This is a genomic window from Actinosynnema sp. NPDC004786 (assembly GCF_053601135.1).
In genome coordinates this window covers 1-42,604 of record NZ_JBSGBG010000018.1, presented here as the reverse complement: position 1 = coordinate 42,604, position 42,604 = coordinate 1, and the positions used below count along the sequence as shown (strand labels likewise).

General features: G+C 72.2%; 39 protein-coding genes and 2 tRNA genes. 30 read left to right on the top strand and 11 right to left on the bottom strand.

Going from position 1 to position 42,604, the window contains the following annotated elements:
* Positions 1-464, bottom strand: a 464-nt coding sequence (locus tag ACWEFJ_RS18185) for a PH domain-containing protein (protein WP_449714416.1), incomplete at its 3' end; no start/stop codon positions are given.
* A gap of 286 nt (positions 465-750) precedes the next feature.
* Between ACWEFJ_RS18185 and ACWEFJ_RS18180 the strand changes: the two genes are divergently transcribed.
* From ACWEFJ_RS18180 to cimA, 11 genes are all read left to right on the top strand, one after another.
* Positions 751-2,589, top strand: coding sequence for an acetolactate synthase large subunit (locus ACWEFJ_RS18180; RefSeq protein WP_378091257.1), 1,839 nt, complete (start codon positions 751-753; stop codon positions 2,587-2,589).
* A 2-nt stretch (positions 2,590-2,591) separates the two neighbouring features.
* Entirely contained in the window at positions 2,592-3,098 is a 507-nt protein-coding gene (gene ilvN, locus ACWEFJ_RS18175) for an acetolactate synthase small subunit (protein WP_077009444.1), read from the top strand.
* A gap of 31 nt (positions 3,099-3,129) precedes the next feature.
* Positions 3,130-4,143 carry a ketol-acid reductoisomerase gene (gene ilvC, locus ACWEFJ_RS18170; RefSeq protein WP_073891639.1) on the top strand — a complete coding sequence of 338 codons (1,014 nt, stop codon included), beginning with the start codon at positions 3,130-3,132 and terminating at the stop codon, positions 4,141-4,143.
* Between the two features lie 63 nt (positions 4,144-4,206).
* Complete coding sequence (locus ACWEFJ_RS18165; RefSeq protein ID WP_378091260.1) at positions 4,207-4,476, top strand: DUF397 domain-containing protein; 270 nt, start codon at positions 4,207-4,209, stop codon at positions 4,474-4,476.
* 210 nt (positions 4,477-4,686) lie between these two features.
* Complete coding sequence (gene serA, locus ACWEFJ_RS18160) at positions 4,687-6,276, top strand: phosphoglycerate dehydrogenase (RefSeq protein WP_378091262.1); 1,590 nt, start codon at positions 4,687-4,689, stop codon at positions 6,274-6,276.
* Between the two features lie 267 nt (positions 6,277-6,543).
* Positions 6,544-9,873, top strand: a complete 3,330-nt coding sequence (locus ACWEFJ_RS18155) for a S8 family serine peptidase (protein WP_449714415.1) — start codon at positions 6,544-6,546, stop codon at positions 9,871-9,873.
* Between the two features lie 226 nt (positions 9,874-10,099).
* The gene (locus ACWEFJ_RS18150; RefSeq protein WP_073891631.1) at positions 10,100-11,137 is read left to right on the top strand and encodes a 3-isopropylmalate dehydrogenase; all 1,038 of its coding nucleotides are present in this window, start codon (positions 10,100-10,102) and stop codon (positions 11,135-11,137) included.
* A gap of 425 nt (positions 11,138-11,562) precedes the next feature.
* The gene (locus tag ACWEFJ_RS18145; protein WP_449714414.1) at positions 11,563-12,636 is read left to right on the top strand and encodes a FecCD family ABC transporter permease; all 1,074 of its coding nucleotides are present in this window, start codon (positions 11,563-11,565) and stop codon (positions 12,634-12,636) included.
* Complete coding sequence (locus ACWEFJ_RS18140) at positions 12,636-13,388, top strand: ABC transporter ATP-binding protein (RefSeq protein ID WP_378091268.1); 753 nt, start codon at positions 12,636-12,638, stop codon at positions 13,386-13,388. Before ACWEFJ_RS18145 ends, ACWEFJ_RS18140 begins: the two co-directional genes overlap by 1 nt.
* Positions 13,385-14,365 carry an ABC transporter substrate-binding protein gene (locus ACWEFJ_RS18135; protein ID WP_378091270.1) on the top strand — a complete coding sequence of 327 codons (981 nt, stop codon included), beginning with the start codon at positions 13,385-13,387 and terminating at the stop codon, positions 14,363-14,365. The genes ACWEFJ_RS18140 and ACWEFJ_RS18135 overlap by 4 nt, the downstream gene beginning before the upstream one ends.
* Before the next feature lie 189 nt (positions 14,366-14,554).
* Complete coding sequence (gene cimA / locus ACWEFJ_RS18130) at positions 14,555-16,150, top strand: citramalate synthase (protein WP_378091272.1); 1,596 nt, start codon at positions 14,555-14,557, stop codon at positions 16,148-16,150.
* Here the strand turns inward: cimA and ACWEFJ_RS18125 are convergent.
* Positions 16,131-16,763, bottom strand: coding sequence for a S1 family peptidase (locus tag ACWEFJ_RS18125; RefSeq protein WP_449714413.1), 633 nt, complete (start codon positions 16,761-16,763; stop codon positions 16,131-16,133). The genes cimA and ACWEFJ_RS18125 overlap by 20 nt on opposite strands.
* Before the next feature lie 57 nt (positions 16,764-16,820).
* Between ACWEFJ_RS18125 and ACWEFJ_RS18120 the strand changes: the two genes are divergently transcribed.
* Positions 16,821-17,591 (top strand): fumarylacetoacetate hydrolase family protein, encoded by a 771-nt coding sequence (locus tag ACWEFJ_RS18120; RefSeq protein WP_378091276.1) that lies wholly within the window; start codon positions 16,821-16,823, stop codon positions 17,589-17,591.
* A 4-nt stretch (positions 17,592-17,595) separates the two neighbouring features.
* Here the strand turns inward: ACWEFJ_RS18120 and ACWEFJ_RS18115 are convergent, their stop codons facing one another.
* Positions 17,596-18,843 (bottom strand): FAD-dependent oxidoreductase, encoded by a 1,248-nt coding sequence (locus ACWEFJ_RS18115; protein ID WP_449714412.1) that lies wholly within the window; start codon positions 18,841-18,843, stop codon positions 17,596-17,598.
* Between the two features lie 90 nt (positions 18,844-18,933).
* On the opposite strand from ACWEFJ_RS18115, the gene gltX reads away from it, so the two are divergent.
* The 4 genes from gltX (at position 18,934) to ACWEFJ_RS18095 (ending at position 21,584) form a co-directional block, all read left to right on the top strand.
* Positions 18,934-20,424: a glutamate--tRNA ligase gene (gltX, locus tag ACWEFJ_RS18110; protein ID WP_378091280.1), complete on the top strand. Its 1,491-nt coding sequence runs from the start codon at positions 18,934-18,936 to the stop codon at positions 20,422-20,424.
* A gap of 104 nt (positions 20,425-20,528) precedes the next feature.
* The gene (locus tag ACWEFJ_RS18105) at positions 20,529-21,266 is read left to right on the top strand and encodes an HAD family hydrolase (protein ID WP_378091282.1); all 738 of its coding nucleotides are present in this window, start codon (positions 20,529-20,531) and stop codon (positions 21,264-21,266) included.
* A gap of 100 nt (positions 21,267-21,366) precedes the next feature.
* Positions 21,367-21,438: transfer RNA gene (locus tag ACWEFJ_RS18100), tRNA-Gln, on the top strand.
* 73 nt (positions 21,439-21,511) lie between these two features.
* Positions 21,512-21,584: transfer RNA gene (locus ACWEFJ_RS18095), tRNA-Glu, on the top strand.
* 289 nt (positions 21,585-21,873) lie between these two features.
* On the opposite strand, the gene ACWEFJ_RS18090 is transcribed toward ACWEFJ_RS18095, so the two are convergent.
* On the bottom strand, positions 21,874-22,575 hold the full coding sequence (locus ACWEFJ_RS18090) for an IclR family transcriptional regulator (RefSeq protein ID WP_053723084.1): 702 nt from the start codon (positions 22,573-22,575) through the stop codon (positions 21,874-21,876).
* A gap of 71 nt (positions 22,576-22,646) precedes the next feature.
* Between ACWEFJ_RS18090 and leuC the strand changes: the two genes are divergently transcribed.
* From leuC to ACWEFJ_RS18075, 3 genes are all read left to right on the top strand, one after another.
* On the top strand, positions 22,647-24,050 hold the full coding sequence (gene leuC, locus ACWEFJ_RS18085; RefSeq protein ID WP_378091284.1) for a 3-isopropylmalate dehydratase large subunit: 1,404 nt from the start codon (positions 22,647-22,649) through the stop codon (positions 24,048-24,050).
* A gap of 15 nt (positions 24,051-24,065) precedes the next feature.
* Positions 24,066-24,668 carry a 3-isopropylmalate dehydratase small subunit gene (gene leuD, locus ACWEFJ_RS18080; RefSeq protein WP_378091286.1) on the top strand — a complete coding sequence of 201 codons (603 nt, stop codon included), beginning with the start codon at positions 24,066-24,068 and terminating at the stop codon, positions 24,666-24,668.
* A gap of 210 nt (positions 24,669-24,878) precedes the next feature.
* Positions 24,879-25,586 carry an HU family DNA-binding protein gene (locus ACWEFJ_RS18075; protein ID WP_378091288.1) on the top strand — a complete coding sequence of 236 codons (708 nt, stop codon included), beginning with the start codon at positions 24,879-24,881 and terminating at the stop codon, positions 25,584-25,586.
* Positions 25,587-26,223: 637 nt separating this feature from the next.
* Here the strand turns inward: ACWEFJ_RS18075 and ACWEFJ_RS18070 are convergent.
* Genes ACWEFJ_RS18070 through ACWEFJ_RS18060 form a run of 3 tightly spaced genes read right to left on the bottom strand, consistent with a single transcriptional unit; the run spans position 26,224 to position 29,677 of the window.
* The gene (locus tag ACWEFJ_RS18070; protein WP_449714474.1) at positions 26,224-27,138 is read right to left on the bottom strand and encodes an NUDIX hydrolase; all 915 of its coding nucleotides are present in this window, start codon (positions 27,136-27,138) and stop codon (positions 26,224-26,226) included.
* Positions 27,138-29,423 carry an RNA degradosome polyphosphate kinase gene (locus ACWEFJ_RS18065; protein ID WP_449714411.1) on the bottom strand — a complete coding sequence of 762 codons (2,286 nt, stop codon included), beginning with the start codon at positions 29,421-29,423 and terminating at the stop codon, positions 27,138-27,140. The genes ACWEFJ_RS18070 and ACWEFJ_RS18065 overlap by 1 nt, the downstream gene beginning before the upstream one ends.
* A gap of 59 nt (positions 29,424-29,482) precedes the next feature.
* On the bottom strand, positions 29,483-29,677 hold the full coding sequence (locus ACWEFJ_RS18060) for a hypothetical protein (protein WP_378095283.1): 195 nt from the start codon (positions 29,675-29,677) through the stop codon (positions 29,483-29,485).
* An 88-nt stretch (positions 29,678-29,765) separates the two neighbouring features.
* Here ACWEFJ_RS18060 and ACWEFJ_RS18055 point away from each other — a divergent pair, with 88 nt between their 5' ends.
* Positions 29,766-31,325 carry an LVIVD repeat-containing protein gene (locus tag ACWEFJ_RS18055; protein ID WP_378095285.1) on the top strand — a complete coding sequence of 520 codons (1,560 nt, stop codon included), beginning with the start codon at positions 29,766-29,768 and terminating at the stop codon, positions 31,323-31,325.
* Positions 31,326-31,346: 21 nt separating this feature from the next.
* Here the strand turns inward: ACWEFJ_RS18055 and cofC are convergent, their stop codons facing one another.
* Positions 31,347-31,955: a 2-phospho-L-lactate guanylyltransferase gene (gene cofC, locus ACWEFJ_RS18050; RefSeq protein ID WP_449714410.1), complete on the bottom strand. Its 609-nt coding sequence runs from the start codon at positions 31,953-31,955 to the stop codon at positions 31,347-31,349.
* Between the two features lie 101 nt (positions 31,956-32,056).
* On the opposite strand from cofC, the gene ACWEFJ_RS18045 reads away from it, so the two are divergent.
* From ACWEFJ_RS18045 to ACWEFJ_RS18030, 4 genes are all read left to right on the top strand, one after another.
* Positions 32,057-32,758: a lysophospholipid acyltransferase family protein gene (locus tag ACWEFJ_RS18045; protein ID WP_378095289.1), complete on the top strand. Its 702-nt coding sequence runs from the start codon at positions 32,057-32,059 to the stop codon at positions 32,756-32,758.
* Position 32,759: 1 nt separating this feature from the next.
* Positions 32,760-33,764, top strand: a complete 1,005-nt coding sequence (locus ACWEFJ_RS18040) for an NAD(P)H-dependent glycerol-3-phosphate dehydrogenase (protein WP_378095291.1) — start codon at positions 32,760-32,762, stop codon at positions 33,762-33,764.
* Entirely contained in the window at positions 33,761-34,819 is a 1,059-nt protein-coding gene (locus ACWEFJ_RS18035; protein WP_449714409.1) for a cystathionine gamma-lyase, read from the top strand. Before ACWEFJ_RS18040 ends, ACWEFJ_RS18035 begins: the two co-directional genes overlap by 4 nt.
* 211 nt (positions 34,820-35,030) lie before the next feature.
* The gene (locus ACWEFJ_RS18030) at positions 35,031-35,498 is read left to right on the top strand and encodes a cysteine dioxygenase (protein WP_378095295.1); all 468 of its coding nucleotides are present in this window, start codon (positions 35,031-35,033) and stop codon (positions 35,496-35,498) included.
* On the opposite strand, the gene ACWEFJ_RS18025 is transcribed toward ACWEFJ_RS18030, so the two are convergent.
* Positions 35,482-36,129, bottom strand: a complete 648-nt coding sequence (locus ACWEFJ_RS18025) for a pyridoxamine 5'-phosphate oxidase family protein (RefSeq protein ID WP_378095297.1) — start codon at positions 36,127-36,129, stop codon at positions 35,482-35,484. The two genes, ACWEFJ_RS18030 and ACWEFJ_RS18025, sit on opposite strands and share 17 nt — an antisense overlap.
* A 67-nt stretch (positions 36,130-36,196) precedes the next feature.
* Here ACWEFJ_RS18025 and pdxR point away from each other — a divergent pair, with 67 nt between their 5' ends.
* Positions 36,197-37,594, top strand: a complete 1,398-nt coding sequence (gene pdxR / locus ACWEFJ_RS18020; protein WP_449714408.1) for a MocR-like pyridoxine biosynthesis transcription factor PdxR — start codon at positions 36,197-36,199, stop codon at positions 37,592-37,594.
* Between the two features lie 184 nt (positions 37,595-37,778).
* Positions 37,779-38,846: a D-alanine--D-alanine ligase family protein gene (locus ACWEFJ_RS18015; protein ID WP_449714407.1), complete on the top strand. Its 1,068-nt coding sequence runs from the start codon at positions 37,779-37,781 to the stop codon at positions 38,844-38,846.
* Here ACWEFJ_RS18015 and ACWEFJ_RS18010 read toward each other — a convergent pair.
* Both ACWEFJ_RS18010 and ACWEFJ_RS18005 read right to left on the bottom strand, forming a co-directional pair.
* Positions 38,843-39,421, bottom strand: coding sequence for a DUF3515 domain-containing protein (locus tag ACWEFJ_RS18010; protein ID WP_378095302.1), 579 nt, complete (start codon positions 39,419-39,421; stop codon positions 38,843-38,845). The two genes, ACWEFJ_RS18015 and ACWEFJ_RS18010, sit on opposite strands and share 4 nt — an antisense overlap.
* Before the next feature lie 20 nt (positions 39,422-39,441).
* A complete protein-coding gene (locus ACWEFJ_RS18005; RefSeq protein WP_378095304.1) occupies positions 39,442-39,675 on the bottom strand; it encodes an Lrp/AsnC family transcriptional regulator in 234 nt (77 codons plus the stop codon).
* 97 nt (positions 39,676-39,772) lie between these two features.
* Here ACWEFJ_RS18005 and ACWEFJ_RS18000 point away from each other — a divergent pair, with 97 nt between their 5' ends.
* Genes ACWEFJ_RS18000 through ACWEFJ_RS17985 form a run of 4 tightly spaced genes read left to right on the top strand, consistent with a single transcriptional unit; the run spans position 39,773 to position 42,452 of the window.
* Positions 39,773-40,738, top strand: a complete 966-nt coding sequence (locus ACWEFJ_RS18000; RefSeq protein WP_378095306.1) for a thiamine-phosphate kinase — start codon at positions 39,773-39,775, stop codon at positions 40,736-40,738.
* A gap of 14 nt (positions 40,739-40,752) precedes the next feature.
* Complete coding sequence (locus ACWEFJ_RS17995) at positions 40,753-41,223, top strand: GNAT family N-acetyltransferase (RefSeq protein WP_449714406.1); 471 nt, start codon at positions 40,753-40,755, stop codon at positions 41,221-41,223.
* A gap of 18 nt (positions 41,224-41,241) precedes the next feature.
* Positions 41,242-41,763: a gamma carbonic anhydrase family protein gene (locus ACWEFJ_RS17990; protein ID WP_449714405.1), complete on the top strand. Its 522-nt coding sequence runs from the start codon at positions 41,242-41,244 to the stop codon at positions 41,761-41,763.
* Between the two features lie 14 nt (positions 41,764-41,777).
* On the top strand, positions 41,778-42,452 hold the full coding sequence (locus ACWEFJ_RS17985) for a uracil-DNA glycosylase (protein WP_378095312.1): 675 nt from the start codon (positions 41,778-41,780) through the stop codon (positions 42,450-42,452).
* Positions 42,453-42,604 lie beyond the last annotated feature (152 nt).

Sequence of the window (42,604 nt, the reverse complement as noted above, 5' to 3'; positions counted from 1 at the left end):
TCCGGTTCGGGGGTGTTCGGTTCGGCATTGCCCGCTTCGGGGTTGTCCGGCTCCGCGTGGCCGGCGTCGTCGGTCTCGTGCCCGGCGTCGGCCCCGGCGTTCGGGTCGGCCACCCGGCCACCGCTCACCGCGGCCAGCGTGGGCAGGTGACCGGCCCGGACGGCGGGCAGCCGGACCAGCGAGTCGTCCGCCAGCACGACGCTCAGCCAGCCCCGCTCCGCCACCTTGATCGCCTTCACGTCCGACCAGGCCACCTCGCGCCGCCCGAACGTCGAGCGCGCCACGATCCGCTCGGGGTCCACCGCGGTCCGGTTGCGCAACACCCACACCGCGAAACCCACCGGCAGCAGGTAGACGGCCTGCAGACCGGGCGCGGCGAACGCGAACGGCGTGGCGCAGATCGCGGCGAGGCCGGCGGCGAGCAGCGCGGGGGCGGGGAGGCGGAACACGACTTTCGGCAGCACCCCGCAGATGCTGCCACCTCCTCGTCCGAGCGGGTGACTCCGGGCCGCGTCCACCCACGTGGGGGCTTCCACGATCCGGGAGTGCCGTCCCGCACAGTTGACGCTCCCCGCCTTGACGGTTAACGTCAGCGCCATGCAGCGCAACCTCGTTCTCGTACTTCCCAGGCGCGTCGACGCCTAGGCATTCGAGCTTGCGTCGACGCGCGACCCTCGTGCGACCCGTTCGGGTTGGCGAGGGTTTTTTCGTGCCCGGACCGTGCATTCTCCTTACCCACGAGGCAGACAGATGACCAGCGCAACCTCGCGACCGGCTCCCGGAGAGTCGTCGTCGCCCCGCCCTGGACCGCGGCCGAAACCGGCCCCGCCGAGCGGCGCCCCCGTCCGCGTGACCGGTGCCCAGTCCCTCGTCCGCTCGCTCGAGGCAGTGGGCTGCGAGGTGGTGTTCGGCATCCCCGGCGGGACCATCCTGCCTGCCTACGACCCCCTCCTCGACTCCACCAAGGTCCGGCACGTCCTGGTCCGCCACGAGCAGGGCGCGGGCCACGCCGCGACCGGGTACGCCCAGGCCACCGGCAAGGTCGGTGTGTGCATGGCCACGTCGGGCCCGGGCGCGACGAACCTGGTCACGCCGCTCGCGGACGCCAACATGGACTCCGTGCCGGTGGTCGCCATCACCGGCCAGCAGACCCGCCCGCTGATCGGCACCGACGCGTTCCAGGAAGCCGACATCTGCGGCATCACGATGCCGATCACCAAGCACAACTTCCTCATCACCGACGCCGCGGACATCCCGCGCGCGATCGCCGAGGCGTTCCACCTGGCCTCGACGGGCCGACCCGGCCCGGTCCTGGTCGACATCCCCAAGGACGTGCTCCAGGAGATGACCTCGTTCTCCTGGCCGCCCGAGCTGCGCCTGCCCGGTTACCGGCCGACGACCCGGCCGCACGGCAAGCAGGTGCGCGAGGCCGCGAAGCTGATCGCCGCGGCCCGCCGCCCGGTCCTCTACGTCGGCGGCGGCGTGATCAAGGCCGAGGCGTCGGCCGAGCTGCTGGCGCTGGCCGAGTCCACCCGCATCCCGGTCGTCACCACGCTGATGGCCCGCGGCGCGTTCCCCGACTCCCACCCGCAGCACCTGGGCATGCCGGGCATGCACGGCACCGTCGCCGCGGTCGCCGCGATGCAGAAGTCGGACCTGCTGATCGCCCTGGGCGCGCGGTTCGACGACCGGGTCACCGGCCAGCTGTCCACGTTCGCGCCGGACGCTCAGGTCGTGCACGCCGACATCGACCCGGCGGAGATCTCCAAGAACCGCCGCGCGGACGTCCCGATCGTGGGCGACTGCAAGGAGATCATCAGCGAGCTGGTCGAGGCGGTCCGGGCGGAGAAGGAGAACGCCTCCCGCACGGTGGACCTGACCCCCTGGTGGGACCAGCTCGACGCGCTGCGCGAGACGTTCCCGCTGGGCTACGACTGGCCCGAGGACGGCACGCTGTCGCCCCAGTACGTCATCGAGCGGATCGGCGCGCTGACCCCGGCGGACACGCTGTTCACCGCGGGCGTCGGCCAGCACCAGATGTGGGCGGCCCAGTTCGTGAAGTACGAGCGGCCGCGCACCTGGATCAACTCCGGCGGCCTCGGCACGATGGGCTTCGCGGTGCCCGCCGCGATGGGGGCCAAGGCCGGCGTGCCGGACGTCCAGGTCTGGGCGATCGACGGCGACGGCTGCTTCCAGATGACCAACCAGGAGCTGGCCACCTGCGCCATCGAGGGCATCCCGATCAAGGTCGCGGTCATCAACAACGGCAACCTGGGCATGGTCCGCCAGTGGCAGACCCTGTTCTACGGCGAGCGTTACTCCAGCACCGACCTGGGCACCCACAAGCACCGCATCCCCGACTTCAAGCTGCTCGCCGAGGCCATGGGCTGCGCCGGCCTGCGGGCCGAGTCGCGCGAGGAGGTCGACGCGGTCATCCGGCAGGCCATGGAGATCAACGACCGACCCGTCGTGATCGACTTCGTGGTCGGCAAGGACGCCCAGGTGTGGCCCATGGTGGCGGCCGGCACGGGCAACAGCGAGATCATGGCCGCGCGGGGCATCCGCCCGCTGTTCGACGAGGACGAGTGACGATGACGAGGCACACCCTGAGCGTTCTGGTCGAGGACAAGCCCGGTGTCCTCGCGCGAGTGGCGGGCCTGTTCTCGCGGCGCGGGTTCAACATCGAGTCGCTGGCCGTCGGCCGCACCGAGCACCCGGACATCTCCCGGATGACCATCGTGGTGTCGGTCGAGGAGCTGCCGCTGGAGCAGGTGACCAAGCAGCTCAACAAGCTCATCAACGTCATCAAGATCGTGGAGCTGGAGCCCGCCGCGTCGGTCCAGCGGCAGCTCCTGCTCGTCAAGGTGCGCGCCGACGCCACGGTGCGCAGCCAGGTGCTTGAGACGGTGCAGCTCTTCCGCGCGAAGGTCGTCGACGTCTCCCCGGAGGCGGTCACCGTCGAGGCCACCGGCACGTCTGAGAAGCTCGACGCGCTGCTGCGGATGCTGGAGCCCTACGGGCTCCGCGAGATCGTCCAGTCCGGCATGGTCGCCATCGGCCGTGGCGCCCGCTCCATCACCGCGACCGCGGTGCGCTGATTTTCCAGTTCCGAGGAAGGAAGTACCACCAGTGAGCGTCGAGATCTTCTACGACGACGATGCCGACCTGAGCATCATCCAGGGGCGCAAGGTCGCGGTCATCGGCTACGGCAGCCAGGGCCACGCCCACGCGCTGAGCCTGCGCGACTCCGGCGTCGACGTCCGGATCGGCCTCCCCGAGGGCTCGAAGTCCCGCGCCAAGGCCGAGGAGGAGGGCCTGCCGGTCGGCACCCCCGCCGAGGTCTCCGCCGAGGCCGACCTGATCATGATCCTGGCGCCGGACACCGCGCAGCGGCACATCTACGCCAACGACATCGCGCCGAACCTGAAGGACGGCGACGCGGTCTTCTTCGGCCACGGCTTCAACATCCGCTACGGCCTGATCACCGTCCCGTCCAATGTGGACGTGGCGATGGTCGCGCCGAAGGGGCCGGGCCACCTGGTGCGCCGCCAGTTCGTCGACGGCAAGGGCGTGCCCGCGCTGATCGCGGTCGAGCAGGACGCCTCCGGCAACGCCCAGGCGCTCGCGCTGTCCTACGCCAAGGGCATCGGCGGCACCCGGGCGGGCGTCATCAAGACGACGTTCAAGGAGGAGACCGAGACCGACCTGTTCGGTGAGCAGGCGGTGCTCTGCGGTGGCGCGTCGGCGCTGGTCCAGGCCGGTTTCGAGGTGCTGACCGAGGCCGGTTACGCGCCCGAGGTCGCCTACTTCGAGTGCCTGCACGAGCTGAAGCTCATCGTGGACCTCATGTACGAGGGCGGCATCGCGCGGATGCGCTACTCGATCTCCGACACCGCCGAGTACGGCGACCTCACCCGCGGCCCGCGCGTGGTGACGCCCGCCGTCAAGGAGGAGATGCGCAAGATCCTGGGCGAGATCCAGGACGGCACGTTCGCCACCGAGTGGGTGAACGAGGACGACGCCGGCCGCGGCAACTACAAGAAGTTGCAGCAGGAGGGCGAGCAGCACCCGATCGAGGAGGTCGGCAAGAAGCTGCGCGGCCTCATGTCCTGGGTCGACCGCCCCATCACCGAAACGGCGTAAGATCAGGCGGTTTTTCTCCGGGGCCCGCGGTTTCGACCGCGGGCCCCGGTATACCTAGGCCCCATGACCGACAGCGCGCCCATCTACGACGACAAGGCCCACGTCCGGGGCAACCTCGACCTCAGCACAGCGGAGTGGATCCGCAGCGACGAGGGCGCGGAGGAGGAAGAGGAGCACGTCGAGATCGCGTTCGTCGAGCACACCGACGGCGTGACGTACACGGCGATGCGCAACTCGGCCCACCCGGAGGGCCCGGTCCTGGTCTTCACGCCGGCCGAGTGGGAGGCGTTCATCCTCGGCGTCAAGGACGGCGAGTTCGACGAGCCCTGGTGACCCGTCGCGGTCGGCCGGCGGAGCGTCCTCGCAGGACGCCCGTACCGTGTTCCAGCAGGTGAAACGGGGCACCCGGGTGTCGGACGCCCGGTGGGCGCTGACTATGCTCGTTAACAACCCGGACACATTGCCGTGGCCGGCCGGCGCGGGTGACGACCTGCTCGACGGCCCCGCGCTCCCCACCCGTTCACATCACCGGGAGCGACGTCCGTGACCAAGCCCGTTGTCCTGATCGCCGAGAAGCTCGCACCGTCCGTTCTCGACGTCTTCGGTGACGGCATCGAGGTGCGCCACGTCGACGGCACCGACCGTCCCGCGCTGCTCGAAGCCGTCGCCGACGCCGACGCCCTCCTGGTCCGCTCCGCCACGAAGGTCGACGCCGAGGTCCTCAAGGCCACCACCAAGCTCAAGGTCGTCGCCCGCGCGGGCGTCGGGCTGGACAACGTCGAGGTGCCCGCCGCCACCGAGCGCGGCGTGATGGTGGTCAACGCGCCCACCTCGAACATCGTCAGCGCCGCCGAGCACGCGGTCGCCCTGCTGCTGGCCACCGCCCGCCAGATCCCCGCCGCGCACGCCACGCTGCAGAACCACGAGTGGAAGCGCAGCAAGTTCAACGGCGTCGAGGTGCAGGGCAAGACCGTCGGCGTGGTCGGCCTGGGCAAGATCGGCCAGCTCTTCGCCGCGCGCATCGCCGCCTTCGGCACCACGCTCATCGCGTACGACCCGTACGTCAGCGCCGCCCGCGCCGCGCAGCTCGGCATCGAGCTGGTGACGCTGGAGGAGCTGCTGGAGCGGTCCGACTTCATCTCGATCCACCTGCCGAAGACCCCGGAGACCAAGGGCCTGATCGGCGCGGAGCAGCTCGCCAAGGCCAAGCGCGGCGTGATCATCGTGAACGCCGCCCGCGGCGGCCTGGTGGACGAGGAGGCGCTGGCCGAGGCGGTGAAGGAGGGTCAGGTCGGCGGCGCGGGCATCGACGTGTTCTCCACCGAGCCCACCACCGAGAGCCCGCTGTTCGGGCTGCCGAACGTGGTCGTCACCCCGCACCTGGGCGCGTCCACGACGGAGGCGCAGGACCGGGCGGGCACGGACGTGGCCAAGTCGGTGCTGCTCGCGCTGGCGGGCGACTTCGTGCCGGACGCGGTGAACGTGCAGGGCGGCGGCGTGGTCGGCGAGGAGGTCCGCCCGTACCTGCCGCTGGTGCAGAAGCTGGGCACGGTCGTCGCCGCGCTGAGCGCCAAGGCCCCGACCGCGGTCACCGTCGAGGTGCGCGGCGAGCTGTCCACGGAGGACGTCTCGGTGCTGCCGCTGGCCGCGCTGCGCGGCGTGTTCTCCAGCGTGGTCGAGGAGCAGGTCACCTTCGTCAACGCGCCGGCGCTCGCGAACTCGCTCGGCGTGACGGTCGACCTGGTCAAGGAGCCGGAGAGCGCCAACCACCGCAGCCTGGTCACGGTGCGCGCGGTGCAGGCCGACGGCGCGGTGATCACCGTGTCGGGCACGCTCACGGGCCTGGACCAGGTGCAGAAGCTGGTCGGCGTCAACGGCCGGGGCTTCGACCTGCGCGCCGAGGGCAACGTGCTGCTGCTGGAGTACCCGGACCGGCCGGGCGTGATGGGCACCGTCGGCACCCTGCTCGGCGAGGCGGGCGTGAACGTCGAGGCCGCCCAGATCAGCCAGACCAAGGACGGCGCGGACGCGTTCATGCTGCTGCGGGTGGACCGCCCGGTGGACACCGCGGTGCTCGACCCCATCGGCGCGGCCGTCGGCGCGCGCACGGTGCGCTCGGTCAACTTCGACTGATCCAAGTCCCCGAATCGGACTAATGCCGCCGGGACCTGCCGATGTATATCGCCGCAGGTCCCGGCGGTGTCACACTTAACCGTTAGTTGTCAAAACTGTGGTTGCCATCACTCGTTCGGGCTAACTGATCAGCTCGATTGAGCGATTAGGTTCCCTCCCACGAGGTTGACCCGGTGCCGTAGAGGGCACGGCACCACGCGGGCAGTGCCCTCAGCTGGATGACGACGCTGCCTGCCCGGTCGAATCCGACCTCGCTTGGGGCACGTTGTGAGCCGATCTCGCGTTGTCGCCAGATCCGCCGTACCGGTGCTGGCCGCGATCCTCGTCGCCGGGTCCACCGCCGGTACCGCGCTGGCCGCGGAAGATCCGCTGGCGCCGTCCGTCGCGAACGCGCGCGGGCTGGACGCCGGCAAGTTGCAGTTGAAGGTGTCCGACCGGCTGTCCGCCGCGCAGGGCAAGGTCACCGCGTTCGTGGAGCTGGAGGCCAAGCCGGCCGTCGACGCGTTCGCCGAGAAGACCGGCCAGGGCGGCAGCAAGCAGCAGGCCAAGGACGCCGCCAAGGCGACCAGGAAGGACACCGGCCGGGTCGCCGACCAGGTCGTGGGCGCGCTGAAGGGCAAGGACTCGGCCACGAAGGAGCTGTACCGGACCGCCAACGGCGTGCCCGGTGTGGTGGTCCAGGCCGACGCCGCCAAGGTGCGCGAGTTGGCCCAGCGCCCGGACGTGAAGTCCGTGCGCACCGTGGTGCCGAAGACCCGCCAGAACTCCACCGCCGTGCAGCTGACGAACACGCTCAAGGCGTGGCAGGAGTACGGCAAGCTCGGTGACGACGTCCGCATCGGCATCATCGACACGGGCATCGACTACACCCACAGCGACTTCGCGGGCCCCGGCACCATCGAGGCGTTCAAGGCCATCGACGAGACCAAGGTGGACCCGTCGTACTTCCCGACCGCCAAGGTGGTCGGCGGCTACGACTTCGTCGGCAACGCCTACGACGGCGGCAGCGACGACCCGGCGCTGAACACGCCGAAGCCCGACCCGAACCCGCTCGACTGCAACGGCCACGGCTCGCACGTCGCCGGCACCGCGGCGGGCTTCGGCGTCAACGCCGACGGCTCCACGTTCACCGGCGACTACACCAAGCTCACGCCCGAGGCGCTGGACGGGATGCGCATCGGCCCCGGCACCGCGCCGAAGGCCCTGCTGTACGCGCTGAAGGTGTTCGGCTGCGACGGTTCGACCAACGTCACCGCGCAGGCGCTGGACTGGGCGCTCGACCCCGACGGCGACGGCGACTTCACCGACCACCTCGACGTGGTCAACCTGTCGCTCGGCTCGGACTACGGCGCGCCGGACGACCCCGACAGCCTGTTCGTGCGCAAGCTCAACGCCTCCGGCGTGCTCACGGTGTTCTCCGCGGGCAACGGCGGCGACCTGTACGACATCGGCGGCTCGCCGGGCAGCACCCCCGAGGCGCTGACCGTGGCCAGCGTCCGCGACTCCTACGTGCTGCGCGACGCGGTCGAGGTGACCGCCCCGGCCGGCGCCGCGGGCCACAAGCCCGGCCAGTACAGCGTGGCGTTCGACTACGAGGGCCTGGACGTCACCGCGCCCGTCGTGGCCTTGGGCGACGCCGCCAACAAGGACGGCTGCCTGCCGTTCTCGGCCGCCGACAAGGCCGCCGTCGCGGGCAAGATGGTGTGGCTGGAGTGGGACGACAACGACGCCACGCGTCGCTGCGGCTCGGTCGGCCGGACCAACAACGCCACCGCCGCCGGCGCGGTCGGCGCGGTGTTCACCTCGCAGCTGGAGCACTTCAACGCGGGCATCTCGGGCAACGCCTCGATCCCGGTCTTCCAGTTCACCGGCTCGGCCACCGCGGCGCTGCGCCCGGCGCTGGCCGCGGGCACGCTGGTGGTCCGGCAGGCGGGCGACCTGCGCACCTCGCTGCCCACGTTCGACGCGTCGATCAGCGACACGCCCAGCTCGTTCACCTCGCGCGGCGTGCGCGGCCCGGCCGTGAAGCCGGACGTGGCCGCGCCCGGTGACACCATCGCCTCGGCGCTGGTCGGCTCGGGCGACAAGACGATGGTCAACTCCGGCACCTCCATGGCCGCGCCGCACGTCACCGGCATCGCGGCCCTGGTGCGCCAGGTCCACCCGGACTGGAAGCCGGAAGAGGTCAAGGCCGCGGTCATGAACACCGCGGGCCACGACGTGAAGGCCAACGGCAAGACCTACGCGCCCAACCGCGTCGGCGCGGGCCGCGTCGACGGCAAGGCCGCGGTCGAGAACCAGGTGCTCGCCTACGTGCAGGACGACCCGGGCGCGGTGTCCGCGTCGTTCGGCACGGTCGAGGTGTCCGGTCCGGTCCGGCTCACCAAGACCATCAAGGTGGTCAACAAGTCCACCAAGTGGGTCGACTACACCGTGGGCTACGAGGCGCTGACGCAGATCCCCGGCGTGCGCTACGAGCTGTCCACGGGCAGCGTGCGGGTCAGCCCGCGCGGCATCGCCCGGGTGGCCGTCTCGCTGGTGATCGACGACCCGAAGGCGCTGCGCAAGACCGTCGACCCGACGGTCGAGGCCAACCACCTCGACGTGCCGCGCCAGTTCCTGGCCGACGCGTCGGGCCGGGTCGTGCTGACGCCGAAGTCGGGCGCGTCGGTCGCGCTGCGGGTGCCGGTGCACTCCTCGCCGAAGCCGGTCGCGGACATCGCCGTGCCGAACAACGTCAAGGTCGCGGGCTCGGGCCAGGGCGTGCTGAACCTGACCGGCCGGGGCCTCAACCAGGGCGCGTACCAGTCGCTGGTGAGCGTGCTGGAGCTGCAGGCGTCCTCGCCGAGGCTGCCGGAGTGCCGCCGCAACGTGACCACCAACTGCGTGCTCAACGACACCGCCAAGGGCGGTGACCTGCGGTACGTCGGCGTCACGTCGACCGCGCCGCTGGCCAAGGCGCAGGGGTCGCCGGAGGACGCGGTGCTCGCGTTCGGCCTCGCGACCTGGGGCAACTGGTACAACCTCGGCAACAACACCATCCCGTTCGTCGACATCGACACCAACGGCGACGGCGCGTTCGACTACGAGGTGTACGCGACCAAGCTGACCGACACCGACCTGCTGGTCGCGGCGACGGTGGACCTCGCCACCGGGGCCACGGTCGACCTCCAGGGCGTGAACGGCCAGTTCGGCGACGTGGACACCAACGTGTTCGACACGAACGTGGTGGTCCTGCCGGTGCTGCTGTCGGCGCTGGGCATCGACCCGTCGGCGGACACGTCGCGGATCCGCTACCAGGTCGGCGTGGCCGGGTTCTACGTCGCGCCGGGCGCGACCAACGGCCTCATCGACTCGCTGCCGAACGCGCTCTCGTTCGACCCGCTCAAGCCGGGCCTGTGGGTGCAGGGCGGCGGCGACGCCGCGCTGTCCTACCAGGCGCGGCCGGGCACCGCGCTGGTGGTCAACCGCGACGCCGCGGCGCTGGCCGCCGACGGCGCGGACAGCCTGCTGGTGCTGCACCACCACAACGCCTCGGGTGACAAGGCGGACGTGGTGAAGGTCAAGGGCAAGTCGGGCAACCGCTCGGCGGACTGACGCCTTGCCCGCTCTGGCCGGTCGGGGACTGCCCCGGCCGGCCAGAGCCGTTTAAGCGCATCGGGTGACACCCGATTGGGGGTACTGAACCGTCCGGGTGTCCCGCAGTCCGGGAGATATGGCCACGGAGGGGTGTTCCGAGTGCGGTTTCACCGCTTCGGACCGGTAGCCTTTCGCAACGAAAACTAGTCCCGTGCAATGGGACTGATACCTGGGAGGTGTGTGGATGCGGCTCGCAGTGATCCCAGGGGACGGGATCGGGCCCGAGGTCGTCGCCGAGGCCCTGAAGGTGCTCGGTGAGGTCGTTCCAGCGGCTGAGATCACCCGCTACGACCTCGGCGCGGCGCGCTGGCACGCCACAGGTGAGTTGCTGCCGGAGTCCGTGCTCGGCGAGCTCCGCCAGCACGACGCGATCCTGCTGGGGGCGGTCGGCGACCCGTCGGTGCCGAGCGGGATCCTGGAGCGCGGCCTGCTGCTGCGGCTCCGGTTCGAGCTCGACCACCACGTGAACCTGCGCCCGGCCCGGCTCTACCCCGGCGTGCGCAGCCCGATCGCCGACCCGCCGGAGATCGACATGGTGGTGGTGCGGGAGGGCACGGAGGGCCTCTACGCGGGCAACGGCGGCCTGCTGCGCAAGGACACGCCGCACGAGATCGCGACCGAGGTGTCGATCAACACGTCGTTCGGCGTGGAGCGGGTGGTGCGCGACGCGTTCGCGCGGGCCGCGAACCGGCCGCGCAAGCACCTCACGCTCGTGCACAAGACCAACGTGCTCACGCACGCCGGGTCGTTGTGGTCGCGGGTGGTGGAAGAGGTGTCGTTGCAGCACCCGGACGTGACGGTGGCGTACCAGCACGTGGACGCGGCGACGATCCACCTGGTCACCGACCCGGGCCGGTACGACGTGATCGTGACCGACAACCTGTTCGGCGACATCCTGACCGACCTGGCCGCGGCCGTGACGGGCGGGATCGGGCTGGCGGCGTCGGGCAACCTCGACGTGACGCGGCGCAACCCGAGCATGTTCGAGCCGGTGCACGGCAGCGCGCCGGACATCGCGGGCCAGGGCATCGCGGACCCGACGGCCGCGGTGCTGTCGGTGGCGCTGATGCTGGACCACCTGGGCGAGTCGGAGGCGGCGCGGCGGATCGAGGCGTCGGTGGCGTTCGACCTGGCCACCCGCGACCACTCGTCGCCGGGCGCGACCTACGCCGTGGGCGACCGCCTGGCCGCCCTGGTCTCCTCGAACGTCCGCACCGCGTGAGTCGAACCTCCAAGCCCCGTGTGTCGAACGCTCAGGACCCGAGTGTCGAACCTTCAGGACCCCTGAGTTCAACGCTCAGGACCTGGCCGGCTCGACCTGAGTGTTGAATTCGGCATACCTGAGCGTTCGACACACGGGACGCGAGTGTTCGACACACGCGGAGTGATCAGGGCCACCACGGCGCGGTCGTGGTGGCCCTGGGCGTGCCTGGGGCCGTAGGGTCGCCGGTGCCGCCCGTGGGGGAAGTCCGGTCGAAGTCCGGCGCTGACCCGCAACGGTAGGCCGAGCGCACGCTCGGCGAGCCCGATCACCCGCGGGCGGTGGGAAGAAGCTCCACTCCTGCCGTGGTCTGCGGGACGGGTGCGCCGGCCTGCCACGCGCGGGCGCGGGCGGCCTCTCCGGGCCACCCGTCCGGAAGGCGACCGGTGACCTCCACGAGCACTCGGCGCTCGGCCGACCGCGCCACACCGCGCCGCCCACCCACCGCGGGCCTGTGCCTGGCCCTCGCCGCCGCCCTCGCCGCCTCGGTCGTGTGCGGCGTCGCGCTCGGCCCGGTGGGCATCCCCTTCGGCGACGTCCTGCGCTTCCTCGCCGCCGCCCTCACCGGCGGCACGATCGACGCCGCCGAGGCCGGCCCCTACCGGATCGTCTGGGACATCCGCCTGCCCCGCGTCCTGCTCGCCGCCGTCGTCGGCGCGGGCCTGGCCGCGGTCGGCGTGGCGATCCAGGCCATGGTCCGCAACGCCCTCGCCGACCCGTACGTGCTCGGCATCTCCTCCGGCGCGAGCGTGGGCGCGACCGCCGTCGCCACCACGGGCCTGTTCGCCTCGCTCGGCGTCTACGCGCTGTCGACCGCCGCGTTCCTGGCCGCCCTGGCCGCGATGGCCCTGGTCTACGTGGTCGCGGGCCGCGGCCTCACGCCGCTGCGCCTGGTGCTCACCGGCACCGCGATGGCCTACGGCTTCTCCGCCGTCGCCATGCTGCTGGTGTTCCGCTCACCCCGCGGCGAGGCGGCACGGGCCGCGATGTTCTGGCTGCTCGGCAGCCTCGGCGGCGTCACGTGGACGTCCCTGCCGGTCGCCGCCGTCGTCGTGCTGGCCGGCGTCGCCTACCTCCGCACCCGCGCCCGGCACCTCAACGCCCTGTCCGTCGGCGACGAGACCGCGACCACCCTCGGCATCGACGTCACCCGGACCCGCAAGGCGTTGTTCCTGGTCACGGCCGCGATGACGGGTGTGCTCGTCGCGGTCAGCGGCGCGGTCGGCTTCGTCGGGCTCATGCTGCCGCACGTGGTCCGCCTCGTCGTCGGCGCGGACCACCGCAGGGTGCTCGCCGTGGCGCCCCTGGCCGGCGCGTGCTTCCTCATCTGGGTGGACGTCGCCGCCCGCCTGCTCGCCGCGCCGGAGGAGCTGCCGCTGGGCGTCATCACCGCCGCGCTCGGCGTGCCGTGCTTCATCCTGCTGATGCGCCGCCGCGGCTACGTGTTCGGCGGTCGCTGATGGACGTCCGGCTCGAACGGCTCGCCGTCGACGGCATCCTGCACGGCATCGACCTGCACGCGCCCGACCGCGAGGTGCACGGCATCGTCGGCCCCAACGGCAGCGGCAAGTCGACCACGCTGCGCTGCGTGTACCGGGCCCTCGCGCCGTCCGGGGGAGTGGTCCGCCTGGGCGGCGTGGACGTCGCCGCGACCAAGGTCCGCGACACCGCCCGGCACCTCGCCGCGCTCACCCAGGACAGCCACGTCGAGTTCGACTTCACCGTCACCGAGGTCGTCGCGATGGGACGCCTGCCGCACCGGACCACCCCGCGCCGGGACGAGGAGGTGGTGGCCGAGTCACTGTCCCGAGTGGACGCCGCGCACCTCGCCGACCGGGGCTTCCTGAGCCTGTCCGGCGGCGAGCGCCAGCGCGTCCTGATCGCCCGCGCGCTCGCCCAGGAACCGGACGTGCTCGTGCTCGACGAGCCCACCAACCACCTCGACATCCACCACCAGCTCGCGGTGCTGTCGCTGGTCCGGGGCCTGGGCGTGACCGTCCTCGCGGTGCTGCACGACCTGAACCTCGCCGCCGCCCACTGCGACCGCCTGCACGTGCTCGACCGCGGCCGGGTGGTGCGCAGCGGCACGCCGGCGGACGTGCTCACCCCGGACCTGCTGCGCGACGTGTTCCACGTGCGCGCCCACGTCGTCCGCCACCCCACCAGCGGCGTGCCGCAACTGCTGTTCGAACACACGGAGGTCAACCGGTGAAGAAGCTCGTCGCGCTCGCCCTGGCGGTCCTGACCACGGGCTGCGGCGCCCGCATCGCGCCGACGGCGGCCGCCGACGCGGTCACCGTCACCAACTGCGGCCGGGAGGTCTCGTACGCGCGACCGTCCCGTGTGGTCACCAACGACACCGGCATCGCCGAACTCATGTTCGCGCTGGGCCTGGGCGACCGGATGGCCGGGTACGTGATCGGCCGCAGCCACACCGCCGACGTCGCGTCGTCGCCCTGGAAGGCGGACTTCGAGCGCGTGCCGCACCTCGGCGAGCAGATCACCAAGGAACTCGTCCAGGGCGCGAAGGCCGACTTCGTGTTCGCGGGCTGGAACTACGGCTTCTCCGAGTCGACCGGCTTCACCCCGGACGCGCTGCGCGACCTCGGCATCGCCACCTACCAGCTCACCGAGGCGTGCCGCAACGGCGTGGGCCGGCAGCGCGGCATCATGCCGCCGCTGGACGCGCTCTACACCGACCTGCGCAACCTCGGCCGCATCTTCGGCGTGGAGGACCGCGCCGAGCGGCTCGTCGCCGGCTACCGCGAGCAGGTGGCGAACGCGGAGCGGTTGGTCGAGGGCGTCCGCCCGAAGGTGTTCCTCTACGACAGCGGCCTCGACCAGCCGTTCACCTCCGGCCGCAACGCCGCGCCGCACGACATCATCGGCAGGGCGGGCGGCGAGAACATCTTCGGCGACCTGGACGACAGCTGGACCACGGTCGGGTGGGAGGCCGTCGTGGACCGCGCGCCGGACGTGGTGCTGATCAACGACTACGCCGACGGCGAGGCGACCACACCGGACGAGAAGCAGGCGTTCCTCCAGTCCTACCCGCCGCTCGCCGACGTGCCCGCGATCAAGCACCGGCGGTACTTCGCGCTGCCCTACGCGGCACTGGTGGAGAGCCCGCGCAACCCCGCCGCCATCGAGGCGTTCGCGAGGTTCTTGGCCGATAGCTTCCACCCATAGTGTGGGATGACCCGTCCGTGGCTTGGTATCCGCGGACGGGTTGTGGCACCATCGGCCACGTGGCTCTCCACACCGTGATCATTATTTCCCAGCGCGCCGGGTAAGTGCTGCCTCGAAGCACCCGGCGCGCCGACCTCTCGCATCCCGCGGGGGGTCTTTTTGTTTTCACCAGACTCCAGGAGCCTCCTCGTGACCCCCCTCGGCGATTCATTCCACGTCTTCGACACGACCCTGCGGGACGGTGCCCAGCGCGAGGGCATCTCCTACTCGGTCAACGACAAGCTGGCCGTCGCCCGGCTGCTCGACTCGCTGGGCGTGGGGTTCATCGAGGGTGGCTGGCCGGGCGCGATGCCGAAGGACACCGAGTTCTTCGCGCGGGCCGCCGCGGGCGAGCTGACGCTCAAGCACGCGCAGCTCGTCGCGTTCGGCTCCACCCGCAAAGCGGGCGTCAAGGTGCACGAGGACGCGCAGGTCAGGGCCCTGCTGGAGGCGCAGACGCCGGTCGTCACGCTGGTCGCCAAGTCGGACCGCCGGCACATCGAGCGGGCCCTGCGCACGGACGTGGCGGAGAACTGCGCGATGGTCCGCGACACCGTCGCCCACCTGGTCGGCGAGGGCCGCCGGGTCTTCCTCGACGCCGAGCACTTCTTCGACGGCTTCGCCTTCGACCCGGACACCGCGCTGCGCGTGCTGGAGTCCGCTGTGGAGGGTGGCGCGGACGTCGTCGTGCTGTGCGACACCAACGGCGGACAGCTCCCGCTGGGCCTGTCCGAGACCGTCGCCGACGTGATCGCCCGCACGGGCTTCCGCGTCGGCATCCACTGCCAGGACGACACGTCCTGCGCGGTGGCCAACACCATCGCCGCGGTGCAGGCGGGGGCGACCCACGTGCAGTGCACCGCCAACGGCTACGGCGAGCGGGCGGGCAACGCGGACCTGTTCGCCGTCGTCGGGAACCTCGTGACCAAGCTCGGCCTGCCGGTGCTACCCGCCGAATCGCTGGCCGAGCTGACCCGGGTCTCCCATGCGCTGGCCGAGATCGCGAACATCGCACCCGACACCCACCAGGCCTACGTCGGGTCGTCGGCCTTCGCCCACAAGGCGGGGCTGCACGCGAGCGCGATCAAGGTGGATCCGGAGCTGTACAACCACATCGACCCGGACACCGTCGGCAACGACATGCGGGTGCTGGTCACCGAGATGGCGGGTCGGGCCAGTCTCGAGCTCAAGGGACGTGAGCTCGGGATCGACCTGACCCGCCGGCCCGACGCCCTCACCAACGTGGTGCGCAAGGTCAAGGACCTGGAGGCGGGCGGCTGGTCGTTCGAGGCCGCCGACGCCTCGCTGGAACTGCTCCTCCGCGCGGAGGTGGCCGACCTCGGCGCGCCGCCGTTCACCCTGGAGTCCTACCGCGTGGTGCTCGACCACCACCAGGACGGCGCGATCGTGTCCGAGGCCACGGTGAAGGTGCACGTCGCCGGCGAGCGGGTCATCGCCACCGCCGAGGGCAACGGCCCGGTGCACGCGCTGGACGCCGCGTTGCGCAAGGCGCTCCTGCCGCACCTGTCCTGGTTGGACGCGGTGCAGCTGAACGACTACAAGGTGCGCATCCTCACCGACCAGCACGGCACCGACGCCGTCACCCGCGTGCTCGTGGAGTCCACCGACGGCGAGCGCGAGTGGACCACCGTGGGCGTGCACGGCAACATCGTCGAGGCCAGTTGGCTCGCCCTGTGCGACGCGCTGGTGCACAAGGCGCTGCGGGTCAGCCCGTCACCAGCGTGAACCCCTCGGCGGCGAGGATGTGGTTGATCGGGGTGAAGAAGGACGAGCCGCCCGTGGCGCAGTTGCCGGTGCCGCCCAGCAGGTGCCCCTGGGCCTGGGAGCCGGTGAAGACCGGTGACCAGTGCTCGCCGGGCTCGGTGCACAGGTTCGTGCGCGTCAGCCCGTGGATGACCCCGGTCGGGTAGTTCACGGTCACGTTCTTCGCCTGCACGGTGCCGCACCGCAGACCGATGGTGCTGCCCACCGTGCAGACCACCCCGCCGACCGGCGTCTCGGTCGAGCCGGTGACGACGCCGCGGCCCGCGATGGTCGGCCGCTGGACCCAGGCGTCGGTGTTGGTGATCCGGACGACCGCGTAGGCGGACCGGACGGCCACGATCGGGCCGATGTCCACGCCGCCGGGTCCGCGGACGATGGTGCCGACCACCCCGCAGGACGGGGACACGAGGAGGTGGCCGCGGACGTTGAAGCCGTTGACGCACCGCGGGTTGTTCCACGTGGAGAGGAGTGTGCCGGCCTCCAGCGGGGTCGCCGCCGCGGCCGGTTCGGTGGTCGCCACGGCCGGCGCGGCCGTGGCGACGAGCAGGGTGAGGACGAGCAGCAGGGTTCGCATCCTCCCGACGCTAGGCACGCGCGGTGCGGGCGCAAGCCGCCGGTTAGGGTGAACTCCGTGCGCATTGCCCGTATCGCCCAACCCGACGGCCTCGCCTTCGCCGCGATCGAAGGCGACGGCGACGACCTGACCGCCGTCGAGATCGCCGACGACCCCTTCGCCAACCCGACGTTCACCGGCCGCCGCTGGCCGCTGGCCGACGTCCGCCTGCTCGCGCCGTTCCTGCCGCCCAAGATCGTCGCCGTCGGCCGCAACTACGCCGACCACGCCGCCGAGCTGGGCAACGAGGTGCCCGCCGAGCCGCTGATCTTCCTCAAGCCCAACACCGCGGTGATCGGGCCGAACGCGGACATCAAGCTGCCCGCCGTGTCCCAGCGGGTGGACTTCGAGGGCGAGCTGGCGGTCGTCGTCGGCGTCGGCGGCCGCGACATCCCCGCCGCCCGCGCCCGGCAGTCGATCCTCGGCTACACGATCGCGAACGACGTCACCGCCCGTGACCTGCAGCAGGCCGACGGGCAGTGGACGCGGTCCAAGGGCTTCGACACGTTCTGCCCGCTCGGGCCGTGGGTCGAGACCGAGTTCGACGCCTCCGACGTGGCCATCCGCACCGAGGTGGACGGCGAGGTCAAGCAGGACTCGCGGACCTCGCTGCTCGTGCACGGCATCCCCGAGCTGATCGAGTACATCTCCTCGGTGATGACCCTGCGGCCGCTGGACGTGATCCTCACCGGCACCCCGGCGGGCGTCGGCCCGCTGACCGCCGGGCAGACCGTCTCGGTGACCGTCGAGGGCCTGGGCACGCTGACGAACACGGTCGCGAACCGCTGACCCGTCAGGCGCGTTCGATGCGCTCGGGCGCGCGCCGGGCGAACTCCGGCGCGTGCTCCGGCCGCAGCCCGATCGCCACCAGGTAGGCGGGCACGACCTGCAGCCGGGGGAACCGCCGCATCAGCCGGATCGGCAGCGGCACCCGCCCCCGCGCCACGCCGGACGTGCCCGCCAGCGTCGGCTTGAGGAACGAGTCCTGCACCCGCCGCTGGACGGCCTGCGTCACCGCGGTCGGCAGCCACCGCCGGCGCCGCACCCTGGCCAGCACCTCCGTGGTCAGCTCGCCGCGCCGCAGCGGCCCGGCCACCAGCGCCGCGGCGGCCACGGCGTCCTGCACGGCCAGGTTGATGCCCACGCCGCCGATGGGCGACATGGCGTGCGCCGCGTCGCCGATGCACAGCAGGCCGTCGAGGTGCCAGCGCCGCAACCGGTCGAGCTTGACGTCCAGCAGCTTCACGTCGTCCAGCGAGGAGATCGTCTCCAGCCGCTCCGCCAGCCACGGCACGAGCCGCGCCATCCGCCGCCGGAACGCGACCACCCCCTCCGACCGCAGCAGCTCGTCGGTGCCCTTGCGGATCAGGTACGCGCACTGGAAGTAGTCGCCGCGGTTGATCAGCACCAGCCCGTCGCTCGACCCGAACCGGCCGGTCGCGCCGGTCAGCTCGCCCTCGTGGCGCGGCAGCCGGAACCACCAGACGTCCATCGGCACGCCGAACGCCCGCACCGGCAGCCCTGCCTGCTCCCGCACCAGCGAACGACGTCCGTCGGCCGCGATGACGAGGTCGGCCGCCAGCTCGCCGGTCCCGCCGTCGGCCGTGCGGTAGCGGACGCCCGTCACCCTGCCGCCCTCCCGGAGCAGCCCGGTGAACTCGGTGTTCATCCGCAGCTCGAACGTCGGCTCCCGCTTGCCCGCGTCGGCCAGCAGGTCCAGGAAGTCCCACTGCGGCACCATCGCGATGTGCTTGTGCCGCCCCGGCAGGCGGGACAGGTCCGCCACCGGCTGCGGCCCGCTGTCGAGCAGGATCTGCACCCGGTCCACCAGCTGGTGCGGCACCTCCGCGAACGACGGCCCGAGCCCCAGCTCGTCCAGCAGCGTCAGCGTCGACGCGTGCACCGTGTCACCCCGGAAGTCCCGCAGGAAGTCGCCGTGCTTCTCCAGCACGGTCACCTCGACACCGGCCCTGGCCAGCACCAACCCGGCCACCATGCCGGCCGGGCCGCCCCCCACGACCACGACGCCCGTCCTCTCCATGACCCACCCCTCCTGTTTTCAACACCAGTTGAATAAGTTCAGGATGCGCCCGGGCGCGACGCCGGTCAAGCCCGATACTCTGAACGGGTCATGAGCGCATCAGGAGCAACTTCCGGGGTCCGCGTCCGCTTCAGCCCGTCGCCGACCGGGACGCCCCACGTCGGGCTCATCCGCACCGCCCTGTTCAACTGGGCGTACGCCCGCCACACCGGCGGCGCGGTGGTGTTCCGGATCGAGGACACCGACGCGGCCCGCGACTCGGAGGAGTCGTACCTCTCGCTGCTGGAGGCCATGCGCTGGCTCGGCCTGGACTGGGACGAGGGCCCCGAGGTCGGCGGGCCGCACGCGCCGTACCGGCAGAGCCAACGGCGCGACATCTACGACGACATCGCCAAGCGCCTGTTCGAGGCGGGCGAGCTGTACGAGTCGTTCTCCACGGCCGAGGAGATCGAGGCGCGCCGCAAGGCCGCCGGGCAGGACCCCAAGCTCGGCTACGACGGCCACGACCGCGACCTCACCGAGGAGCGGAAGGCCGCGTTGCGCGCCGAGGGCCGCGAGCCGGTGCTGCGCCTGAGGATGCCCGACGAGGACATCACGTGGGTGGACCTGGTGCGCGGCGAGATCACGTTCAAGGCGGGCAGCACGCCCGACCCGGTGCTCGTGCGCGCCAACGGCGACCCGCTGTACCCGTTCGTGAACCCCGTGGACGACGCCCTCATGGGCATCACGCACGTGCTGCGCGGCGAGGACCTGCTCCCGTCCACCCCGCGCCAGATCGCGCTGTACCGCGCGTTGACCCGGATCGGCGTCACCACGTCCACGCCCCGGTTCGGCCACCTGCCGTACGTGGTGGGCGAGGGCAACAAGAAGCTCTCCAAGCGCGACCCGCAGTCGAACCTGTTCCTCTACCGCGACCGCGGCTTCCTGCCCGAGGGCCTGCTGAACTACCTCGCCCTGCTCGGCTGGTCGATCGCCGACGACCGCGACGTCTTCTCGGTCGCCGAGCTGGTCGAGGCGTTCGAGCTGGAGAAGGTGAGCGCCAACCCGGCCCGCTTCGACCTCAGGAAGGCCGAGGCGATCAACGCCACGCACCTGCGCGCGCTGCCGGTCGAGGAGTTCGTCAGCCGCGTGCTGCCGCACCTGGTCAAGGACGGCGTGCTGCCGCCCGAGCCGAGCGGGGAGCAGGTGGCGCTGCTGGCGGGCGTCGCGCCGCTCGTGCAGGAGCGGCTGGTCGTGTTGTCCGAAGCGTCCGGGATGGTGCGGTTCCTGTTCGTCGCGGAGGAGGACTTCGCGCCCGAGGAGGACGCCGCGGCCAAGGCGCTGGGCGAGGGCGCCCGACCCGTGCTGGAGGCGGCCGTCGCCGCCCTGGAGCCGCTTCCCGAGTGGACGGCCGCCGCCGTCGAGGAGGCGCTGAAGGCGTCCCTTGTGGACGGATTGGGCCTCAAACCGCGCCAGGCGTACGCGCCGGTGCGGGTCGCCGTGACGGGCCGTACCGTCTCGCCGCCACTGTACGAATCCATGGAACTACTGGGCCGGAGTCGCTCGATCGGGCGATTGCGCCGCGCGCTCGGGGCAATCTGACTCCGTCGTTCGGGCGGTTCAGGGGTGCTTGACCGTGCAAGAATCGCCAGATATCACCTCTCTGGTCGAGTCGGACGAGGGGTGAGCGCACCTAGCCTCACGGGGTGACAACCGCAGCCCCGACTTTCACCCCTCGGAGAACCGGCGAGATCCGGGCCGTGTGCCTCGACGTCGACGACACCCTGGTCGACTACAGCACCTCGTCCCGGGCCGCCTTGGCCGCGATGGTCGGCAACGCCGACGCCTGGCCGCTGTGGCAGCGCATCACTGACGAGCACTGCGAACGCCTCCTCGCCGGCGAGCTCGAGTACGAGACGATGCGGAACATCCGGACCCGCGCGTTCTTCGCGGCCCTGGGCGAGGAGTTGGACCAGGAGGAGGCGACCCGCCGGGAACTGCACCGGCAGGAGGTCCTGGCGTCCGGCTGGCGGCTGTTCCCCGACGTCGTGCCGTGCCTGGAGTGGCTGCGCGCGACCGGTCTGCCCATGGCGGCCGTGAGCAACGCCTCGGGGCGGCACCAACGGGTGAAGATCGCCTCCCTCGGGCTGGCCCAGTACTTCGACACGGTCCTCATCGCGGGCGAGGTCGGCGCCGCGAAACCGGACCGGGTGATCTTCGACACCGCCTGTGCCGACCTGGGCGTGGAGCTGAGTGACACGGTGCACATCGGCGACCGCCTGCACGCCGACGCCATCGGCGCCCGGGACGCCGGCATGAAGGGCGTGTGGCTGAACCGCCAGGGCCCGCGCGAGGGGGCGCTGCCCGCCGGCATCTCCAGCATCAGCAGCCTCGCTGAGCTGCCGGAACTCCTCGTCTGCGAGCTGTCGACCGCCTCGGCGTGACCCCGATTTCCGTTCCGCCGGGCCCGTGGTCTAGTATTCCTCCCGGCGGAACGGAGAGGCCCCCTCGAGCAAGACCGGGGGAGTCGGGCCGGGAAACCAATGGGGTATGGTGTAATTGGCAGCACGACTGATTCTGGTTCAGTTAGTCTAGGTTCGAGTCCTGGTACCCCAGCTGCAAGGCTAGAAAATAAGTGTGCTAGACTAGCCGAGCACCGCAGGACAGCAAAGTGAATAAGAAAGTTCCTGGCCCCGTCGTCTAGCGGCCTAGGACGCCGCCCTCTCAAGGCGGTAGCGTGGGTTCGAATCCCATCGGGGCTACAGATCAGGGAGATCCCTGTTTCGCTGACGCGAAACGGGGATCTTTCGCATTCACACCGGAGGTCCGACCCCCGGACCCCGGGCAGGAGGGCTTCGCCCCCTGCGCCCCCGGCCGGCCGGACGGAGTCCGGCGGTGGGTGGTGCCCCCTGCGTTGGTCACGGTGCAGGTGGGGTGAGATGCCGGTAGCCCGCCCTCGCCGGGGTGAGGTGGGCGAGGGCGGGCTGGTCAGGCTGGTCGGGGCGTGGTCGGAGGGCACTGCGGCGTGCGGATCGGCCCGGGCCTGAGGGGTCAGAGGCGCGACTGGAGGGCTTCGGCGGCGGCCAGGAGGTCGGCGGCCCAGCGCGCGCCCGGACGGCGGCCCATGCGGTCGATCGGGCCCGAAACGGAGACCGCGGCGACGACCGAGCCCGTGCTGTCGCGAACCGGCGCGGAAACGGAAGCGACACCCGGTTCCCGTTCCGCCACGGACTGCGCCCAACCGCGGCGGCGCACTTCCAACAATGTGCGCTCGCCGTAAACCGCGTCGGCGAGAACGGAACGCTGGGTTCCGGGATCCGCCCACGCCGCGAGCACTTTCGCGCCCGAGCCGGCCGTCATCGGCAATCGCGCGCCGATCGGCACGGTGTCGCGCAAACCACTCGGCGGTTCCGCGGAGGAGACGCAGATCCGCTGCATCCCGTCGCGCCGGTACAACTGGACGCTCTCGCCCGTGATGTCGCGCAACCTCGGCAGCACCGAGGACGCCGCGTCGAGCAACGGGTCGGTGGCCCCGCCCGCCAGCTCCGCCAGCGCCGCGCCGGGGCGCCACCGGCCGTCGGAACCCCGTCGCAGCAACCGGTGCACCTCGAGCCCGACCGCCAACCGGTGCGCGGTAGCCCTCGGCAAGCCCGTCCGGTTGCACAACTCGGCGAGCCCACACGGATCCTTTGCGACGGCGTTCAAGACAGCCACTGCCTTGTCCAACACGCCGATCCCGCTATGCTGTCCCACAAGCCGATACTAACTTCCCACTGTCTGGGAAGTCCAGATCTATCGACTGTCCAGATCTTGGGAGAGTTGCGATGAGCCGCACGCTCGCGGAGAAGGTGTGGGAAGCACACGTCGTGCGCCACGGCAGTGGCGCGGAGCCGGACCTGCTCTACATCGACCTCCACCTGCTGCACGAAGTGACCAGCCCGCAGGCGTTCGACGGCCTGCGCCTGGCGGGTCGCCGGATCCGCCGACCGGACCTCACCATCGCCACCGAGGACCACAACGTCCCGACGGTCGACATCGAGCTGCCCATCGCCGACCCGGTCTCGCGCACGCAGGTGGAGACGTTGCGCAAGAACTGCGCCGAGTTCGGCGTGCGGCTGCACCCGATGGGCGACGCGGAGCAGGGCATCGTGCACGTCGTGGGACCGCAGCTGGGCCTGACCCAGCCGGGCATGACCGTGGTCTGCGGTGACAGCCACACGTCCACGCACGGCGCGTTCGGCGCGCTGGCGTTCGGCATCGGCACGTCGGAGGTGGAGCACGTGATGGCCACCCAGACGCTGCCCCTGCGGCCGTTCAAGACCATGGCCATCACCGTGGACGGCGAGCTGAAGCCCGGCGTCACGGCGAAGGACATCATCCTCGCGGTGATCGCGAAGATCGGCACCGGCGGCGGCCAGGGCTACGTCCTGGAGTACCGGGGCAGCGCGATCGAGGCGCTGTCCATGGAAGCCCGCATGACCGTGTGCAACATGTCGATCGAGGCGGGGGCCCGCGCGGGCATGATCGCGCCGGACCAGACCACCTTCGACTACATCAAGGGCCGCCCGCACGCCCCGTCCGGCGCGGACTGGGACGCGGCCGTCGAGTACTGGAAGACCCTGCGCACCGACGACGACGCCGAGTTCGACGCCGAGGTCCGCCTCGACGCCGACGAGCTGACCCCGTTCGTCACCTGGGGCACCAACCCGGGCCAGGGCCTGCCGCTGGGCGCCGCGGTGCCCGACCCGGAGACCATCGTCGACGAGAACGAGCGCGTGGCCGCCGAGAAGGCGCTGGCCTACATGGGGCTGGAGCCGGGCACCCCGCTGCGCGACATCCACGTCGACACCGTGTTCCTCGGCTCGTGCACCAACGGCCGCATCGAGGACCTGAGGGCCGCCGCGGACGTCCTGCGCGGCCACAAGGTGGCCGACGGCGTCCGGATGCTCGTCGTGCCCGGCTCCATGCGGGTGCGCGCGCAGGCCGAGTCCGAGGGGCTGCACGAGGTGTTCCTGGCGGCGGGCGCGGAGTGGCGCCAGGCCGGGTGCTCCATGTGCCTGGGCATGAACCCGGACCAGCTCAAGCCGGGCGAGCGCAGCGCGTCGACCTCCAACCGAAACTTCGAGGGCAGGCAGGGCAAGGGTGGCCGCACCCACCTGGTTTCGCCACTCGTGGCCGCCGCCACCGCCGTGCGGGGCACCCTGTCGTCGCCCGCCGACCTGGTCTGAGGGAGTTCTACGAACATGGAAGCGTTCACCACGCACACCGGGGTCGGCGTTCCGCTGCGCAGGTCCAACGTGGACACCGACCAGATCATCCCGGCCGTCTACCTCAAGCGCGTGACCCGCACGGGCTTCGAGGACGGCCTGTTCGCCGCCTGGCGCGGCGACGAGCAGTTCGTGCTCAACCAGGAACCGTTCCGGGCCGGCAGCGTGCTGGTCGCCGGGCCCGACTTCGGCACGGGGTCGTCCCGCGAGCACGCCGTCTGGGCGCTCATGGATTACGGCTTCCGGGTGGTCATCTCCTCCCGGTTCGCCGACATCTTCCGGGGCAACGCCGGCAAGCAGGGGCTCGTGGCGGCCCAGTGCGAGCAGTCCGATGTCGAATTGCTGTGGAAGCTCCTGGAGAACGAGCCGGGCACCGAGGTGACCGTCGACCTCACCGCGAACACGGTTGTGGCGAAGGACTTCACCGCGCCCTTCACCATCGACGAGTACACCCGCTGGCGGCTGCTGGAGGGATTGGACGACATCGCCCTGACCCTGCGGCACGCCGATGACATCGCCGAGTTCGAGCAGCGCAGGCAGGGTTGGTTGCCGACGACCGATCCGCTGCCCGCGAGGTGACTCCGAAGGGGGTCGGATTCCCCTCCGAACAGCGGGAATCCGACCCCCTTCGCCGCCTCCCGGGGCCGCCGGGGTTCCCTCGACAGGTCGTAATTGCCCACGCCACAACGGAAAATCTGGCGTGGCGATTGGTATTTCCCCGCATATGGGCTTACCGTGGGCAATCAGTCGGCCCGACTAGGGCCGTGAGCGTCCTGGGAGGGACTGAAGGTGAACAAGGCCCAGCTCATCGAGGCGCTCGCCGAGCGCCTTGGCGACAAGAAGAACGCCGCTGCCGCCGTCGACGGCATCGTCGACGTCATCGTCCGCAGCGTCCACAAGGGCGAGAAGGTCAACATCACCGGCTTCGGTGTCTTCGAGAAGCGTGCCCGTGCGGCCCGCACCGCTCGCAACCCGCGCACCGGTGAGACCGTGAAGGTCAAGAAGACCAACGTTCCCGCGTTCCGCGCGGGTTCGACGTTCAAGGACGTCATCAGCGGCACGAAGAAGCTGCCGCGCGTCACGGCCGCCAAGCCCGCCGCGGCCGCGGCGGCGAAGCCGGCCGCCGGGACGAAGGCGCCGGCGACCCGCGGCACCACCGCGCGCACCACGACTGCGCGTGCCACGCGCAGCACCGGTACCGCGACGCGCGCCGCCGCGGCAGCCACCAAGGCCCCGGCGACCCGCCGGACCGCCGCGGCCGCGAAGCCCGCCGCCACCGCCACCAAGGCCGCGCCCGCCAAGAGCGCCGCGACCAAGGCCACCGCCGCGAAGTCGACCGCGGCCAAGGCGACCGCGGCGAAGCCCGCGGCGGCGAAGAAGGCGACCACGCCGAAGGCCACGACGGCGAAGGCCACCACGGCCGCCGCGGCGAAGGCCACGACGTCCGCGGCGGCGAAGCCCGCGGCGGCGAAGAAGGCCCCGGCCAAGAAGAAGTGAACCCCGGCCGGTTGATCACCGGCCAGGCTGCAACACCCGCTCAGGGCCCGGTGCGGACGCGCACCGGGCCCTGAGCGCTTCACCCGCGCCCTACCTCCCCAACGCGCGTGTCCTACCTCCAGAACGCGCGTGTCCTACGCTCAGAACGCGCGTGTCCTACCTCCAGAACGCGTGAGTCCTACGCTCAGAACGCGCGTGTCCTACCTCCAGAACGCGCGTGTCCTACGCTCAGAACGCGTGAGTCCTACCTCCAGAACGCGTGAGTCCTACGCTCAGGTCGCGTGAGTCCTACGTTCAGGACCCGTGAGTCCTACGTTCGGGACCCGTGAGTTCAACGCTCGGCCCGCGCGAGTTGCCGGGTTCGAGCCGGCGTTGTGTACTCGGGCCACGGCGATCCCGCCACTCCGAGACTGCGGACCTCACGTGCGGAGGTCCGAAACAACCTCTCGTGCCCGAAGGCGGCGATGCTGCGCAAGGGTCCCCGCCAGGGGGTCCCCTGTTTTCATCCTGCCGGCACGGTCTGACGAATTCGGCGTAGTCGGCGGTGGCTGTGGACAACTCGCCGTGCCCGGACGGACGGCGGCGTGACCCGACCGGCCCAGTCGGGTCGCACCGGTGGCGCAGCGCCGGTCGCGGCTCAGGTCGTCGGCTTGGGCAGCGCGGTGGGGAAGTAGTGGGCCGAGACGAGCTTCGGCCACGAGGTGTGCGAGTCCGAAGTGGACCACCCCGGCCCCGGGCGGCGGAACGCCAGCAGCCACGTGCTGCCCTTCTTGCACGGCGTCCCCTCCAGCGACAGGCCGCCCAGGTCGGCGAGGGTGGACACGATGTCCGGGATCACGCCGCCCTGGCTGGACACTACCGGCGTCCCCACGCCGTCCGCGATCTCCAGCAGCCGCACCAGCCCCGCCTCGCGGTCCGGCCAGTACCCCTCCTCGGACAACCGCGGCTCCAGCAGCACGCCCACGCCGAGGTCGTCCGCCACCCCCTGGACGGTCTCCACGCACCGCACCCGCGGCGCGGAGTGCACGCGTGCCGGCCCCCACAGCGGCAGCATCGACCGCAACCCCGCCGCCTGCCGCCACCCCGCCGAGCTCAACGGCCGCAGGTCGTCGTCACCGGGCCAGTTGTCCCGCTTGCCCGCCTTCGCGTGCCGCACCAGCAACACCGTCGCCAGGTCCGCGGGCTCCGCCGCGAACGCCTCCAGCACCGAGCGGTCGGTGTCCGCCGTCACCAGCGCGGCCGCCTCGGCCACCGGCAGCCACCGCAGCTCGTCCACCTCGTCGTTCGGCACGAACTCGCCCGACCCGGCCCGCGCGCTGAAGTAGTCCACGACCTTCGGCTTGCCGAACGCGCGGTACGACACCTGGCACAGGTACCGCCCCAGCACGGCGTGGAACCCGGTCTCCTCCCGCACCTCCCGCACGGCCGCCGCGGGCACCGTCTCACCGGGGTCCAGCTTGCCCTTGGGCAGCGACCAGTCGTCATAACGCGGCCGGTGCACGACCGCCACGGAAGCATCGCCGCGCCACAGCACGGCGCCGGCCGCCCGGATCACCCCAGCGCCCGGTGCTTGCGCAGCATCTCGGTCTGGTGGTCGCGCACGCTGGTGCCGTCCGCCGGGGACGCCTCCCACTCGCCGTCCGGCTGCAGCACCCAGCACCGCGTGGTCGGCTCCAGCGCCGAGTCCATCATCTCGTCGAGCTGGGCGGTGAGCTTGGGGTCGGTCACCCGCACCTGCACCTCCACCCGGCGGTCCAGGTTGCGGTGCATCATGTCGGCGCTGCCGATCCAGTGCTCACCCGCGCCGACGAAGTGGAACACCCGCGAGTGCTCCAGGAACCGGCCCAGGATGGACCGCACGTGGATGTTCTCCGACAGCCCCTTGATGCCCGGCTTCAACGCGCAGACGCCGCGCACGACCACGTCCACCCGCACGCCCGCCTGCGACGCCCGGTACAGCGAGTCGATGACCTGCTCGTCCACCAGCGAGTTGACCTTGATGCGCACCCCGGCGGGCCGGCCCGCCCGCGCGTGCTCGACCTCCCGCTCGATCCGCTCCACGATCCCCCGCCGCACGCCGTAGGGCGCGACGAGCAGGCTGCGGTAGTGGTCCTGCCGGGCGTAGCCGGTCAGCACGTTGAACAGGTCGGTGAGGTCCGCGCCGATGGTCGGCTCGGCGGTGAGGATGCCGATGTCCTCGTACAGCCGGGCCGTCTTCGGGTTGTAGTTGCCGGTGCCGATGTGGCAGTAGCGCTGGATCCGCGAGCCCTCCTGCCGCACCACCAGAGCGGTCTTGCAGTGCGTCTTGAGCCCCATCAGGCCGTAGACGACGTGCACGCCGGCCTTCTCCAGCGCCCGCGCCCACTTGATGTTGGCCTGCTCGTCGAACCGGGCCTTGATCTCGACCAGCGCCACGACCTGCTTGCCCGCCTCCGCCGCGTCGATCAGCGCGTCCACGATCGGCGAGTCGCCGGACGTGCGGTACAGCGTCTGCTTGATGGCCAGCACCCGCGGGTCGGCCGCCGCCTGCTCGATGAACCGCTGCACGGACGTGGAGAACGAGTCGTACGGGTGGTGCACCAGCACGTCGCCCTCGCGCAGCGTGGCGAAGATGCTCTTCGGCGTCTCCCGCTCGCCGAACGCCGAGTGCGTGGCGGGCACGAACGGCGCGTCCTTGAGCTGCTTGCGGTCCACGCTGTAGAGCTGCCACAGGCACGACAGGTCCAGCAGGCCGGGCACCTGGACGACGTCGTGCGGGTCCACCTCCAGCTCCCGCAGCAGCCGCTCCAGCATGTCCTCGGTCATGTCGTCGGCGATCTCCAGCCGCACCGGCGGCCCGAACCGGCGGCGCGCCAGCTCCCGCTCCAACGACTTGAGCAGGTCCTCGTCCTGGTCCTCCTCGACCTCCAGGTCGGCGTTGCGGGTCACCCGGAACGCGTGGCACTCGATCACCTGCATGCCCGCGAACAGCTCGCTCATGTGGGCGGTGATCAGCTCCTCCAACGGCAGGAACGTCGCCGTCGGGCTGGTCCGGTCGCTCTCCACGCGCACCAGGCGCGGCACGTTGTCCGGCACCTTGATGCGGGCGAACCGCTCCGCGCCGCCCTCCGGGTCGCGCACCGTCACGGCGAGGTTCAGCGACAGGCCGGAGATGTAGGGGAACGGGTGCGCGGCGTCCACGGCCAGCGGCGTGAGCACCGGGAACACCTGGTCGGTGAAGTAGTTGGACAGCCGCAGCTTCTCGAAGTCGGTGAGCTGCGCCCAGGTGACGATGCTGATGGCGTGCTTCTCCAGCTCCGGCTGGACGTGGTCGAGGAACGCCCTAGCGTGCTGCTCGACCAGCTCCTGGGTCCGCTTGGAGATGCTGGACAACTGCTCGCGCGGGGTCAGGCCGTCCGCGCTGCGCACCGACAGGCCGGTCTCGTCGCGGCGCTTCAGCCCCGCCACGCGCACCATGTAGAACTCGTCCAGGTTCGACGCGAAGATGGCCAGGAACTTCGCCCGCTCCAGCAGCGGCTGGGAGGCGTCCTCGGCCAGCGCGAGCACCCGGGCGTTGAAGTCCAACCAGGACAGCTCCCGGTTGAAGTACCGGTCGTCGGGCAGGTCGGCCTGCGCCTCGGTGGCCGTGACGGCGGGCGGTGAGCTCGGGAACGACCGGGACGCGGCCTCCGCCGGTTGCTGGACCGGCGTCGTGCCCGCACGGGCGCCGCTGCTGCGGCGGACCGCCGGGCGCGGACGGCGGCGGGGGCTGCTCGCGGCGGGGGTGGCCCGCGGCGTCCTCGTCCGGCGCTTGGGCGCGGGCTGGTCGGGAGAGTTGTCCGTGCTCACGAACAGCATTCTTCCCCAGAACAGGCGGCTGTGCGCCGATCGGAGTCGACGACGAAGTGAACTCCCGGTCACACCGGCCGGAGCACGCCCCGCACGTCGCCGGCGGCGTCCCGCACGAGCGTGACCCGCTGGCCGGGGCGCAGCACGCGCCAGCCGCCCTCGGCGACCGCGCCGGCGGGCACGTCCACCAGCACCCCGTCGTCGCGCAGCACGGTCGCTGAGCCGTCCGGGTGATGCGCGCTCACCGTCGCCTGCTCGGTCACGTGCCAAAGCTAGCCGATCGGCGGGTGGTGGGCGCTCCGACGCGGCTGCCACGCTCCGGAGGGGACCGATTACCGGGAGGAGTGGGGCATGAGGGTTGTGGCAGGGGTGCTGACCGCGGTGCTGCTCGGTCTCACCGGTGCGCTCACCGGCCAGGGCGCGGCGGCGGCCCAGGCGCTCCCGACGGCGGCGGACGCGGACACGGGTCTGCGGGCGGCGGCGAAGAACGTCGAGCTGCGCGCGGCGATACCCGAGACCGAGGGCGCGGTCTCCCTCAACTTCCTCCAGTACCGCGACCGCGACGTGATGTTCCTCAGCGGCACGTTCGGGCTGAAGACCTACGACGTGACCGACCTCGACCGGCCGAAGCTCCTGGACCACCTCACCAAGCAGGAGCTGGCGCTGCCGGGCGACGACCCGGAGCAGCGGTTCTGGGAGAACGAGGACGTCACCGTCGACGCGCGGCGCAAGCTGGTGTTCCTGGCGCGGGAGCGCAGCGCGTTCGGCCGGCAGCCCGGCAACGAGCGGCCGACCGGCGTCTACTTCGTGTCCGCGGCGGACCCGGCGCGGCTGGAGCTGCTCAGCTTCGCGCCGATGGGCACCGGGCACATCACCTCGTGCGTCAACGACTGCACGTACCTGTGGACGACCGGCTACGACGGCACGCCGTCCAGCGACCCGGACACCTACCGGCGGTCCGGCAAGGTGTTCGTGACCGACATCCGGGACCCGCGCCACCCGAAGACGCTGCCCACCTACGTGGACCTCAACCGCAACCAGGGCGAGACGCACATGACGCACGACGTCCAGGTGGACGCGGCGGGCGTCGCCTGGGTGGCGGGCACGGGCGGGACGCGCGGCTACCACACCAGCGGCCGGCACCGCGATCCGTTGACCGGGCGGGTGCGCGAGGCGACGGCGTACGACCCGGTCCCGTACGCGGGCGGCGCGGCGCCGAAGCTGGACATGCCGACGTCGTTCTCGCACAACTCGTTCCGACCGGTCGGGCGGACGCTGAAGGACGGTCCCCGGCCGTCGGCCGAGCACCCGGCGGGCAGCCTGCTGCTGCACACCGAGGAGGCGTTCGGGTCGGCGACGTGCCGCGACCAGGGCCGGTTCGTCATCTCGTCGCTGACGGGCTCGACCGGCGGCGAGTCGTGGCGGGCCACGCCGGAGCGGCCGTTCCACCTCAGGACGGTCGGCGTGTGGACGCCCGACGACCAGGAGGGCACGCTCCCCGGTCCCGACACGTTCTGCTCCGCGCACTACTTCGACGTGCACGAGCGGATCGTGGCGTACTCCTGGTACGAGCAGGGGACGCGGTTCCTGGACATCTCGGACCCGGCCAACCCGATCCAGGTGGCCTACTGGCGGCCCGAGGGCGCGGTCTCGTTCGCGCCGTACTGGCACCGCGGGCGGGTGTTCCTGGCCGACATGGCCCGCGGGGTGGAGGTGTTGAAGCTCACCACCGACGCGTACGAGGCGCAGGCGTCGCACACCAACGTCACGCTGAAGACGACCCCGGTGTCCACGACCGCGCGGCCGGCCGAGACCCCGCGCAAGCGCCTGCCGCTCGCCCCGGACCCCGACTACGGCGCCGCGTGCCCGATGCTCGTGGGCCGCTGCACGCCGGGGCAGCCGTGCTGCTGACCCCGTCGCTGGCGTGACGGGTCAGCGGCCGACCGGCGCGGCGGTGGCCGCGGTGCGCGGGCCCAGGCCCAGCTCCGCGGCCAGGCGCAGATCCTCGGCCGTGTCGACGTCGTGTCGCAACGACGGCCACGGGCCGAGGAGGGGCATGGCGCCCGACGCCGCGTGAGCCGCCGCGGACCCGACGCCGAACGCCGGGTCCAGCTCGCCGCCGGGGGCGGACAGCAGCAGCGTCGTCCCCGTCCCCTGGCGGTCCGGGCAGAACGCGCGGCCGCGCGCCGCGGCGAGCGCCGCGGCCAGGTCCGCCGTGCGCAACGCCGGCAGGTCCGCCTGCAGCGCGCCCACCACCGACGCCGGATCCCGCGACCGCAGCACCCCGAACCCGAACCGCAGCGACTCGTTCAACCCCTCCGGCCCGGCCGCGGACTCGACGCCCAGCGCCCGCAGTTCCGCCACCACGGCCGGGTCCGACGTGACGGCCAGCACACCCCGCACGGCGGGCAGCGCCGCCGCGATCGTGTCCAGCGCGAACGCCAGGGCCAGCGCCGGCCGGTCCAGCCGGGCGTCCACCAGCCGCGACTTCGCCCGGTCCAGCGCCTTGACCGGCACCACCAGGTCGACGTCGGCTCGCACCCCGCCATACTCCCGGATGCCGGCTGGACCTGGCCAGGGGCTCGTTGTCGCCCCCGGCGACGTGGGGAAGACTCCAGGTCCACGACGAAGAGGGAGTGCACGTGGCCAAGGAGAAGGGCGGCTTCTGGATCGGGCTCGCCGCGACGGTCTTCTACCCCGCCACCGCGCTGTTGGCGCGGCGGCGCAACGAAGGCGCGGAGCGGGTGCCCAAGACGGGCGGGGCGCTCATCGTGATGAACCACGTGTCGCACCTGGACCCCGTCTACGACGCCGTCTTCACGCACAAGCAAGGCCGCGTGCCGCACTTCCTCGCCAAGCACAGCCTGTGGAACGTCCCGGTGGTCGGCGCCGTCATCAAGGGCGCCCGGCAGATCCCGGTCTACCGCGGCACGGCCGACGCCCAGGAGAGCCTGCGCGCCGCGCACGAGGCGCTGGAGCAGGGCCTGGTCGTGGTCATCTACCCGGAGGGCACCATCACCCGCGACCCGGACGGCTGGCCGATGGCCTCCCGCACCGGCGTGGCCCGGCTCGCCCTGGAGCACGACGTGCCGGTCCTGCCGGTCGCCCGCTGGGGCACCCGCGACGTCTACGACCACTACCGCAGGAAGTTCCGGCCGTTCCCGCGCAAGACCGTGGTGACGAAGGTCGGCCCGCCGGTGGACCTGTCGGCCTACCGCGGCCGGCCGCAGAACCTGGCGCTGCTGCGCGAGGTGACCGACGTGCTGATGAACGAGGTGAAGGACCTGCTCGCGGAGATCCGCGAGGAGCAGGCCCCCGCCGGCTTCTACACCAAGAAGTCCTGACGTGGACCGGGTCGCGGTGCTGGGCGCCGGGTCGTGGGGCACCGCCTTCGCCAAGGTGCTCGCCGACTCCGGCACGGACGTGGTGCTGTGGGCGCGGCGCGCCGACGTGGCCGACGCCATCTCGGCGGACCGGGTCAACGCCGACTACCTGCCGGGCGTGACGCTGCCCGCCAACCTGACCGCCACCTCCGACGCCCGCGCGGCGCTGGCGGGGGCGCAGGCCGTGGTGCTGGCGGTGCCGAGCCAGACGCTGCGGGAGAACCTGACCCGCTGGCGGCCCTGGCTGCCCGCGGGCGCGACGCTGGTGAGCCTCGCCAAGGGCGTCGAGCTGGGCACGCTCAAGCGGATGAGCGAGGTGGTCCGCGAGGTCGCCGGCGTGCCGGAGGACCAGGTCGCGGTCGTGTCCGGGCCGAACCTGGCCAAGGAGATCGCGGCCGAGCAGCCGACCGCGACGGTCATCGCGTGCACCGACCACGACCGCGCGGTGGACCTCCAGCACGCCTGCTCCAACTCCTACTTCCGGCCGTACACCAACGTGGACGTGGTGGGCTGCGAGCTGGGCGGCGCGTGCAAGAACGTCATCGCGCTGGCCTGCGGCATGGCGGCGGGCCTGGGGTTCGGCGACAACACGATGGCGTCGATCATCACCCGCGGCCTGGCCGAGACCGCCCGGCTGGGCGCGGCGCTGGGCGCGGACCCGCTGACGTTCGCCGGGTTGGCCGGGCTGGGCGACCTGGTGGCCACGTGCGCGTCGCCGCTGTCGCGCAACCGGTCGTTCGGGGAGCGGTTGGGGCGTGGCGACTCGCTCGCGCAGGCGCAGGAGGCCGCGCACGGCCAGGTCGCCGAGGGCGTGAAGTCGTGCTCGTCGATCCGCGAGCTGGCCGCGCGGGTCGGCGTGGACATGCCGATCACCGACGGCGTGCACCAGGTGTGCCACGAAGGACTGGACCCGCGCGTGCTCACGGCGGCGCTGCTCGGGCGCGAGCGGAAGGCGGAACGCCAATGACCTGGGGCGACGGCACGCGCGTCGTGCACTCGACGCCCGCCGTGCCGGGCGAGCCGTTCCTGGCGGGCCCGGTGTTCGCCTCGGCCTACCACCTGGGCGGCGAGGACACCTACGGCCGGGCGCACAACCCGACGTGGCGCGCGTTGGAATCGGCGCTGGGCGCGCTGGACGGCGGCACGACCGTGCTGTTCCCGTCCGGCATGGCGGCGATCTCGACGTTCCTGCGCGTGGTGCTCGCGCCCGGCGACGTGGTGCTGGTGCCGGGCGACGGCTACTACCTGACCCGCACGCTGGTCGCCGAGATGCCGGTGGAGGTGGTCGAGGCGCCCACCGCCGGGCCGTACCCGTCGCTGGACAGCGTGCGGCTGGTGCTGCTGGAGTCGCCGTCCAACCCCGGGCTCGACGTGTGCGACATCGCCGCCCTGGCCGAGGCGGCGCACGCGGCGGGCGCGCTGCTCGCGGTGGACAACACGACCGCGACACCGCTCGGCCAGCAGCCCCTGCTGCTCGGCGCGGACGCCGTGCTGAGCAGCGACACGAAGGCCGTCGCCGGGCACAGCGACGTGCTGCTGGGCCACGTGTCCACCGCGGACCCGGCCCTGGCCGAGCGGGTCCGCGCGGCGCGGACGACCGGCGGCGCGATCCCCGGGCCGTTCGAGGCGTGGTTGGCGCACCGCGGGCTCGGCACGCTCGACCTGCGGCTGAGCCGGCAGGCGGCGAACGCGGCCGCCCTGTACGACGCGCTCAAGTCCCACCCGGCGGTGCGGGGGCTGCGCTGGCCCGGCGCGCCGGAGGACCCGGCGCACGAGGTCGCGGCGCGGCAGATGCGCCGCTTCGGCGGGGTGCTGACGTTCGAGCTGGCGGACGCGGGCGCGGTGGCGTCGTTCCTGGAGCGGTCGCGGCTGGTGTACGCGAGCACGAGCTTCGGCGGCCTGCACACGAGCCTGGACCGGCGGGCGCAGTGGGGCGACCCGGTGCCGGAGGGGCTGGTGCGGCTGTCCGCGGGCTGCGAGGACACCGCCGACCTGGTCGAGGACGTCCTGCGGTCGCTGTGACGGTCACCCCGTCGGGTCCAGTGCGTGGAACGGGTTGCGCGGGGTGGCGGTCGGCTGCCACCCTCGTCCCCATGTCCTTCCGCGCCATGACCGACGGGCGGGGTCACATCGACCTCCGCCTGGTCGCCAGCGCGCTCTGTCCTTCTCGCTGATCGCCTCGCGTCCCGCGAGCCGTGCGGCTCGCCCACTCACCGAGCACCGAGAAGGAACCATGTTCGCCGTTCCGGAGAACACCATCGCCCTGCCCCAGTCGCACGCCGCGCTGCACCCCGTGCGGATCGCGCTCGACACGGCGGCACGGCGCGAGCGCTGGGCCCACCTGCTCCGCTACGACCCCGACACCCGCTTCGCCGCGCTGGTCGAGTCCGGCCCCGGCCAGGAGGTGTGGCTGATGAGCTGGCTGCCCGGCCAGCACGCCGACCTGCACGACCACGGCGCGACCAGCGGCGCGTTCACCGTGGTCAGCGGCTCGCTGACCGAGGTCGTCACGCCGGGCCCGACCCAGGTGCTGCACCACCTCGTGGCCGGGCAGTCGCGCGTGTTCGGCCCGTCGTACGTGCACCAGGTGCGCAACGACGGCAGCGACCCCGCCGTCACGATCCACGTGTACCGCGACGGCGGTCGCACCGTGCGCCCGGTCCGCTTCGACCCGGTGTCGGGGACTACCTCCGCGCGGTGACGTGCGGCGGCACGTCCCAGTCGCCGACCAGCGCCGGGTCCGGTTCGGGCTCGCCCCACACCGCGCGCAGCGGCAGCACGCCCGCCCACCGCGCGTTGGCCTCGACGTCCTCGGGCTCGTCGCCGGGCGGGCCGCTGCGGATCTTCACCGACGCCTCGGCGAGGTCCAGCGACAGCACCGCGGTCGCGGCCAGCTCCTTCGGCGTCGGCGGCCGGGCGTAGTCCCACGAGCCGGGCGCGATGTGCTCGGTGAGCACGCGCAGGCCGTGCAGCTTGGCGTCCGGGTCGGTGACGGGGACGGCGGTGCCGTGGATGACGGCGGCGCGGTAGTTCATCGAGTGGTCGAACACCGAGCGGGCGTAGACCACGCCGTCCACGATCGTGACGCCGACGCACACCGGCACGCCGGTCGCGGCCTCGCGCAGGCTCCGCGCGCCGGTCGAGCCGTGCAGGTAGAGGGTGTCGCCGTCACGGCCGTAGCCGGTGGGGAGGACCAGCGGCGCGCCGTCCACGACGACCGCCAGGTGGCAGACGAGGGCGGCGTCGAGGACCGCGTGCAGCGCCTCGCGTTCGGTCACGGCCCGGTTCCGGCCGCGCTTGATGGTGCTGCGGTCCGTCGGTGACAACGTCATGGGACCAGCATTTCCGGTAAAGTGGCCCTTCTCAAGTGCCAATTCCCGGCGTTATGAGGAGGCCACTTTGGCGGAGACGGCGCTGGCGGTGGTGCTGGACCGGGCCTCGGCCGAACCGCTGGCCGTGCAGCTCGCGGACGCCCTCCGCGCGGCGGCGGCCGACGGGCGGCTGCGCAGCGGGGACCGGCTGCCCTCGACCCGGGCGCTGGCCGAGCGGCTCGGCGTGAGCCGGACCGTGACAGCGGCAGCATACGAGCAGCTGCACGCCGAGGGCTGGATCGCGGGGCGGCACGGCTCCGGCACGTACGTGACGACCACGCCGCCGGGGGCGTTGAAGTCGCGCGGCCGGCGGTCCGCCGCGCCGGCCGTGCCCGCGGACGTGGTGGACCTCGCGCCCGGCGCGCCGTGGGCCGAGGGGTTGGACCGGGCGGCGTGGCGGCGGGCGTGGCGCGCGGCGGCGGACGTGCAGCCGTTGTTCCGGCCGGCGCGCGGCGGGCTGCCGGAGTACCGGGCGGTGGTGGCCGAGCACCTGTTGCGGCACCGGGGGTTGGCGGTGCGGGGCGGGTTGCGGGAGGAGCTGGTGCTGGCGACCGGCGGCACCACGGCGGCGCTCGTGGAGCTGGGGTCGGCGGTGCTGCGGCCCGGCGACGTGGTGGCCGTGGAGGAGCCGGGGTACCAGCGGGCCGTGTGGGCGTTGCGGTCGGCCGGGGTGCGGGTCGTGCAGGCGCCCGTGGACGCCGAGGGGTTGCTGGTGGAGGCCGTGCCGGCGGGGGTGCGCGGGGTGTACTGCTCGCCCGCGCACCAGTACCCGATGGGCGGGCGGATGTCGGCGGCGCGGCGGGTGGCGCTGGTGGAGCGGGCGCGGGCGGAGGGGTGGCTGGTCGTCGAGGACGACTACGACGGCGAGCTGCGCTACGACGTGGCGCCGTTGCCGTTGCTGGCGGCGTTGGCGCCGGACGTGGTGGTGCACCTGGGGACGACCAGCAAGATCCTCACGCCGACCCTGGGCGCGGGTTGGATGGTCGCGCCGGAGCCGATCGCGGCCGACGTGCTGGCGCACCGCGACCGGACCGGCACGAGCCCGTCCGCGGCGGGGCAGCGGGTGCTGGTCGAGTTGGCGCGCAACGGGGACCTGGGCCGGCACCTGCGCAAGCTGCGGCGCGAGCTGTCGGAGCGGCGGGCGCTGCTGTCCGCGGCGTTCGGCGAGGCGGGCGTCCCCGTGCTGGGTGACGACGCGGGCGCGCACATCGTCGTGCCGCTGCCGTCGGCGCAGGCGGAGCGGGACGTGCTGGCCGAGGCGCACGACCGGGGCCTGCGGCTGGACGGCCTCGGCCGCCACCACGCCGGCCGGCCGAAGGTGCACGGCGCCGCGATCGGCTACAGCGCCTGCTCCCGCGACCAGCTGACCGCCGCGATCCCCGACCTGATCGGCATCCTCACCCGCCACACCGGTCCCGAACGCTGAACTCGGGGTACCCGAACGTAGGACACGGTGGTCCTGAACGTAGGACACGCGCGTTCTGAACGTAGGACTCTCGCGCGCTGGACGTAGGACTCTCGCGCGTGTCCTACGTTCACGTACCCCGAGTTGAACGTTCGGGGAGTGCTGTGTCGATCGCGGGTTACGCCATCCGGGTAGGGTCCGAACCATGACACAGCGCAAGACCAAGGTCGCCGTGGTGTTCGGCGGGCGCAGCAGCGAGCACATGGTCTCCTGCCTGTCCGCCGGCAGTGTCCTGCCGCACCTGGACCGGGACCGGTTCGACGTCGTGCCGGTGGGCATCACCGAGACGGGCGCGTGGGTGATCGGCGCCGACGACACCAGGGCGCTCGAGGTGCGCGACCGCCGGCTGCCGACCGTCAACTCGCTGGTCCCCGTGTCCGGCACCGAGCTGGTGCCCGTCGCGCCCGGCGAGGTGCTCGCCGACGTGGAGGTCGTGTTCCCCGTCCTGCACGGCGCGTGGGGCGAGGACGGCACCATCCAGGGCCTGCTGGAGCTGGCCGACATCCCGTACGTGGGACCGGGCGTGCTGGCCAGCGCGGTCGCCATGGACAAGGAGTTCACCAAGCGCCTGCTCCAGGGCGCGGGCCTGCCGGTCGGCGAGTACGCCGTGCTGCGCCGCGAGCAGGACACGCTGTCCGAGGCCGACCGCGCACGCCTGGGCCTGCCCGTGTTCGTCAAGCCGGCCCGCGCCGGGTCGTCCGTGGGCATCTCGAAGGTGGTCGACTGGGCGCACCTGGACAGCGCGATCGCGTTGGCTCGCAAGACCGACCCGAAGGTGATCATCGAGGCCGCCGTCGCCGGCCGCGAGGTCGAGTGCGGCGTGCTGGAGTTCCCGGACGGCCGCGTCGAGGCGTCCCTGCCCGCCGAGCTGCGCATCGTCGGCGGCGAGGTCGACTGGTACGACTTCGACGCCAAGTACCTCGACGACGTGTGCGAGTTCGACATCCCGGCCAAGCTGGACGAGCACGTCACCCGCGACCTGCGGCAGATGGCCGTCACGGCGTTCCGCTCGCTGGACTGCCAAGGGCTCGCCCGGGTGGACTTCTTCGTCACCGACTACGACGAGCTGGTCGTCAACGAGGTCAACACCATGCCGGGCTTCACGCCCATCTCGATGTACCCGCGGATGTGGGCCGAGACGGGCCTGGACTACCCCGCGCTGCTGACCACGCTCATCGAGACCGCCCTGGCCCGCGGCACGGGGCTGCGCTAACCCCTGGTGTCCACGGGGCCCTTGGCGAGGGTGTCCCGGATCGTGGTCGAGACGTCCTGCAGGGGCCCCGTGCCCGCGTCCGAGGGCACGGTCAGCGCCACGTACACCGGCCGGTCCACCACGTACCAGGTGGCCGCGCCTCCCTCGGACACCTCCAGCCACTGCACGTCGGAGATCACCCGCAGCTCGGAGGTCGGCTTGAGGTCGCCGGGACGGTCCAGGCCGCACCGCAGCACCACGGGCTCGTGCTCCGCGTCACCCCACGCCAGCGCGCCGGCGGGCGCGGGCGAGGCCAGCTCGCGGCGCGGCAGCGTGACGCCGTTCGACACGAGCTGCATCGGCAGGGCGCTCAGCAGGGCCTTGCACTCCTCCGACTCGGCCTTCGGCGCGGGCACCGGCACGAGCGCCACGGGCCCGGTGTGCGCGGCCGACGGGTCGGCGGGGTCGTCTTTGCCGCCGGCGCCGAGGAAGAGGCCCACGGCCGCGACGCCCGCCGCGAGCAGCGCCGGCAGCCCGAGGGCGACGACGAGCAGCGGTCGGGGGAGCAGCGAGGCGGGTTCCGGTTCCTGTGCCACGCGGTTATGACAACACGGCGCTAGAGGTTGACCACAGGGCAGGTCAGCGTTCGCGTGATGCCCTCCACGTTCTGGATCCGGGCGACTACGAGCTGTCCCAACTGGTCGACGGTGTCGGCCTCGGCGCGGACGATGACGTCGTACGGGCCGGTGACGTCCTCCGCGGTGGCCACACCGGGGATGCCGGAAATCTCCGCCGCAACGGCGGCTGCCTTCCCGACCTCGGTCTGGATGAGGATGTATGCGTGCACCACGGCGTGCCCCTTCGTCGCGACAGGTTAGGTCGGGGTAGGAACGTGCACAGCAACGTACCCCAGTTGGGGTTCCGAATGCTCAGAACGGGAGGCAATCTTGCGTCCGGAGCCGCCGCGCAACGCGGACACGGTCGCTGAGGTGGGTGAGTTCGGTCTCATCCGCCGGGTGACGGCAGGTCGGACGCAGCCGCCCACCACCCTGCTCGGGCCGGGTGACGACGCGGCTGTCGTCGCGGCGCCCGACGGCCGCGTGGTGGTGTCCACCGACGTGCTGGTCGAAGGCGTCCACTTCAGACTCGACTGGTCGTCTCCCGAGCAGGTCGGGCGCAAGGCGGCGGCCGTGAACCTGGCCGACGTCGTGGCCATGGGCGCGGTGCCGACCGCCCTGCTGATCGGCCTCGCCTGCCCCTCCGACACCCCCTCCTCCGTCATCGAGGGCATCACCGCCGGGCTGTGGCAGGAGGCGGCCGTGGCGGGGGCCGGCGTGGTCGGGGGCGACATGGTGTCGTCCGCGACACTGGTGATCTCCGTTACGGCCATGGGGGACATGGACGGGCTGGAGCCCGTGACCCGGGCCGGCGCGCAGGTCGGCGACGTCGTCGCGGTGTGCGGGCGGCTCGGCTGGGCCGCGGGCGGGCTGGCCGTGCTCCAGCGCGGGTTCCGCTCCCCGGTCGCGGTCGTCGGCGCCCAGCGGAACCCCGAACCCCCTTACGCCGCCGGGCCCCAGGCCGCCGCGGCGGGCGCCACCGCGATGATCGACGTGTCGGACGGCCTGCTGGCCGACCTCGGGCACATCGCCGACGAGTCCGGCATCGGCATCGACATCCGCACCGAGCTGCTGGAGGTGCACCCGCGGCTGATCGACGTGGCGACCGCGCTCGGCGCGGACGCCCGGCACTGGGCGCTGACCGGTGGCGAGGACCACGCCCTCGCCGCGACGTTCCCCGAACCGGCCGCGGTCCCCGAGGGCTGGCGCACCATCGGCACGGTCCGGCACGGCAGCGGCGTCACCGTGGACGGCCGGGCGTACGAGAAACCCCCTGGCTGGGAGCACTGGCGCTAGGTAGCCTGGCCGATGTGGAACTATGCACGCTCGCGTATGACCATCCAGACTCGGCCAAGCTGATCGCCGACATCCAGCAGGTCTACGTGGACCGCTACGGCGAGGCGGACGTCACGCCGGTCGACCCGGCGGAGTTCGCCCCGCCCCTGGGGCACTTCGTCGTCGGCTACCTCGACGGCGTCCCGGTGGCGTGCGGCGGCTGGCGCGCCCACGACGTCGCGGAGCACCCGCTGCGCCCCGGCGACGCGGAGATCAAGCGCATGTACGTGGCCGAGTCCGTGCGCGGGCGCGGCCTGGCGCGGCGCGTGCTGGCGTCGCTGGAGGAGGCGGCGCGGGCGGCCGGCCGGCGGCGGATGGTGCTGGAGACCGGGTTGCGCCAACCGGAGGCGATCGGGCTCTACCGCGCCAATGGATACGCGCGCATCGACAACTTCGGCGTGTACCGGCATCATCCGGAAAGCCTTTGCTTCGCGAAGGACCTCTGAGAGCCGGGAGGGACGTCGATGGCGATCTACGCGTTGGGCGACTACGAGCCGGTGATCCACCCGGACGCCTACGTGCACCCCGACGCGACGGTGATCGGCGACGTCCGGATCGGCCCGCACGCCTCGGTGTGGCCGCAGGCCGTGCTGCGCGGCGACTACGGGCGCATCGAGGTCGGCGCGCGGACGTCGATCCAGGACGGCACGGTCGTGCACTGCACGGAGGTCCACCCGACGCTGATCGGCGCGGAGTGCGTGGTCGGGCACAACGTGCACATCGAGGGCGCGACCATCGCCGACCGGTGCCTGATCGCCTCGGGCTCGGTCGTGCTCAACGGCGCCGTGGTGGAGACCGGCGCGATCGTCGGCGCGGGCGCGGTGGTGTCGTTCGAGGGCCACGTGCCGGCGCGGTCGATGGCGCTCGGCGTGCCCGCGAAGGTGCGCGAGGGGTACGTCGTGCCGGACGGCGCCTGGCAGTTCGCCGTGGACAAGTACGTGAACAACATCTTGACCTACCGCAAGGAACTGCGACGCCTCGACTGAGATAGGGTCCGGTCGTGGCACGTCCGCTCGAGGAAATAGTGGAAGCAGGCTGGGCCGCGGCACTCGCGCCCGTGGCCGACCGGATCGCCGCGATGGGCGAGTTCCTGCGGGCGGAGGTCGCCGCCGGGCGAACATACCTGCCCGCCGGGGAGAACGTGCTGCGGGCGTTCCAGCAGCCGTTCCACTCGGTGCGGGTGCTGATCGTGGGCCAGGACCCCTACCCGACGCCGGGGCACGCGGTGGGCCTCAGCTTCTCCGTCTCGCCGGAGACCCGGCCGATCCCCAAGAGCCTGGTCAACATCTACACCGAGTACATGTCCGACCTGGGCCACCCCAAGCCGTCCACCGGCGACCTGACCCCGTGGACCGAGCAGGGCGTGCTGCTGCTCAACCGGGCGCTGACCGTGCAGCCGGGCAAGTCCAACTCCCACCGCAACAAGGGCTGGGAGCCGGTGACCGAGCAGGCGATCAGGGCCCTGGCCGAGCGGGACGCGCCGCTCGTCGCGATCCTGTGGGGCAGCCAGGCACGCGCCCTCAAGCCGATCATCGGCGCCGACCGGTGCGTCGAGTCGGTCCACCCGAGCCCGCTGTCCGCCGCCGGCGGCTTCTTCGGCTCCCGGCCGTTCAGCAAGGCCAACGAGCTGCTCGCGAAGCAGGGCGCCGAGCCCATCGACTGGAAACTGCCCTAGCCACGGTCCGTGACGGGCGCGGCGGGCGCCGTCAGCCCGGCCGGTGGTCGCGCGCACCGCGGTGTGACGATCCCGACCGGGCGACGCCGCCGCCCGCCCGAGGCCCGGCCCCGAACGCCGGAAGGCCCCCGGGACGCGTCCCGGGGGCCTTC

Bases quoted from the DNA above. Each gene is read 5' to 3' on its own strand.
- ACWEFJ_RS18180 (WP_378091257.1), top strand. From the start codon at position 751: ATGACCAGCGCAACCTCGCGACCGGCTCCCGGAGAGTCGTCGTCGCCC.
- ilvN (WP_077009444.1), top strand. From the start codon at position 2,592: ATGACGAGGCACACCCTGAGCGTTCTGGTCGAGGACAAGCCCGGTGTC.
- ACWEFJ_RS18165 (WP_378091260.1), top strand. From the start codon at position 4,207: ATGACCGACAGCGCGCCCATCTACGACGACAAGGCCCACGTCCGGGGC.
- ACWEFJ_RS18150 (WP_073891631.1), top strand. From the start codon at position 10,100: ATGCGGCTCGCAGTGATCCCAGGGGACGGGATCGGGCCCGAGGTCGTC.
- ACWEFJ_RS18140 (WP_378091268.1), top strand. From the start codon at position 12,636: ATGGACGTCCGGCTCGAACGGCTCGCCGTCGACGGCATCCTGCACGGC.
- ACWEFJ_RS18125 (WP_449714413.1), bottom strand. From the start codon at position 16,763: ATGCGAACCCTGCTGCTCGTCCTCACCCTGCTCGTCGCCACGGCCGCG.
- ACWEFJ_RS18115 (WP_449714412.1), bottom strand. From the start codon at position 18,843: ATGGAGAGGACGGGCGTCGTGGTCGTGGGGGGCGGCCCGGCCGGCATG.
- gltX (WP_378091280.1), top strand. From the start codon at position 18,934: ATGAGCGCATCAGGAGCAACTTCCGGGGTCCGCGTCCGCTTCAGCCCG.
- leuC (WP_378091284.1), top strand. From the start codon at position 22,647: ATGAGCCGCACGCTCGCGGAGAAGGTGTGGGAAGCACACGTCGTGCGC.
- leuD (WP_378091286.1), top strand. From the start codon at position 24,066: ATGGAAGCGTTCACCACGCACACCGGGGTCGGCGTTCCGCTGCGCAGG.
- ACWEFJ_RS18065 (WP_449714411.1), bottom strand. From the start codon at position 29,423: ATGCTGTTCGTGAGCACGGACAACTCTCCCGACCAGCCCGCGCCCAAG.
- ACWEFJ_RS18055 (WP_378095285.1), top strand. From the start codon at position 29,766: ATGAGGGTTGTGGCAGGGGTGCTGACCGCGGTGCTGCTCGGTCTCACC.
- ACWEFJ_RS18035 (WP_449714409.1), top strand. From the start codon at position 33,761: ATGACCTGGGGCGACGGCACGCGCGTCGTGCACTCGACGCCCGCCGTG.
- ACWEFJ_RS18030 (WP_378095295.1), top strand. From the start codon at position 35,031: ATGTTCGCCGTTCCGGAGAACACCATCGCCCTGCCCCAGTCGCACGCC.
- ACWEFJ_RS18025 (WP_378095297.1), bottom strand. From the start codon at position 36,129: ATGACGTTGTCACCGACGGACCGCAGCACCATCAAGCGCGGCCGGAAC.
- ACWEFJ_RS18015 (WP_449714407.1), top strand. From the start codon at position 37,779: ATGACACAGCGCAAGACCAAGGTCGCCGTGGTGTTCGGCGGGCGCAGC.
- ACWEFJ_RS17990 (WP_449714405.1), top strand. From the start codon at position 41,242: ATGGCGATCTACGCGTTGGGCGACTACGAGCCGGTGATCCACCCGGAC.